Genomic DNA, 48,385 nt, shown 5'->3' with positions numbered 1-48,385 from the left:
GGGCCGGAGGGGCCCGGCGCGCGGCGCGGCGCGGGGCCCCTCCTCCCCGTGGTCATACGGCTGCCTCCCACCGGCCGCGCAGTTCCTCGGCGGCGCCGGGCGCCCTCCGTTCGATGGGCCCCGACGTGAACGCCACGGACCCGCCCCGGGTACGGTAGCGGCCCACCAGATAGCCGGCCGCCGTGGTGGCCACCCCCGCCACGATCGCCCCGGCGCGGCCCAGACCGCCGGGCCGCCCCCGCACCGCGTCGCGCAGACCGCGCGCGATGCCCGCCGGAAGCACGCGGGTGGTGTAACGGCGCTCCGACGCGAGCCCCTTGTCCGCCCCCACGCTCCTGGCGACCAGCGCCTTGGAGAGTCCTTCGGCGTACGTCCGCGTACGGAAGTAGCCGAACCGCTCGCGGGCCGCGGGGACCCGGTGGTGGATGACGGCACGGTCGTCGATCAGCAGCACCGCGTCCGGTACGGCCTCGGTGAGCCGGATGCACAGCTCCGTCTCCTCGCAGCCGAGCGGTCGCCGGTCGCCGTCGCGTCCGATGCCCGTGGCGAAGCCGCCCGCCGTGTCGAACGCGGTACGCCGGAACGACGCGTTGCCGCCGAGGACGTTGCGTACCCGGACCACACCCTCCGGCAGCCCCCGGTAGGTACAGCCGACGACCCAGTCGAACTCCTCGGGGAACCAGGCGGGCCTGCGCCCCGAGGCCCACGCGGGCATCGTCCGCCCGCCCACGGCGAGGATCCGCGGATCGTCCCCGTACGCCTCGTCGAAGCGGCGCAGCCAGTCCCGCTCGGCCACGGCGTCGTCGTCGAGGAACGCCACGAACGCGCCGCGGGCCACGGCGATCCCGGTGTTGCGGCCCGCCGAGAGGCCGCGCGGCCCCGCGTTGGCGAGCACCCGCACCTCGCCGCGCGCGGCCCGCTCCGCGTAGTGCGCGGTGAGCCGTGCCAGCAGGGCCGGGTTGTGGTCGACGACGAGCAGCGTCTCCAGGGCCGGCAGCGACTGCCCCGCCACCGAGTCGACCGCCGCGAGGATGTCCTGCCAGCGGTCCTCGGTGTAGACGCAGACGACGACCGTGAACGGCCGGTGCCGCGAGGCGGCCGCGCCGCCCCCGTGCGCCGGACCTCCGGTCACGACGCTCACGACGCCTCCCCGCGCGGCGCCGCGGGGACGCTGATCCGCAGGGCGACCGGGCGGCGGCGGTTCGAGCGGGGCACGCCCCGCTCGCGGAGTATCACCTTCAGGACGCGCAGGCCGTCCCGGACGGCTCTCAGATTGCTGACCCCGTGGATCCGGTCGTACTCGTGGCTCGGGATCTCCTGCACCTTCAGCCCGGCCTTGACGACCCGGATGTTCATCAGGGTCTCGACCTCGAAGCCGGTGCAGTCCAGGGTGATCTCGTCCAGGCAGTGGCGCCAGAAGGCGTTGTAGCCGTAGCAGAGATCGGTGTAGCGGGCGCCGAACTTGGCGTTGACGACGGCGCAGAGCACCCGGTTGCCGAGCTTGCGGATCGCCGTCATGTCGTCCGTGCCGCCGCCGTTGGCGAACCGCGAACCCTTGGCGAAGTCGGCGCCGGAGACCAGCGCCGAGACGTAGGAGACGATCTCCTGGCCGTCGGCCGACCCGTCCGCGTCGACCATCACGATGATGTCGCCCGTGCATGCGGCGAAGCCGCTGATCAGGGCGTCCCCCTTGCCCTTGCCGCGCTGGGCGACGACCTTGACGTCGGGCCGTAACGCGCGGGCCACCTCGATCGTGCCGTCGGTGGAGTCACCGTCCACCAGGACGACTTCGTGGATCCACTCGGGCAGGGTCTTGAAGACGTACGGAAGGTTCTCCGCCTCGTTCATGGCCGGTATCACGACGCTCACCGGCGGAGTGATCGCGAGATGCGAGGAGATCGGCCGGTACGCGAGCCGGTCCTTCCGCTCGCCCTGCTGTTCGATCTGGATATGCCCCTCGGCCTGGCTCCGCTCTTCGATCGGGAGCCGGGCCGGAATGTCCAACGGATCATCACCCGGAATCGCCGGGCGCAGAAACGCGCTCACAAGACTTTCCCTCTCGTCCGGTGGACCGCCCACCCCCGGGCGGTCCCGCTGTGGTTCCGGTTCGAAAGGGGGGTTCTCACTCCGCCATGACGGCATGGCACATGGCACTCCGTGCTGGACGGGTGAGCTGTGGAACTGGTCGCGCGGCCCGCGACTCGGCAGCGCGGAGCGCGGTCACCGAGCGCGGCACCCCCCTACCGCGCCCCGCACCGGGAGCCATCGCGACGCTTGAAGCCCTCCCCAGGAGCCGCTTGCATGATGGACCGATGCGGGTGGATGTACGACGGTATTGATGATTGGGACTGTATGGCAAGAGCTGGAACCTCAGAGCGGTTTTTTGCTTTTTTGGCCGTACTTCGCCGGTCACATCCGGAACATCCCTGATCGGTTCCGCTCAATTCTTCACGTTCCGTGTACTCATAACGGTCCGAGGGAAACTCTCACCGTGCGTTCTTGGCATGGACACTTCCAGTGAAGTGTCGCTGCTGGTACGACAGTTGTGGCAGAAATCCTGCTAAGGAGAGGTTCTATGAAACTGGCCCGAATCACGGCATTCTCATCCTCGCTCCTCCTCGGCGCCGTCCTCGCCCTCACCGGGGCATCGGCGGCCTCGGCCGCCGAGTCGGCCGCCGCCGTCGACTACGTGGCGCTCGGCGACTCGTACTCCTCGGGAGTCGGCTCCGGCGGGTACGACAGCGCCAGTGGTGCCTGCAAGCGCACCCCCAGGGCCTATCCGGCCCTCTGGGCCGCCGCGAACTCACCCGCCTCGTTCGCGTTCACCGCGTGCTCGGGCGCCCGTACGGGCGATGTGACCGCCAGTCAGCTCGGGCCGCTCAACTCCTCCACCGACCTCGTCAGCATCAGCGCGGGCGGCAACGACGCCGGATTCTCCGACGTCATGACGGTCTGCGTCCTCCAGTCGGAGAGCGCCTGCCTCAACCGGATCGCGCAGGCCCGCGCGTTCGTCGACTCCACGCTCCCGGGCAACCTCGACGCGGTCTACACGGCGATCAGATCCAAGGCCCCGTCGGCGAGAGTCGTGGTCCTCGGGTATCCCCGCTTCTACCAGCTCAAGGGGACCTGTATCGCGGGGCTGAGCGAGGCGAAGCGGGCCGCGATCAACAGCGCGGCCGACTACCTGAACGCCGCGACCGAGAAGCGCGCCGCCGACCACGGCTTCTCCTTCGCCGGCGTCTCCGCGGCCTTCACCGGCCACGAGATCTGCTCCAGCGCCTCGTGGCTCAACAGCCTGAACGTGCTGGACATCGGCGAGTCCTATCACCCCACGGCCGCCGGCCAGTCCATGGGTTACCTGCCGGCCTTCACCTCGGCCGCGTGAGCCTCTTCCGTAAGGCCCTCGCGGAGGCCCTCGGAAAGGCCCTCGCGCAGGTCCCTCACACGGGTCTCCCGCGACCGGGTGAACTGTCCAACTCGCCCTGAATTAAGACGGATCGGGCCGTGTCCATTCCTCCCCGTACGAGTGTGGTTCTGCCCGAAGGCGGGATACACGGGTGTCCTGAAGGGGCGATAGGGTTAACCTGCCCGGACCGGGTGCCCTCGTACGGGTGGGGAGTGGAATGAAACAGATAACGGTGCACAGCAGGGCACGAATCCCTGCGATCACCTGCGGGAGCAGCGCGAGCAGTTCGCGCCTCGACCGCCATCTCGCGGTGCTCGGCGGTCCCGCCGTGCCGCAGCGGGAGACGGTCGAGGCGACGCTGCTGATGCGTGAGCTGACCGCACGGGACAGGTCGGAGACGCACACGAGGAAGGGCGCGCGGGTCTCGCTCTTCGCGCCGCTGCGGCGGCTGCGCCGCACGCTCTTCGGCAGCCGCCGCTGACCTTCACGGTTCAGACTGCTCGCGGTACCCCCGCGCTCGGACCACCCGCGACCGTTCGGCGGGCCGGCCGAGTGCAGGCTGCCGCCTTCCTGTCTCCTCCTCCGTCCCCTCCGCGGCGGCCCGGCCGGTGAGTCCACTCCCCGACACCGGCCCTGGCCGGCCGCGGTCCTGAAGGCCGCTCGTGCCGCCGCCTCACTCCCCGCCCCTCGCGTACCGCCGTACCACCAGCGGTACGAACAGGGCCAGCAGCGCCAGTGACCACAGCAACGATCCGGCCACCGGATGCGCGGCGGGCCAGGCGGCGTCCGCCACCGGGGCGGCGTTGCCGCACAGATCCCTGACCGCCGCGGCGACCGCGCTGATCGGGTTCCACTCGGCGACCGTACGCAGCCAGCCGGGCAGCCCCTCCGCCGGGATGTACGCGTTCGACAGCAGCGGCAGCACGAACGTCGCGGCGCCGAGCTGCCCCGCGATCTCCTCGTTGCGGACGAGCAGCCCGATGTACGTGCCGATCCACGCGGTCGCGAACCGGAAGAGCAGCAGCAGCCCCACCGCGCCGAGCGCGCCCGGCACGCCGCCCTCGATCCGCCATCCCACCGCCAGCCCCACCAGCAGCAGCGGCACCATCCCGGCGAGCGTGGTCAGCAGATCCGCCAGGGTCTGGCCCAGCGGCACCGCGACCCGGCTCATCGGCAGCGTCAGGAACCGGTCCATGACGCCGCGCTGGGCGTCGTGCGACGCCTGGAACATGCCCGTCATCAGGCCGCCCGCGGCCGTCGCCGCGAGCAGTCCGGGCACGAGGTACGCGCGGTACTCCTCGCCCGGCATCGCCAGCGCGCTGCCGAAGACGTAGCCGAAGAAGAGCAGCATGTTGATGGGCATGGTCTGGGTGAGGATCACGATGCCCGGGGCGTGCCTGATCCGCTGGAGGTGGCGGCCCAGGACGGCGCCGCTGTCGTAGGCGAGCGTGCTCATGCGGCGTGCTCCTTCGGGGTGGACGTGCCGGACGCGTCGGACGCGGGGCGCGTGGAGGGCGTGACGGGATCGCGGGTGCGGTCGGTCAGGCGGAGGAAGACCTGGTCCAGCGTGGGCGGCCGCAGGCTCACGTCGACCACCGGCACGCCCGCCGCGTCCAGTTCCCGGACGATCCGGGGCACGGTCAGCGCGGGGTTCATGGCCACGGCGCCGACCGTACGGAGCTCGCGGTCGAGGACGGGCTCGGCGCCGGTGAGCTGGTCGAGCACCCTCGCCGCGGCGACCAGCGCCGCGTCCGCGGTGTCGCCCGCGCCTCCCGCGTCCGTCGTGTCCCCGGTGGCCGTCGCCGTCGCCGTCGCCGTCGGCTTTGCGAGGACGACCTCCGCGTACGAGCCGATGCTCGCCTTCAGTTCGGCGGGTGTGCCGTGGTGGGCGGCCCTGCCCCGGTCGATCAGCACGACGCGGTCGGCGAGCTGGTCGGCCTCCTCCAGATACTGCGTGGTCAGCAGGACGGTGGTGCCCTCGGCGGCGAGCGCGCGCACGGCGGCCCAGATCTGGTTGCGGCTGTGCGGGTCGAGTCCGGTGGTCGGTTCGTCGAGGAAGAGCACCCGGGGGCGGGTCAGCAGGCTCACCGCCAGGTCGAGGCGGCGCCGCATTCCGCCGGAGTAGGTCCGTGCGACCCGGGCGGCGGCGTCCGTCAGCTCGAAGCGCTCCAGCAGCTCGTCGGCGCGCGCCCGGCCCGCCGCGCCCCTGATGCCGAGAAGTTTGGCGAAGAGCCGGAGGTTCTCCCGGCCCGTCAACTCACCGTCCACGCCTGCGTACTGACCGGTGACCCCGATCACGCGGCGCACCGCGCCCGGCTCACGCGCGACGTCGTGCCCCGCCACCCGTGCGGTCCCCGCGTCGGGCGCGGTGAGTGTGGTCAGCACCCGCACGGCGGTCGTCTTGCCCGCGCCGTTCGGCCCGAGCACCCCGCAGACGGTGCCCTCGGCGACCGCCAGATCCAGCCCGCGCAGGGCGGGCACGCCACCGGCGCCGCCGTAGCGCTTCTCCAGACCCTCACTAAGTACAGCGTACGTAGTTGTCATGCGGCCCACCATAGCGCACTACGTACGGTGTACGTAACTAGGATGGTGGGCGAGGTGATGATCCATGGCGGGGCGACCTGCTGAACCCGAAGTGATCTGGGCCCGCCCCGAGCGGGCCGGGCGCGGGCCGAAGGCGGCCTACAGCCGCGCCGACATCGCGTCCGCCGCCGTCCGGATCGCCGACGCCGGCGGCATCGGTGCCGTGACCATGCGGCATGTGGCGGCCGAGCTGGGCTGCGGCACGATGTCGCTCTACAACTACATCCCGCGCAAGGAGGACCTGCACGAGCTGATGGTCGACGCGGTCGCGGGCGCGTACCCCCTGCCCGAGGAGCCGTCCGGCGACTGGCGCGCCGACCTGACCCACCTCGCGTACCGCGCGCGCACGATGATGAGGGACCACCCCTGGATGGCGGGGCTGATGTCGAGCGCCTACGGATTCAGCCCGAACGTGATCGGCTTCCTGGAGTACAGCCTGCGCTGCCTGGACGGGCTCGACCTCTCGTACGGCGAGAAGATGGAGCTGGTCGCGATGGTCAACGGGGTGGTGACCACGTACGTGGCCAACGAACTCCACACCGCGGAGCGGGTGCGGGCACTGCCGTGGTCCGCGGAGCGCGAACACGAGATCCGGATCGCGTACATGGTGAGCGAGCTGTCCTCGGGCCGCTATCCGCGGCTGTCGGCGGCGCTCGCCGAGGACTCGGGCCCCATCGATCTGGACGCGGTCTTCGACCGGGCGCTGAGCCGGGTGCTCGACTCCTTCGCGCCGGCGGCGGAGCGGAGGGGTGGCCGACGGTCCTGAGGTCTGGAGAGCTTGACGGCTTGAGGGGTTGAGGTCCAGACGAGGGACCCTAGACGAGGGCGAACTGCCCCTCCGGGCCCTCCTCGTGGTGGTCGAGCACCGACGCCGGGCGGCGGGCCGCCGCCCGGACCGGCAGGACACCGGCCGTCCGCAGCTCGGCCCGCCCGATGGCCGCTCCGGCTCGGGCTCCGGCCTCGGCCTCGGCGAGCAACCTCCGCCGGAGCGGCCGGACTTCCGCGAGCAGCGCCAGGACCGTGATCAGCTCCAGCAGCTCCGAGGTCCACTCCCGGGGCCAGCCCGCCGGCCGGATTGCCTCCAGCGTGCCGGGCTCCGGCGGATCGGCGCGGCGGGCGCGGCGCTCGAACCACAGCTCCAGCACCCGCACCCCGCCGACCGTGAAGTCCCAGGCCCCGGCCGGTACGGGCGAGATACGGCCGGTGGCGCCGACACAGAGCGCCTCGTCCGCCGCGTCGTACGTCAGCGAGTCGGGCCGGTCCGGCACCGCGGCGCGTACGTACGGGCGGCGCCCGCCGGGCAGCCGGGGCCGTTCGCCGCCGCGCGCCCCGCGGAGCTGGATCCCGGTCATCCGCCGCCCCAGCTCCACCCCGGAGGCCCAGACGCCGGGGTCGGCCGTCAGCGGCACCACGCACCCGGCGGACGAGGGGACGGCGGTGGCCACGGCCCACGCCAGCACGTCCTCGGCACCGGCCTCCCGGCCGAGACGCGCCGCCAGCAGCTCCGTCAGCCCGGGGGCGAGATTGGGCTCCCCGCCGCCGGGGCGCCGGTAGAGCGGCCGGATCCGGCCCGGCCGCCCGGCGGGGGAGTGGCCGTCCGGGAGGACCGCGCTGACCAGCAGCGCCGGTCCCGGGTCGCCCTGGGGGACGTACCCCTGCTCCACGGCGAAGAGCTGCCGGGCGTCGGCGACGCGCCACAGCTCGGGGCGCGCCGCGTCGATCAGCCGGTGGTCGGGGATCAGCCACTGCTCGTCGAACGGTCCGTGCGCCACCCGCAGCGGCTCCGGGCAGCGCCCCGTCTCCCGCGCGAACCGCCCGGTGCCGTTGACCTGCCCGGGCAGCGCGGCCACCGCGCTCAGCGGTGTACGGGCCCGGGTCACCCCGAACAGCGCCTCCCGTTCGGCGCCCTCGGCCCGTACGAGCCGGTCCCAGCGGGCCGTCAGCGAACCGGAGTCCGGCGCGAGCACCCACGGCCGCCCCAGCCGCAACGGCGGCGTCGACCACGGCATCAGCTCGCCGAGCAGCGGGGCATCCCCGAACGCCGCGTCGGCCCGCGTCGCAGCCATCCCCGGACCCTCCCCGTCGCCTCTCTCCCGTGTGCCGTCCGCGAAAGCGTAACCGCCGCCCGTGACGACCGGATCAGCGCGCCGGAGGTTCACCCGTAGGACCGGTGTCCGTCTCCACGGTGACCGAGAAGGAGAACCGGTCGCCCCGGTAGCGGATCCTGGCGACGTCCACCACCCGGCCGCCCTCGTCGTACGTCACCCCCGTGTAGTGCAGGATCGGGCTCAGCAGCGGCACCCCCAGCAGCTCCGCCGTGACCGGATCCGCCAGCCGGGCCTCGACCGTGTCGGTGATCCGGCTGATCCGTATCCCCCGGGTGTCGCGCAGCACCTTCGTCATCGGCCAGCGCTCCAGGTCCGCGACGTCGAGCCCCGCCGCGACCTCCGGACGCACCGCGTTCTCCGCCCAGTTGACCGGCTCCCCGCTCTCGCCGTCACGGCGCAGCCTGCGGTACGCGACCACCTCGTCCAGCCCGGGGAAGTACTCGGCGAGTTCACCCGGCACCGGGACCGGGCCGTGGTCCAGGACCGTGGTCAGCTCGCCCGACTGCTGCGCCACGATCGCGTCGACCGACCCGAGGAGCCGGCGCGGGGCGCCCCGCCGCGCGCCCGGCTCGATGAAGGTGCCACGCCGCCGGTGCCGGCTGATCAGCCCCTCCTCCTCCAGCTCCTTCAGCGCCTGGCGCATCGTCAGCACACTGACCCCGTAGTGCGCGGCGAGCTGCTCCTCCGTGGGCAGCCGCAGCGGATCGTGCGGACGGCGGCCCAGTATCGAGGCGCGCAGGGACTGCGAGACCTGGTACCACAGCGGCAGCTTGCGGTTCAGGACCAGCGAGTCGGGGGCGAAGGCGGTCACCGGTGAACTCCCAGCGGGTCAGGGCCTGAAGTGGCGCTCAAGACCCTGCCACACCTCGTCGTAACCCCGCTGGAGATGCCCGGCCCGCGCCGCCTGCCCGGCCAGCGTCACCGGCCAGCGCGTCTCGAACATGAACGCCAGTCCGTCGTCGATCTTCTGCGGCCGCAGCTCGGCGGCGCTCGCCCGGTCGAAGGTCTCCCGGTCCGGGCCGTGCGCCGACATCATGTTGTGCAGCGAGCCGCCACCCGGCACGAACCCGCCCTCGCCGGCGGTCTTCGCGTCGTACGCGCCCTGGATCAGGCCCATGTACTCGCTCATCACGTTGCGGTGGAAGTACGGCGGCCGGAACGTGTCCTCCCCGACCAGCCAGCGCGGCGCGAAGACCACGAAGTCGACGCCCGCGAGCCCCGGGGTGTCGGACGGCGAGGTCAGCACGGTGAAGATCGAGGGGTCGGGGTGGTCGTAGCTGATGGAGCCGATCACGTTGAAGCGCCGCAGGTCGTAGACGTACGGCGCATGGTTGCCGTGCCAGGCGACGACATCGAGCGGCGAGTGGCCGTAGGTGGCGGACCACAGGTTTCCGCAGTACTTGCTGATCACCTGCGTCGGCCGCTCGATGTCCTCGTACGCGGCGACGGGGGCGTGGAAGTCCCGGGCGTTGGCCAGGCCGTTGGCCCCGATCGGGCCGAGGTCGGGCAGGACGAACGGCCGCCCGTAGTTCTCGCAGACGTACCCGCGCACCGCGTCGTCCAGCGGCTCGACCCGGAACCGCACCCCGCGCGGGATCAGCGCCACCTCGCCGGGGCGGGCGGCGAGCAGGCCCAGTTCCGTACGGATCAGCAGCCCGCCGTGCTCGGGGACGATCAGCAGTTCGCCGTCCGCGTCGCTGAACACCCGGTCCGTCATGGGCGCGTTGGCGTGGTACAGGTGCACCGCCATGCCCGAGCGCTGCCCCGCGTCCCCGTTGCCGCCCAGCGTCCAGAGGCCGGCCAGGAAATCGGTGCCGGGCGGCGGCTCCGGCAGCGGGTTCCAGCGCAGCCGGTTGGGGTCGGGGACGGATTCGGTGAACGGGGCGCCGCGCACCGCGCCGTTGTCGATCCGTACGAACGGCGGATGGGCCGCCGAGGGGCGGATGCGGTACAGCCACGAGCGGCGGTTGTGGCTCCGGGGCTCGGTGAAGGCGCTGCCGCTGAGCTGCTCCGCGTAGAGCCCGAGCGGCGCGCGCTGCGGTGAGTTGCGGCCGAGCGGCAGCGCGCCCGGCACCGCCTCCGAACTGTGCTCGTTGCCGAAGCCGGGGGAGTGGCCGAGGTCCGTGGCCGCCTTCCGTGCCTGTTCGATGCCGCTCATCGTCCGCTCCCTGGTCGAGGGGGTTCCCGTCGGTCCGGCGGGACCGGGCCCTGGTGGGGCTCCGGTCCAATCCTATGGACAACCGTAGGATTGGACGCCCGGCACGTCAACGGGGCCGCGCGGCATCATGGACCCCGTGTCACACGACCGTACGAACGAACAGTCCGCCGTCCCCTCCGCCTTAGCGGGCGCCCCTGGAGCCGCAGGCATCCCGGGAGTCCCGGGCGCCCCTGGAGCCGCGAGCGTCCCGGGCGCCGCGCCGCCCGCCGCTCCGCCGCGGCGGGGCCCCGCCCAGCCCCTGCGCAGGGTCCCCGTCCAGCGCCGCAGCACGGAACGGCTCGCCCGGATCCTCGACGCCTGCGCCGTACTCCTCGACGAGACGGGGTACGAAGAGCTCACCACCCGCGCCGTCGCCGCCCGCGCGGGCGTCCCCATCGGCTCCGTCTACCGCTTCTTCGGCAACAAGCGCGCCATGGCGGACGCCCTCGCCGTCCGGAACCTGGACCGCTACGCCGCGCAGGTCACGGACCGGCTCGCCCGGCTCGACGCGCGGGACTGGCGTGGCGCGGTCGACGCGCTGCTGGACGAGTACCTGGCCATGAAGCGCACGGTGCCCGGCTTCTCCCTCGTCGACTTCGGCGCCCAGCTCCCGCTCGGCGCCGGCCGCCGCGCGCCCGCCCGGGACGCCGCCGCGGATTCCGCCCCGGACGACGATCCCAACCACCGCGTCGCGCGCCGCCTCACCGGACTGCTCGCCGGACACCTCGGCCGGACCCCGGACGCGGCGCTGCACCGTACGGTGCTGGTCGCCGTCGAGGCCACCGACGCGCTCCTCCAGCTCGCCTTCCGTGCGGACGCCGCGGGTGAGCCGGGGATCGTCGCGGAGACCCGGGAGCTGCTGCGCGGCTATCTCGCGAAGTCGCTCGACTGAACCGCCGGCCCGCGCCGACGCGCCGTCCCACCCGGCCCGATGCACCGTCCCACCCGGCCCGATGCACCGCCCTGTCCGCCCCGGTACCGCTGTGACCTGGGGTTTTGCTCGTATTGCTCGCATGTCAACATCTTGTTAACGCGTGGAACGCCGCCTTAACGTCATCCGCACCGCCGCCCCCGGCGGCAGTTCAAAGGTGAACGTGAGGGGCCTTTCCCATGCTGACCATCCTCGGCTTCGTCATGATCGCCACCTTCCTGGTGCTGATCATGATGAAGAAGATGTCGCCGATCGCGGCACTGGTGCTCATACCAGCACTCTTCTGCGTCATTGTCGGACAGGGCGCGCAGTTGGGCGACTACGTCATCAAGGGCGTCGGCGACCTCGCGCCCACCGCCGCGATGCTGATGTTCGCCATCGTCTACTTCGGCGTCATGATCGATGTCGGACTCTTCGACCCGATCGTCCGGGGCATCCTGCGCTTCTGCAAGGCGGACCCCATGCGGATCGTGGTCGGAACCGCGGTGCTCGCCTCGATCGTCTCGCTGGACGGCGACGGCTCCACCACCTTCATGATCACTGTCTCCGCGATGTACCCGCTGTACAAGCGGCTCGGGATGAGCCGGGTCGTCATGACCGGCGTCGCCGCTACCGCCAACGGCGTGATGAACACCCTGCCGTGGGGCGGCCCGACCGCCCGGGCCGCCACCGCGCTCAAGGTGGACGCGGGCGAGGTGTTCGTCCCGATGATCCCGGCGCTCGCCGTCGGACTGCTCTGCGTGCTGATCCTCGCGTACGTGCTCGGCATCCGGGAGCGCAAGCGGCTCGGCGTGCTGACGCTGGACGAGGCGCTGAAGACGGACACGGTCACCGAGACGGAGTCGGGAGCGTCCGGGTCGTCCGGGGCGTCCGGATCGTCCGCGACGAAGGTCGAGCAGCTTCTCGTGAAGACCGGTGGCGGCAAGGGCACCGGCTCCGGTACGGGCGCCGGCGGCTCCGGTGCCGGTACGGCGACCGCCACGGCGGACGGCCCCGGCCACGCGGGCAACTCCGCCCATGACGACGCCGACGACGCCGACGACGAGGGCTTCCAGGGGCTCGACCCCAACCGCGCCACCCTGCGCCCCCGCCTCTACTGGTTCAACGCCGGGCTGACCGTCGCGCTCCTCACCGCCATGATCATGGAACTGATGCCGATCCCGGTGCTCTTCCTCCTCGGCGCGGCCCTCGCCCTCACCGTCAACTACCCCAACATGGCCGAGCAGAAGGCCCGTATCGCCGCCCACGCCGACAACGTCCTCAACGTCTCCGGCATGGTCTTCGCCGCCGCCGTCTTCACCGGGGTCCTCACCGGCACCGGAATGGTCCAGCACATGGCCGACTGGCTCGTGGGCGCCATTCCGGAGGGCATGGGCCCGCACATGGCGATCGTCACCGGTCTGCTGAGCGTGCCGCTCACGTACTTCATGTCCAACGACGGCTTCTACTTCGGCGTCCTGCCCGTCCTCGCCGAGGCCGGCGCCGCGCACGGAGTCTCCCCGCTGGAGATCGCCCGCGCCTCCCTCGTCGGCCAGCCGCTCCACATGTCGTCCCCGCTCGTCCCCGCCGTCTACGTCCTCGTCGGCATGGCGAAGGTCGAGTTCGGCGACCACACCCGCTTCACCGTCAAATGGGCCGCGCTCACCGCGCTCGTCGTTCTCGCGGCCGGGGTACTCTTCGGCATCATCTGATGAACGAGACCCCAGGACACGATGTGCCGCCCGGTGGGAGAAGCTGGCTCCTGCGCCTCGTCATCGCCTTCGGATTCGCCCAGGGCGCGGTGTCGATGGCGCGGCCGGCGGTCTCCTACCGGGCGCTCTCGGTCGGCGCCGACGAGCGTGCCATCGGCGTGATCACCGCCGTGTACGCGCTGCTGCCGCTCTTCGCGGCCGTACCGCTCGGCCGCAGGACCGACCACGGACGCTGTGTCCCCCTGCTCGTCACGGGCGTCGTCCTCATCTCCGCGGGCTGCGCCCTCAGCGGCCTCGCCGGCTCCCTCGTCGAACTCGCCGCCTGGAGCGGGGTGATGGGACTCGGCCACCTCTGCTTCGTCATCGGCGCCCAGTCGATCGTGGCCCGCCGCAGCGCACCGGCCGAACAGGACCGCAACTTCGGCCACTTCACCATCGGCGCCTCCCTCGGCCAGCTCGCGGGCCCCGCCGCGGCCGGTCTGGTCGTCTCCGGTCAGGGCGGCGCGATGGCCCGTACGAGCGCGCTCGCCCTGCTCGTCGCCGCCACCGTCGCCGCGGTCTCCTTCACCGCGCTGTGGCGCGTCGAGCCCCGTACCCCCGTCGCCGCCCGGGACCGTGGCGCGGGACGGGTTCCCGTCCACCGCATCCTGCGCACCCGGGGCGTGCCCGCCGGGATCCTCATCAGCCTGGCCGTGCTCTCCACCACCGACATCCTCACCGCGTATCTGCCGGTCGTCGGCGAGGAACGGGGCATCGCCCCCGCCGTGATCGGCGCCCTGCTCAGCCTGCGCGCCGCCGCCACCATCGCCTGCCGCCTGGTGATGACCCCGATGCTCCGCCTGGTCGGCCGTACGGTCCTGCTCACCGCGACCTGTCTGCTCGGCGGGCTGCTGTGCGCGGGCATCGCCCTGCCCGTACCGGTCTGGGGGCTCGCGCTGATGCTCGCCGCGCTCGGCTTCTGCCTCGGCGTCGGCCAGCCGCTGTCGATGACGACCGTCGTACGGGCCGCCCCCGACGGGGCGCGCTCCACCGCGCTCGCGCTGCGCCTCACCGGCAACCGCCTCGGGCAGGTCGCCGCCCCGGCCTCCGCCGGTCTGGTCGCGGGCGTCGCGGGCACGGGCGCGCCGTTCCTGATGCTCGGCGCGCTGCTGGTGGGCGCGGCCGCCCTCGGGCCGCGCAGGCCGGGCGAGACACCCGACGGGAACACAGGCGGCGGCAAGAGCGGGCGCGCGAGCGGGAGTACGGGCGGGAGTACGGGCGCGAGCGCGAGCGAGGGTACGGGCGGGGGTACAGGCGCGGGCGCGAGCGGGGGTACGGGCAGGGGTGGTGCGGGCGGAGTGGAACCTTCGCGCGAATCATTCCCTGACCGCGCGTAGTCGGCTAACTTCAGGCGTCCGCGGCCGCTCCACCTTCGCACCCGCTCCATCTTCCTCTTCCGGGCGGAACCATTCATGACTCGCGCCATATCCCTGCACAGCGTCAGCAAGGCATACGGACGGTCGGCCCGCGCGGTCGACCGGTTCTCGCTCGATATCGCACCCGGTGAATTCCTGGTGCTCCTCGGCCCGTCGGGGTGCGGGAAATCGACCGTACTCCGCATGATCGCGGGTCTGGAGGACATCACCGAGGGAGATCTGTTCCTCGACGGTGAATATGCCAACAACATGCCGCCGCGGGAACGCGGAATGGCCATGGTGTTCCAGAACTTCGCGCTCTATCCGTCCATGACCAACCGCGAGAACATCGGTTTTCCGCTCAAGCTGGAGAACCCGCGCGAGGACCGCACCGAGCGCGTCGAGGCCACCGCGAGGATGCTCGGCATCGAGAGCGTCCTCGACCGCTATCCGAACCAGCTCTCCGGTGGCGAGCGCCAGCGCGTCGCGATGGGACGCGCCATCTCCCGGCGCCCCTCGGCCTTCCTGATGGACGAACCGCTCTCCAACCTCGACGCCAAGCTCCGCAGCCATCTGCGCGCCGAGATCGCCCATCTCACCGCCGAACTCGGCGTCACCACCATCTATGTGACGCACGACCAGGCGGAGGCGATGTCCCTGGGCGACCGGGTCGCGGTGATGCGCGGCGGGGTCCTCCAGCAGGTCAGCGCGCCGCGCGAGGTCTACGCCCTGCCGGAGAACGTGTTCGTCGCCGCGTTCATCGGCACCCCGCGCATCAACCTGCTCCAGGCCGTCGTCCACGCGCCGCTCGACGGCCGGATGTCGATCGACCTCGGCCGCCAGCGGCTGCGGCTGCCCGAACCCCTCAGCTCCGACCACCAGTTGCTCCGGATCCAGCAGGGCCGGCAGATCATCGTCGGCCTGCGCTCGGAGGCGGCCAGGATCGCCCCGCCCAGCCAGGCCCGTGCGGGCGAGGTGGCGCTGAGCGGCATCGTCGAGCACATGGAGTACCAGGGACACGAGGCGCTCGTCCATCTGAACATCGGCTCCCGGCCCGCGGTGGTGGCCGATCTCGAATCGCCCCGCCCGAAGTCCGCCGTACGCCGCCGCAAGAACGGCCCAGGTCTCCTGGACCGGCTGCGCGGCCGACCGGCCGCGCGCAACGGCTCCGCTTCCGGCGGCAACGGCTCCGCACCGGGCGGCAACGGCTCCGCACCCGGTGTCGCCGTCGACGAGCCGCTGACGCGCCAGGAGCCGGCCGCCCGCAGCCCCGAACGCGCCGTCATCGCCGCGAGCGACCTGGTGGTCCGCACCGGCCCCGACATGCGGCTGCGGACGGGCGCGCAGGTGCCGCTCCTGGTCGATCTGGCCCACCTCTACGTCTTCGACGACTTCGGCCGTCGGATCTGCCCCGCACCGAGGGACCAGCCGGGGCTCGACGCCTGACGCGTTCCGCCCGGCGCGGGACGGAGGAGGGGAGAGCTGGAGGAGAAGGGAGGACGACAGGCGCGCTCAGGCCGACCTCCGCTCCTCCGGTGTTCCGGCGCTCCGTTCCTCCGGCGCTCCCGCGCTCCCCGCGACGACGGTGGTACGAGGGCGCGGTCGCGAGCGCGACACCGCCACCCCGGCGAGACAGAGTGCGCCGCCGCCCAGCGTGAGCGGTCCCGGTATCTCGCCCAGGGCGAGCCACGCCATCAGCACGACCAGCGCGGGCACGGCGTACGTCGTCGCGCCCATCCGCCCGGCCGTCGTACGGGCCAGCGCGTATGCCCAGGTCGTGAACGCCAGGGCGGTCGGGAACACGCCCAGGTAGAGCATGTTGAGCGTCGCCGTGAGCGGCGCGTCCGCCGCGTCGCGGACGAGCTGCCCCGCGAACGGCAGACAGGCGACCGCTCCCGTCAGACAGCCGAAGGTGGTCACCTGGAGCGCGCTCCCGTGCGCCAGCGCCGGCTTCTGGGCCACCACCCCGCCCGCGTACGCGACCGCCGCCAGCACACACAGCGCCACCCCGAGCACCGACGCACGGCCCCCGCCGGACATCGACAGGCCCACGGCCACCGCGCCAGAGAAGGACACGGCCATGCCGGCCAGCAGCCGGGGCGGCAGGCGCTCGCCGAGCAGCCGGCCGCCGAGCAGCGCGACGAGGAGCGGGCCGATGTTCACCACCATCGCGGCCGTGCCCGCGTCGACCTGCTGTTCGCCCCAGTTGAGCGCCACCATGTAGATGCCGAACCAGAGCAGCCCCGAGACGGCGATCCCGGGCCAGGCGGCCCGAGGCGGCAGGCCCTCGCGCCGTACGAGACAGACCAGGCCGAGCACGAGCGCTCCGGCCAGCAGCCGGCCGAGCGCCAGTGACCCCGGCGCGTACGCCGCGCCCGCGCTGCGGATCGAGACGAAGGCGGAGGCCCAGAGGACGACCGTCACCCCCGCCGCGGCCGGCGGCAGCCAGGGCAGCCGGGACGGGGGCGAGGAAGGTGAGCCGGCGGAGCCGGTCGCAGACGTCATGCGGGCAACGTACGCCGACAGCAGGTCCGCTCTCACCGCAATATCGGGGGACGGACGCGGACACGTATCCTCCGCCCGGTGCCCCCACGCACGGCCCCGCGCGGACCGGCTCCGCACACCGGCTCCGGGCCGCTTCGAGCACACCGGCTCCGAGTACCGGCTCTGAGTACCGGCTCTGAGTACGCGTACGGATGTGGCACCCGCCACACCGGCGGAAGCTGTCCCGCATGACCGACACACCCGTCAAGCAGCAGATCAGCCCGGCCTACTACGCGCAGGCCGTCGCCTCCTTCGGGCTCGCCCTCGTGGCGATGACCGTCGGCATCGTCAGGCTCGACGCCGACGCCTGGGTGCGGGGCTTCCTCGGTATCGCCGTGCTCTACCTCACGACCTCGGCGTTCACCCTCGCCAAGGTGATCAGGGACCGCCAGGAGGCCGGGCAGATCACCAGCCGGGTGGACCAGGCCAGGCTGGAGAAGATCCTGGCCGAGCACGACCCCTTCCAGAAGCTCTAAGCGCTTGCTCACCGCCGGGGTATGGTGTGCGTCCTGTCGAATGGACGACCGAACGGAAGGGGCGCGCGATGCGCACGGCGGAGCAGGCGGCCGACGGCGAGCACACGCCGTGGGGTGAGGTCACCCCGGAGGCGGCCAGGAAGCTGCTGGTCGCCGCCGTCGAGGCGTTCGCCGAGCGCGGCTACCACGCCACCACCACCCGGGACATCGCGGGACGCGCGGGGATGAGCCCGGCGGCGCTCTACATCCACTACAAGACGAAGGAAGAGCTGCTCCACCGCATCAGCCGGATCGGCCACGACAGCGCCCTGGCGCTGCTGACGGCCGCCGCGGACGGCGGGGGCACGGCGGCGGAGCGGCTCTCCGACGCCGTGCGCGGCTTCGTCCGCTGGCACGCGGAGCGGCACACCACGGCGCGGGTCGTCCAGTACGAACTGGACGCGCTCGCCGCCGAGCACCGCGCGGAGATCGTCGAGCTGCGGCGCGGCTGCAGCGCGGCGATCCGCCGGATCCTCGTCGACGGCGTACGGGACGGGGAGTTCGACGTCCCCGACGTGCCGGGGACGACGCTCGCGGTGCTCTCCCTCTGCATCGACGTGGCGCGCTGGTTCAACGCGGCGGGCCCCCGGACGCCCGACGAGGTCGGCGCGCTCTACGCCGACCTCGTCCTGCGCATGGTGGCCGCGCCGGGGACCGAAGGCCCCGCCGGTCAGAAGAAGTAGCGCGACACCGACTCCGCCACGCAGGCCGGCTTGTCGCCGCCCTCGCGCTCGATCGTGACGAGGGTGGTGATCTGGACGCCGCCGCCCGCCTCCGTGACGTCCTTCAGGACGGCCGTCGCGCGCAGCCGCGAGCCGACCGGCACGGGGGAGGGGAAACGGACCTTGTTCGTGCCGTAGTTGATGCCCATCTTCACGTTCTCGACGCGCACGACCTCCGGTACCAGCGCGGGCAGCAGCGACAGCGTCAGATAGCCGTGCGCGATCGTCGTCCCGAACGGGCCCCGCGCGGCGCGCTCGGGATCCACGTGGATCCACTGGTGATCGCCGGTGGCCTCGGCGAAGAGGTCGATCCGTTTCTGGTCGACCTCCAGCCAGTCGCTGTGTCCCAGCTGTTCGCCGATCCCGGCGCGCAGCTCCTCGGCTGAGGTGAAGATCCTCGGCTCGGCCATGTTCCTGGTGCCGCCTCTCCGTTGTCCGCCCGCGTCTGTCTGTGCTGTCCGTCCGCCCGCGCCTGTCCAAGCGCTTGCTCAGCACGAGCATGTTGCGCGAGCGCTCGGATGTCAACGAGGGAAGTAGGCTCCGGGGGGTGCCACAGATTCCGGAGACCATCAGCGAACTCACGGTCGGACAGTTGTCGGCGCGCAGCGGCGCCGCCGTCTCGGCCCTGCACTTCTACGAGTCCAAAGGGCTGATCTCCAGCCGCAGGACGAGTGGCAACCAGCGCCGCTACTCCCGTGACGCGCTGCGCCGGGTGGCCTTCGTACGGGCGGCGCAGCGGGTCGGCATCCCGCTGGCGACGATCAGGGACGCCCTGGCGGAACTTCCCGAGGAGCGCACGCCGACGCGGGACGACTGGGCCAGGCTGTCCGAGGCGTGGCGCGCGGAGCTGGACGAGCGCATCAAGCAGCTCGGTCGGCTGCGCGACCATCTCACGGACTGCATCGGCTGCGGCTGTCTCTCCCTGGAGACCTGTGTCCTGTCCAACCCCGACGACATCTTCGGCGACCGCCTGACGGGTTCGCGCCTGCTGCCGGAGCGCCGTGCTCCCCAGGAGCGGCCGTCCGCGAAGAACCCCGCCCCGGGCCCGCGTTGATCCTGGCGCTCCGGGCGCTCCTGGTGCTCCGGGCGCCCCGGGCGTCCTGAGTGCGCCGCCCCGGCCCGGACCCCGGCCCGCGGCCCTGACTCCGTGGGGGCGTGCCGTCCTCCGGACTCGCCCCCACAGGTCCTACGCCACCGACGCCAGATCCTTCATCCGCATCCGCTTGGCCCGGGCCAGCGCCTCGGACGTGAGGAGGGGCGGCGGTACGACGATGCCGCAGCCCGTGCAGACCGGTCCCGACCACGGCTCGCCCGACAGGTCGGGCCGCCAGACGAACCCGCGCTCCGCGCAGACGGGACAGGCGGCGCCGGGGCCGCTCTTCAGCCCCGAGACCAGCCGGCGCAGTACCTCGGCGAGCGACTCCGACGGATGGACCGCCGGATCGTCGCACCGCGCGACGCCGTTGCCTCCCCAGGCCCGCCGGTGCCAGTCGTCGCAGCTCCCGGGCTGCCTCAGCCCGTCGTGCTTCTCGCGCCTGCGCCGCTCGGCGAACTCCGACTCGTACGCGAGCCAGACGGCCCGCGCCTCTTCCAGTTCTTCCAGCGCGGCCGTCAGCCGCGCCGGGTCGGGCGCCCTGTCCTCCGGCTCCATGCTGTGCCTCGCGCACAGATGGTCCCAGGTAGCCCGGTGTCCGTAAGGAGCGAACCGCTCCAGGCACTTGCGCAGGGAATACCGTCGCAAGGCCAGGTCGCACCGCGGATCGCGCACCTGTCTCGCGAGACTCCGGAATCCGGCCATCGCCTGCCACCTCCGTCGCTGTTCGGCGTTGAGGAATGGACGTACGCCTGCCCCGTTCGGCTCCATCAAAAAACAGATGGCAGCCATGGATCCTGGCATTCCGGTTCATATCGAGCAGTTTTCGAACCCGATTCACAGGAACCGCGCGGATTTCGGGTGTGGGGATCCGGAAAAGGTGACTGATGTTCACCTTACCGGCGAGTCATACCGCCGGTAACCTCCGGCGCACCGGCCTCCCCGAGGAGCACCCCATGCGACGACGCACCGGAAGACCCCACCGCGCCACCCTCACCGCCGCCGCGGTGTTCGCGCTGGGCGCGGCCCTGCTGACCCCCCATGCGCAGGCCGCCGCCCCCGCCGCGCCCCCCGCACCGGCCGCCGCCGCGGCCGACCCCGACTACTGCCAGGGCCAGTGCGCCGACATCCTGCCGCCGGGCCAGAACGGCAACGCCACCCTCGCCGACATCCTCGGCAACCGGCTGTTCGGGACGTTCCCCGCCCACGCCTCCGACCAGTTGAGCCGCTACGACTCCCTGGTCGCCGGACAGGACGGTCTCACCGACGCCAAGGTCACCGACTTCTTCAACGACGCCTCCTTCGGCGTACCGTCCGACCAGGTCGAGTCCGTCACCTCACCCCGCTCCGACGTCACGATCACCCGCGACAAGAAGACCGGCGTCCCGCACATCAAGGGCACCACCCGCTACGGGACCGAGTTCGGCGCCGGCTACGCCGCGGGCCAGGACCGGCTCTGGATGATGGACCTCTTCCGCCACATCGGCCGTGGCGAGCTGACCTCCTTCGCCGGCGGCGCCCTCGCCAACCAGGGGCTTGAGCAGCAGTTCTGGCCCTCGGCCCCGTACACCGAGGCCGAGTACGAGGCCCAGATCGAGCGGATCAGGGCCACCGAGGGCGCGCGCGGCGAGCAGGCCATGGCGGACGCGCAGGCGTATGTCGACGGCATCAACGCCTACCGCCAGAAGGCCAAGGACGGCCGCTACTTCCCCGGCGAGTACGTCCTCACCGGGAAGATCGACTCGATCACCAACGTCGGGGAGATCCAGCCCTTCAAGCTCACCGACCTGATCTCCATCGCCTCGGTCGTCGGCGGCCAGTTCGGCGGCGGAGGCGGCGGCGAGGTGCAGGCCGCGCTCTCCCTCCTCGCGGCCCAGCAGAAGTACGGCGTGGCCGAGGGCACGGCCGTCTGGGAGGCCTTCCGGCAGCGCAACGACCCCGAGGCCGTCCTCACCGTCCACGACGGCACCAGCTTCCCGTACGCCCAGAAGCCCGACCAGCCGCGCGGCACCGCCCTGCCCGACGCGGGCTCCGTCACCGCCGAACCCCTCGTGTACGACAGGACCGGCTCGGCCGTCACCCGCGCCACGGCTCCCGTCGACACACCTGAGGAACTCAAGCCGCTCCAGGGCATCTTCGACGACGGCGTCGTCCCGGCCGGGTCCCTCTCCGCCAAGCGCGGCATGTCCAACGCCCTGCTCGTCTCCGGCGCGCACACGAAGAGCGGGAACCCGATCGCGGTCTTCGGCCCGCAGACCGGCTACTTCGCGCCACAGCTGATGATGCTCCAGGAGCTCCAGGGTCCCGGCATCAGCGCCCGGGGCGTCTCCTTCGCGGGCGTCGGCATGTACGTGCAGATGGGGCGCGGCCAGGACTACGCGTGGAGCGCGACCTCCTCGCAGCAGGACATCACCGACACCTACGCCGTCGAGCTCTGCGAGCCGAACGGCTCGGCCCCGACCAAGGCGTCCACCTCGTACCTCTTCCGCTCCGTGTGCACCCCGATGGAGAAGATGGAGCGCAAGAACGCCTGGAAGCCCACCACCGCCGACTCCACCGCCGAGGGCTCGTACCGGCTCCAGGTCTGGCGCACCAAGTACGGGATGGTCACGCACCGCGCGACGGTCGGCGGCAAGCCGGTCGCGTACACCTCGCTGCGCACCACGTACCGCCACGAGGCCGATTCGATCATCGGCTTCCAGATGTTCAACGACCCGGCGTTCATGACGGGCGCGGCGGCCTTCCAGCAGGCCGCGCACAAGGTCGGCTACGCCTTCAACTGGTTCTACGCGGACGCGCGCACCGCCGCCTACTACAACAGCGGCCTCAACCCGGTGCGGGCGTCCGGCGTGGACGCGTCGCTGCCGGTGAAGGCGGAGCGCGCGTACGAGTGGCAGGGCTTCGACCCGGTGTACAACGAGTCCGCGTACACCCCCTTCGCCCAGCACCCGCAGTCCGTCGGGCAGGACTACTACATCTCCTGGAACAACCGGCAGGCCAAGGACTACGACGCGGCCGGATTCGGCTACGGCGCCGTGCACCGGGGCGATCTGCTCGACGACCGGGTGAAGAAACTGGTCCGGGCGGGCGGCGTCACCCGCGCCTCGCTCACCCGCGCGATGGCCAACGCGGCCCTCGCGGACCTCAGGGGCGAACAGGTTCTGCCCGGGCTGCTGAAGGTGATCCGCTCGGCGCCGGTCACCGACTCCGCGCTGAACACGGTCGTCCAGCAACTGGAGACCTGGCAGACGGCCGGCGCGCTCCGTAAGGAGACCGCGCGGGGCTCGCACACGTACGCCGACGCCGCGGCGGTCCGCACCATGGACGCGTGGTGGCCGCGGCTGGTGGAGGCGCAGTTCAAGCCCGGCCTCGGCGAGGGTCTCTACACCGCGCTCACCGCCTCGCTGCCGATCGACGAGTCCCCGGCCTCCAGCCACGGCCCGACCGGCGCGCACAGCGGTTCGTCGTTCCAGTACGGCTGGTGGGGCTATGTCGACAAGGATCTCAGGCAGGTCCTCGGCGAGCCGGTCGAGAGCGCCTCGCCGAAGACCTACTGCGGCGGCGGCTCGCTCACCGCCTGCCGTGACGTCCTGCTGACGACCCTGAAGACGGCGGCGGCGGTCCCGGCGAACACGGTCTACCCCGGGGACGACAACTGCTCGGCGGGCGACCAGTGGTGCACGGACACGATCATCCACCGGGCGCTGGGCGGCATCACCCACCCGAAGGTCAACTGGCAGAACAGGCCGACGTACCAGCAGGTGGTGGAGTTCCCCTCGCACCGCTGAGGCGGGAACACCTGCCGCTCAGGAGCGATCCGTGGGCCGGACCCGACATCGGGTCCGGCCCACGGCCGTGCGGGCGCCTGGATGTGCTCACGATCGTCGCCCAACTGCTCAGGTGAAGACAAAGTTTTGTCGATAACGATAAAAGTTCTGTCGAACTCAGTCTTTCCATCGGTGCTGACGAGACTTAGGCTCCAGCCGGACATTCAGCACCCCTTGGCACCGAGCACGGGCCCAGGCGAGCCGGGCATCGCGATGCCCCCTGGGCAAGGAGGACACTGACATGAACGGCAGACACACGAACCCCCAGATCCCCCAGAGCCCTCAGACCTCCCACACACCTCAGACGCCCCCGGAGTCCCCGGCGGCCCGCAGTCCCCTGATGACCTCCCGGCGGGGACTCCTCGGCGCGGCCGGCGGCGCCGCGGTGGCCGGCGCCCTCGGCCCGCTCTCCGGCGTCGCGGCGGCCGACTCCGCCCGGCACCCCCAGGGCGGCCGGAACGAGGACTACGGCTTCGGCAAGGGCGGTGACCTCCCGCTCGACCGCATCGGCATCCAGCTCTTCACCGTCCGCGACCTGCTCGCCGACAACGAACTCGACCTGTCCCGTACGTTCGAGATGCTCGCCGACGCCGGCTACGCCGAGTTCGAGATCGGCGGCGACTACGACGGACGCACCCCGGCCCAGCTCCGCAAGCTGGCCGACGCCCACGGCCTCAAGGTCGCGGGCAACCACTTCGGCCCCCGGGGCATGGTCGAGAACATCTGGTACGACCCCAAGGAGCGCGCCCGCATCTACGAGGAGGCGCACGCGCTCGGGCTCAAGGCGGTCGGTACCGGCCACTCGTACACCGCGCCGCGCACGGTCGACGGCTACAAGAGGATGGCCGCGGCCTTCAACGTGTGGGGCAGGGAAGCCGTCCGCAACGGCTTCGACTACTTCTACTTCCACAACCACGACGTGGAGTTCACGCTGGTCGACGGCGTGCCGCTGTACGACATCCTGCTGGAGGAGACCGACCCGCGGTACGTGAAGTTCGAGCTGGACCTCGGATGGATCGAGATCTCGGGCCAGAGCGCGTACGAGTACATCAGCCGCGACCCGGAGCGCTTCCCGCTCTTCCACGTCAAGGACATCCGCTGGGACCCCAACGGCAACCGCGAGGCGCAGCCCGGCACCGCCAACGCCGGAAAGCGGTTCTTCTTCACCGACCCCGGCAAGGGCGACGTCGACTATCCGAGGATCTTCTCGGCGCTGAAGAACCCCGCCCACCACCACTTCCTGGTCGAGCACGACGACGCGGGCAACGACGAGACCGCCGACGAGAACTCGCCCCGTCCGCTCAACCCCGCGGGCTCGGCCAACACGGCCTGGACCGGCCGCAAGTACCTCGCCAACCTGGAGATCTCCCGGCGCAAGCGGCACTGACGCGCCACCGGAGGAGCCTTCCGAGGCCCCGTAACCCTTCGCGAGCACCGGGGGTTACGGGACCTGAGGCCTGTCCGGTCTCAGCTCTCAGCTCTCAGCTCTCACGTCTCAGCCCAGCTCCCGCTCCCGCGTCTCCGGCAGCGCCCGTACGCACAGCAGCGACACCACGGCCATCGCACTGACGTACCAGCCCACCGACGCCGAACCGAAGGCGGGCTGGAGGCGCGGGACGACCAGCGGGGAGACCGCGCCGCCCAGGACACCGCCCAGGTTGTACGCGAGGGACGCGCCCGAGTAGCGGACGCGGGCGGGGAACAGCTCGGACAGATACGCGCCCATCGACCCGGAGGCCACGCCCACGCAGAGCATGGCGACCCCGAGGCCCAGCGCCATCAGCACCGGCCGCCCCGTGTCGAGCAGCGGGAACAGCAACTGCCCCCAGACCGCGGCGAGTCCGCAGCCCAGGAGCGCCGGGCGGCGCCGGCCCGCCGTGTCGGAGCGGGTGGCGGCGAGCCAGATGCCGGCCGCGAGGAAGAGGCAGGTGATCAGGGAGAGGCCGAGCATGGTGTCGCGCGGCACTCCCAGGATCGTCGTCGCGTACGACAGGCTGTACGTCATCGACGTGTAGAAGAGGGCGTACACCACGGCCATCGCACCCGCCCCGAGCAGCAGGTCCCGGGTGTGGCGCCGCAGCAGCTCCACCATGGGCGCCCGGCTCGCCTCCTGACGGGCCACGGCCCGGGTGAACACCGGGGTTTCGCTGATCTTCAGCCGTACCACCAGCCCGACCGCGACCAGCGCGAAGGACAGCAGGAACGGAATGCGCCAGCCCCAGCTCGCGAAGGCCGCCTCGTCGAGCGTCGCGGACACCAGCCAGAAGACACCGGTGGCGGCGGCGAAGCCGACGGGCGGGCCGAGTTGGGGGAACGCCGCGTACATCCCGCGCCGGCCGTGCGGCGCGTGCTCCACGGCGAGCAGTACGGCGCCGCCCCATTCCCCGCCGATCCCGATGCCCTGGAGGAAGCGGAGCAGGACCAGCAGCAGGGGCGCCCAGACCCCCAGGGTGGCGTAGCCGGGCAGCAGCCCCACCAGCGCGGTCGACAGCCCCATCAGCAGCAGCGAGGCCACCAGCACGGTCTTGCGGCCGACCCGGTCGCCGAAATGGCCGAAGACGATTGAGCCGATCGGGCGGGCCAGAAAGGCGACCGCGTACGTGGAGAAGGAGGCGAGCGTGGCGTTGAGGGGGGAGAGGTTGGGGAAGAAGGCGTCGTCGAGGACGAGCGCCGCCGCCATGCCGTAGATGAAGAAGTCGTAGAGCTCGATGGTGTTGCCGATGAAACTGGCGACGGCCACCCGGCGCGAACTCTCCGGGCTCTCCGGCGAGTCCGCGGCCGGCTCCGCGGGTGTGGGGGAGGGGGTCGGCGCGGGTGGGGAGGAGGACGTGGGGGACAGTGTCTCGTCGATCACGACAGGCACTCTCACGGCCGGTGAACGACGCGGTCAACGCCGCCTGTCGAACACGCTCGGATACTGACGAGTCACCGAATGTTATCGGCCGGATCGTTGTCGGCCGGATCGTTGTCGGCGGGACGGGCCCCGTGGCCCGCGCGCGCCGGCCGGGCCTCAGCGGTAGGCCAGATACCTCCGCCGCACGGCACGGAACGCGGCCAGGTCGTCCCGCCAGGCGGCGGCCACCTCGTCCGGCTCCGCGCCCGCGTCGATCATGGTCCGGACCGCCGTCGACCCGGTGAGCTTGTCGATCCAGTGGTCGGGGCGCCAGGCGAACCCGCTCCATGACCGTTTCGCCGTCACCAGCAGCCCGATTGCGGTGCGTACCGGATCGAACGACGCGCGGTCGTGGACGTGGAGCTGGACCCCGCCGACCGTCTTCCCCTGGAACTTGGAGAACGTCGGCGCGAAGTACGCCTCACGGAAGCGCACCCCCGGCAGCTCCAGCGCGTTCGCCGCCTCGGCCCAGCTCCGGTCGACGCCCTCCGCGCCCAGCAGTTCGAAGGGGCGTGTGGTGCCGCGGCCCTCCGACAGGTTCGTGCCCTCGAAGAGGCAGGTCCCCGCGTACACCAAGGCCGTGTCGGGCGTGGGCATGTTGGGGCTCGGCGGCACCCACGGCAGCCCGGTCGCGTCGAAGAAGTCGTCCCTCGCCCACCCCGACATCCGTACGGTCTCCAGCGGTACGGGCCGCTCCAGGAACTCGCCGTTGAAGAGCCGCGCCAGCTCCGTGACCGTCATGCCGTGCGCCTGCGCGATCGGCCGGCGCCCGACGAACGTCGCGAACTCCGGGTGCAGGACCGGGCCGAGGGCCGCGCGGCCGGTCACCGGGTTGGGCCGGTCCAGCACGACGAAACGCTTGCCCGCGAGCGCCGCCGCCTCCATGCAGTCGTACAGCGTCCAGATGTACGTGTAGAAGCGGGCGCCCGCGTCCTGGATGTCGAAGACGACGGTGTCGACCCCGGAGGCGGTGAAGACGTCCGCCAGCGGCTGCCCGCTCTTGAGGTACGTGTCGTAGACCGGCAGTCCGGTCGCCGGATCGTCGTACCGGCCCTCGGAGCCGCCCGCCTGCGCGGTGCCCCGGAAGCCGTGCTCCGGTCCGAAGACGGCGGTCAGCCGCACCCGGTCGTCCGCGTGCATCACGTCGACGATGTGGCGTACGTCCGCCGTGATCCCGGTCGGGTTGGTGACGACGCCGACCTTCTGACCGGCGAGCGGCCGGTAGCCGTCGGCGGCCAGCCGGTCGAAGCCGGTCCGTACGCGCGTACGGCTCCGGTCGCTCGCGCTGTCGCTCCCGCTTCCGCTGTCGCCGCCGGCCGTTCCGGCCGTTCCGACCGCGCCCGCGGCGCCGACCGCCCCCGTGGCGGCCAGCAGTCCCCGTCTGGACAGGCTCATCGCGCTACCTCCGTGATCGGCCGGCGGTCCGCGGCGGTGCGCCGGCTGCCGTCTGTCATGGCCACGCACGCTAGCGCCCCGGGCCCGCCGGGGGAACGAGGCCGTCCCGGCCCGTCCCCGAGGTTCTCCGCTCCACTTCCCCCTGGCATACCGACTGGTTAGTCTGTTAGAGGGAAGTCAGGGAAGTCCATGACGGAAACCGGAACGCCCGAAAGGCAGGCCCGATGAGCGCGGTGCACGGTGCAGGGGTTGTGGTCACAGGAGCCGGTGGCGGCATCGGCGCCGCCCTCGCCCGCAGGTTCGCCGCCGAGGGCGCCCGCGTCGTGGTCAACGACCTCGACGCGGCGAAGGCCACCGCCGTCGCCGACGAGATCGGCGCCACCGCCCTGCCCGGCGACGCCTCCCATGTCGTGGCCGAGGCCCGCGCCGCCCTCGGCGGACACGTCGACATCTACTGCGCCAACGCCGGCGTCGGCACCGGCGGCGACGCGTTCGCCGAGGAGGACGTCTGGTCGTCCGCCTGGGACGTCAACGTCATGGCGCACGTCCGGGCGAGCCGCGCCCTGCTCCCCGACTGGCTGGAGCGCGGCGCGGGCCGGTTCGTCTCCACGGTCTCCGCCGCCGGACTGCTCACCATGATCGGCGCGGCCCCGTACAGCGTCACCAAGCACGGCGCGCTCGCCTACGCCGAGTGGCTCTCGCTGACCTACCGCCACCGCGGGCTCCAGGTCCACGCCATCTGCCCGCAGGGCGTCCGTACGGACATGCTCGCCGCCACCGGGAGCGCCGGCGAACTCGTCCTCACCCCCACCGCGATCGAACCGGAGGCGGTCGCCGACGCGCTCTTCGACGCCATGGCGGAGGACCGTTTCCTCGTACTCCCGCACCCCGAGGTGGCCGGCTACTACCAGGCCCGCGCCGGTGACCCCGACCGCTGGCTCTCCACCATGAACCACATCCAGCAGAAGTGGGAGAGAGGCACCGGGTGACCACCGTGTCCATCTACTCCGCCCAACCCTGGCTCGGCCGGCTCAACGAGGCCCAGCGGGCCGCCGTCGACCCGGCCGTCTCGCTCGTGCACGCCCTGCGCGCCGCCGTCGCGCGTGCTCCGGAGCGCACCGCGCTCGCCTATTTCGACGGCCGGCTCGACTACCGCGCGACCGACACGCTCTCCGACGCGATCGCCGGCCATCTCGCCGCCCGGGGCCTGGCGCGCGGCGACCGGGTCGCGCTCATGCTCCAGAACACCCCGCACTTCGTCCTGGCGCTGCTCGGCGCCTGGAAGGCGGGCGCGACCGTCGTACCGCTCAACCCCTCGTACAAGTCCGCCGAGGTCGCCCACATCCTCGCGGACGCCGAGGCCACGGCGGTGATCTGCGCCGACAACACCTGGGAGGCGTACCTGCGCGAGACCGTCGACGGCTCGGCCGTACGGATCGCGCTCACCGCCTGCGACTTCGACTTCCAGAGCCGCGACGACCCCCGGGTCCTCGGCCTCACCCGGCAGCCGTCGCCCGACGGCGACGCCGCCGACCTGCTGACCGTGGCCCGCGGCGGACTCGCCGCGCCGGCCGGCCGCGACCCGGCCGCCGGCGACACCGCGCTGATCAGCTACACCTCCGGCACCTGCGGCAGCCCGAAGGGCGCCATGAACTCCCACGCCAACATCATGGTGAACGCCGAGCGGCAGCGCGCCGGCCAGCCCATCGCCGAAGGCGCCTGCTACTTCGCGCTCGCCCCGCTCTTCCATATCACCGGCATGGTCTGCGAACTCGCGGCGTGCGTCGCCAACGCGGGCACCCTGGCCCTCGCCCACCACTTCCAGCCCGGCGTCGTCCTCGACGCGTTCACCGAACACCGGCCCGCGTACACCGTCGGCCCCGCCCCCGCCTTCATGACACTCGCCGCCCACCCCGACGTGACTCCCGACCACTTCAGCTCCTTCCGGATGATCTCCTCGGGCGGCGCGCCGCTGCCGCCCGCGCTGGTCGAGAAGTTCCGCGCGCGGCTCGGACCGTACCTCTGCAACGGCTACGGCCTCACGGAGTCCACGGCGGGCTGCGCCTCCGTACCGCCCCAGACGGAGGCTCCGGTGGACCCGGTCTCCGGGACGCTCTCGGTCGGGGTGCCCGGCCCCGACACGGTCGTACGGATCGTCGACGAGAAGGGCGGGGAGCTGTCCTTCGGCGAACACGGGGAGATCGCCGTACGCGGCCCCCAGGTCGCCGCCGGCTACTGGAACGACCCGGTGGCGACCGAGGAGACGTTCCCGGACGGCGAACTGCGCACCGGCGACATCGGCTTCATGGACCCGGACGGCTGGCTCTACGTCGTCGACCGGAAGAAGGACGTGATCAACGTATCGGGCCTGAAGGTCTGGCCGCGCGAGGTCGAGGACGTGCTCTACACCCATCCGGCGGTGCGCGAGGCGGCCGTGATCGGTGTCCCCGACGCCTACCGGGGGGAGAGCGTCAAGGCGTACGTGAGCGCGCGTCCCGGTGCCACGGTCGAGCCCGCCGAGCTGACCGCGTACTGCCGGGAGCGCCTCGCGACGTACAAGTGCCCGCGGGAGGCCGAGATCCTGCCCGAGCTGCCCAAGACCACGAGTGGGAAGATCCTCAGGCGGGAACTGCGTTCCCGCTCATGAGCGTCCCAGGCGGGGACAGTCCCTCACCGGACCCGTAGGGGTTCCCCGGGGGTGACACGGAGCGGAAGGCGGGTGGCGGCAGATGGCCAGGACGACGGACGGACGCGGCGAGCCCGTCCCGCGGCGGCTGCTGGCCGCCGCCACCCGGCTCTTCGCCGTGCACGGCTACGACCGGACGTCCGTCCAGGAGATCGTCGAGGCGGCGGGCGTCACCAAGGGCGCGCTGTACCACTACTTCGGCTCCAAGGAGGACCTCCTCCACGAGGTCTACGCCCGGGTGCTCCGCCTCCAGCAGGAACGGCTCGACGGCTTCGCGGACGCCGGGGGACCGGTCGAGCGCCGGCTGCGGGACGCCGCCGCCGACGTCGTGGTGACGACCATCGAGAACCTCGACGACGCCGCGATCTTCTTCCGCTCCATGCACCAGCTCAGCCCGGAGAAGAACAGACAGGTGCGGACGGAACGGCGCCGCTACCACGAACGGTTCCGCGCGCTGATCGAGGAGGGCCAGCGCACCGGGGTCTTCTCCACCGCCACCCCGGCCGACCTGGTGGTCGACTACCACTTCGGCTCGGTCCACCACCTCTCCACGTGGTACCGGCCCGACGGCCCGCTCACCCCGCAGCAGGTCGCGGACCACCTGGCCGACCTGCTGCTGCGGGCGCTGCGCCCCTGACCGGTCGGCGCCGCGCGCCGCGCCCCCTCTTCTTCCGGCACCCCTCTTCGTCCGCCATCCCTTTTCTTCCCGCACACCCTGCATCACCGGTCACGCCTTCGCCATACGTACTTGTACGCATTGCGGCCCGCCGAGCGCGTTCGTCACGATGAGTTGTGTCGACGCTACGGAACGTCAGGGTTCCGGGCAGGGAAACAAGGGGGATCGAATGAACAGGATCCGTGCGTTCATGCTGAAGGCCACGGTCGGGGCGGTTGCCGCGGGGGCGCTCGCCACGAGTGCGATGACGGCACCGGCGGGGGCGCAGGCCGTCCCGGACCAGGCCCGCCAGACCTATGCCGCCCAGACCGACCGGGCCGGTCTGACCGCTGATCAGGCCGCCGGTCTCCAGGAGCGGGTGGAGGGTTATCTGAGCGAGCTGGCGGGCAGCAGGCAGGTCTCCGCCAACAAGATCACCATGCCGGGCGGTGATGTCACGGTCGCGGCGCCCGGTCAGCGGTCCGCCCGTGACCTCGCCCTGCCACCGGTGAGCAGCCGGCTGCCCGCCGCCTGCGGTTCCGGGCATCTCTGTCTGTACCGGGGCGGGGACACGCTCGACTACTACCGGTGCGGCACCTACAACCTGTCGTGGACCGGCGACGGCACCTTCAACAACAACCAGACCCGGGGGACGAGGGCGCGCTTCCTGAACTCCAACCGCTCGGAGCGCTGGAGCAATGTGGCGCCCGACACGGGCACCGCGAGCTGGTCCCCGGTCTACTACGTGGTGCCCTGCTGACCGTCGCCGGTCGCGAGAGGTGAGGGGCCGGTCGGGGGCGCGCCGGGGCCGTGTGGCCGAGCGGCCCCGACCGGCCTCGATGGGGGCTGGGGTCGGCGTGTGGGGGCGGAGAGTAGTGGAAAGAGTACGTACGGTCATTGTCGGTCGTGCGGGCACGGGGGATATCGATGGGCACCGCCCTGTGGCATGAGTACGCGCAGATGCTGAGCCTGGCCGTGGCCGTGCTGGAGCGCGCCGATCCGGAGCCGCCCTGGCCTCTGGTCCTGGCGGAGCTCACCCGGGAGCTGCACTCCCCGGCCGCTTCCCTCGCCCAGGCGCGCTACGCGGAGCGGACGGGCCGGGTGGAGGCGTGGCGGACGGCGCGTCCGGTCTCCCCGGGCCTGCTCGACTCGCTGATGACCCGCCAACTGCGGGCGGGCAATCCACTGGTGGCGCACTACGCGTCCACCCCCGACCGCACGCCCCGTACCGCGAGCGAGCTGATGGGGGAGCGCTCCTGGCTGCGCAGCAGGAGCCACCGGCTGGCCCGGGGGACGCTCGGCGCTCATATGCTCGCCATCCCGCTGCCCGCCCCCGCCGGAGTCGCCCGCGGTTTCGTCCTCCACCACGAGCGCGACGACTTCACACCGGAGGAGCGCGCGTACGCGGCCCGGGTGCAGCCCCTCCTCGTCGGCATCGACTGCCACTACCGCGCCCTGGCCCGCTGGCGGTCGGCCCCGGGGCAGCCCGCGGAGCCGGTGCCGGGACCTGCCGGTACCGGCACCGGGGTCGCGTCGGCCGAGCGGGCGGTGGAGGCGGGGCTCACGCCGCGTCAGCACGCCGTGCTCACCCTGCTGGCCAAGGCCCTGCCCGCCACCGCCATCGCCCACCGGCTCCACATCTCACCGCGCACTGCCCACAAACACATCGAGGGCATCTACCGCAGGCTGGGTACCTGCGACCGGCTCTCGACCGTCATGCGCGCCCAGTCCATGGGCCTGCTGCCCCTGCCGGAACCCGTCGAGCACTGAACGCCGAGCAGGGAAGGGTCGGGCAGGGAAGGGGCGAGCAGGGAAGGGAGGACTCAGCGATACTTCTTCAGCTCCCGCCGGGCCAGTGACCGCTGGTGCACCTCGTCGGGACCGTCCGCCAGCCGCAGCGTCCGCGCCGAGGCCCACAGCTCCGCCAGCGGGAAGTCCTGGCTGATGCCGCCCGCGCCGTACAGCTGGACGGCCGAGTCGATGATGTCCACGACCGCGCGCGGTGTGGCGATCTTGATGGCCTGGATCTCCGTGTGCGCCCCGCGGTTGCCGACGGTGTCCATCAGCCAGGCCGTCTTGAGCACGAGGAGCCGCAGCTGTTCGACCGTCACCCGGGCGTCCGCGATCCAGTTCTGCACGACGCCCTGCTCGGCGAGCGGCTTCCCGAATGTCGCCCGCCCCACGGCCCGGCGGCACATCAGCTCGATGGCCCGCTCGGCCATCCCGATCAGCCGCATGCAGTGGTGGATCCGGCCGGGCCCCAGCCGAGCCTGCGCGATGGCGAACCCACCGCCCTCCTCACCGATGAGATGCGAGGCGGGCACCCGTACATTGTCGAAGACGACCTCGGCATGGCCGCCATGGGAGTGGTCCTCGTAGCCGTACACCCGCATCGCGCGGCGCACCTCGACACCCGGGGTGTCACGGGGGACCAGGACCATCGACTGCTGGCGGCGCGGGTCGGCGCCGTCCGGGTCGGTCTTGCCCATCACGATGAAGACGGCGCACGCCGGATTCATCGCACCGGAGATGTACCACTTGCGGCCGTTGATGACGTACTCGTCGCCGTCGCGCCGGATGCTGGTGCGGATGTTCGTCGCGTCGGACGAGGCGACCTCCGGCTCCGTCATCGCGAACGCCGACCGGATCTCCCCCGCGAGCAGCGGTTCCAGCCACTGCTTGCGCTGCTCCTCCGAGCCGAACTGGGCGAGCACCTCCATGTTTCCGGTGTCGGGGGCCGCGCAGTTCAGCGCGGTGGGGGCCAGCTCCGGGGAGCGGCCGGTGAGCTCGGCGAGCGGGGCGTACTGCAGATTGGTCAGCCCGGCCCCGTATCCGCCACCGGGGAGGCCCGGGTCGTCCACGAAGAACAGGTTCCACAGACCCTGCCTGCGGGCCTCGGCCTTCAGTTCCTCGACCACCGCCGGGGTGCCCCACGGGTCGGCCAGCAGGGAGCGCTGCTCCCGGGCGATCTCCTCGGACGGATAGATGTGCTCGTCCATGAAGGTGAGCAGCCTGGCCCGCAGCTCTTCGGTGCGGGCGTCGAATGCGAAGTCCATCAGGGGTACTCAGCCTTCCTGGAGGGTGGTGAGGCCGTGCTCGATGAAGACGGGGACGAGGGCGCCGATCCGGTCGAAGCCCGGTCCCACGGTCTGATTGAGGGTGTAGCGGTAGTGGATGCCCTCCAGGATCACGGCGAGTTTGAACCAGGCGAACGCCGTGTACCAGGAGATGCCGGTGGTGTCCCGCCCCGAGCCGGCCGCGTACCGCTCGATCAGCTCGCCCGGCGTGGGGTGGCCGGCCGCCCCGGCCGTCGTACTGATCGGTGAGCCGGTCACCTCCAGGGGCGCGCTGTACATCGCCAGCAGCCCCAGATCGGTGAGCGGGTCGCCGAGTGTCGACATCTCCCAGTCGAGCACGGCGTTGATCCGGTCGTCCGCGCCGAGCAGGACGTTGTCCAGACGGTAGTCGCCGTGGATCACGGTGGGCGCGGGGGAGAGGGGCAGGGACCGGCCGAGCCCCGCCTGGAGTTCGTCGATGCCGGGCAGTTCACGGTTCCGGGAGGCGTCGAGCTGCTTGCCCCAGCGGCGGAGCTGCCGGTCGAGATAGCCCTCGGGCCGGCCGAAGTCCCCGAGACCGACGGCCCCGGGATCGACGGCGTGCAGCTCCACCAGGGTGTCGACCAGGGAGAACACGGCGGCGCGGGTGCGCTCGGGACCGAGCGGGGCGAGCTGTTCGGCGGTGCGGTACGGCGTGCCCGTCACCTGCTCCATGACGTAGAACGGCGCGCCGAGCACCGACTCGTCCTCGCAGAGCAGCAGCGCTTCGGGGACGGGCACGGCGGTCGGGTGCAGCGCCGCGATCACCCGGTACTCGCGCTTCATGTCGTGCGCGGTGGCCAGCACATGGCCCAGCGGGGGTCTGCGGACCACCCAGCGGCCGGTGCCGTCGGTGACGGTGTACGTCAGGTTCGACCGGCCGCCCTCGATGAGCCGTGCGTCGAGCGGCCCGCCCACCAGGCCGGGGAGCGCGCGGTCGAGATGGTCACGGAGCCGCTCGGGATCGAGTCCTGGCGTGGGGGCTGGGCTCATCGGGCGTACCTCCGTGGACGTGCGGACGGACAGGCGGACGGTCGCTCCCATGATGCCGACCAGTCGGTATGTCGTCCAGTGCCTGGCACTCCCGGACCGGCCCGGAGCCCCCCGGGGCCCCAGACCACTCTCGCCCCCCCGGCGGGCGCGTCAGGCGTGGCAGGCCACCGGCACACCGCCGTTCATCGTCGCCATGTCGGACAGGACGGTGGGCAGATCCAGCGGCGAGCCCTCCGGTTCCCCGGCCAGCTCGGCGTAGGCGCGGTGCAGATTGGCCACCAGCCGCTCGCTCTCGCGCAGCTCCCCGAACTCCCCGAGATCGGCCTTCTGCGCGGCCTCCAGCGGGGTGAGTCCCTTGGTGCGGCTCGTCCCGGCCAGTTCGGCGACGTACCGCAGATAGCGCTCCGTCGCGTCGTACGCCGTCGGGTCGGTGAGCGGCCCGTGGCCCGGTACGACGACGGACGCGTCCAGCGAGCGCAGCAGCTCCAGCGCCCGCAGGGAGCCGCGCAGCGAGCCCATCGCGAGGAACGGTGTGCCGCCCTGGAAGACCAGGTCCCCGGTGAAGACGACGCCGTGCTCCGGCAGATGCACGACCGAGTCCCCGACGGTGTGCGCCACACCCGGGTGGATCACCCGGACCTCGGTCCCGCCCACGTGCACGGTGAGCCGGTCGCTGTAGGTCACGCTCGGGGCGATGATGCTGATGTCCCCGAAGTCGGTCTCCGGCCAGATCAGATGGAGCTGATGGCCCGCCGCGAGCTGCTCGCTCCGGCACGCCTGGTGACCGACCACGGTGGCCTCCGGCAGGAACACCCCGTTGCCGTAGGTGTGATCGCCGTGGTGGTGGGTGGTGACGATGGTGCGGGGCGGCTCCACCCCGGCCAGCGCAATCGCCTCGCGCAGCAGCCGGGCCCGGCGCTCGGTGGCCGTGGTGTCGACGAGGAGCGTCGTGCCGCCGTCACTGATGAACCCGGCGTTGTTCAGACACCAGCCGCCGTCGGGCTGGACATAGGCGTGGACACCGGGCGCGAGGCGGACGGTGTACGGATCGGTGGCGGGCATCGGAACTCCTGTGGGTGGGGGAAAGATCCCTCTGAGCCTGCCAGTTGACGGAGCGCCCGGGAAAACGGCCCTGCCCGGCGGCAGGTGCCCGACCGCCCGACGCACGTGCGGGGCCGGCGGGGCGCCGCGCTGCCGCGCTGCCCCGCCCGCCGTTACGGCAACAGGCCCGTCCGGCTTGCGCGGGGCGTGGGCGGGGCGGAGGCTGCGGATCATGAAGGCCATCAGCTACCGCCGCCACGGCGGACCCGGCGTCCTGGAGTACGGCGACCGTCCCGAGCCGAAGGTCGGCCCCGACTCCGTACTGGTCGAGGTGCGGGCCGCGGCCGTGAACCCCGTCGACTGGAAGTGCCGCGAGGGCTATCTCGACGGAATGCTCGACACCGTCTTCCCGGTGATCCCCGGGTGGGACGTCGCCGGAGTCGTCCGCCGGCCCGGCGCTGCGGTCACCGAGTTCACCGCCGGGGACGAGGTCATCGGGTACGTCCGCGAGGACTTCCTCTCCCGGGGCACCTTCGCGCAGTACGTGGCCGCCCCGGTCAGGACCCTCGCGCACAAGCCCCGCTCGCTCGGGTTCCCCGAGGCGGCCGGGCTGCCGCTGGCCGGCCTCACCGCGCACCAGGTGCTCCACCGGGTGCTGCGGGTACGGCCCGGCGAGACCGTGCTCGTCCACGCGGCGGCGGGCGCGGTCGGCTCCCTCGCCGTCCAGCTCGCCCGCCACCACGGGGCCCGTGTCATCGGAGCCGCCCGCGCGTCCGGCCAGGAACACATCAGGGCGCTGGGCGGCGAGGCGGTCACGTACGGGAACGATCTGGCGACTCAGGTAAGGGCGCTGGCCCCCGACGGGGTGGACGCGGCGCTCGACAGCATCGGCGGCGACATCCTCCGTATGACGCCCGGACTCCTCGCCCCCGGCGGCCGGCTGGCCTCGATCGCCGACAGCGCGGTCGGCGAACTGGGCGGCGCGTACGGCTTCGCCCGCGCCGACGCCGCCGACCTGACGGAGCTCGCGGGCCTCGCGGAGCAGGGTGTGCTGACCGTGGGGGTGGCGCGGACATACCCCCTGGAACAGGCCGCGGACGCGTTCCAGTTCGCGGAGGCGGGCGGGGCGGGCGGCAAGGTGGTCGTCACCATGGGGTGAGCCGTCGCCCTCGGACCACGGATCCCGTCACACAGCCGGTGCCGTCACACGGGCGCTTCACACCTACGTCACACCAGCACCGTCACCGCGAACGCCGCCAGCAGCAGCGTGCAGGCCGTCGCCGTCAGCGCGGCCCGTTCCGAGAGGCGTGGCGGTCTCGCCGCTTCCAGGGATCTCAGACGCCGGTGCGCCACGCCCAGGAAGGCGAGCCAGACCAGCGCGCTCAGGGCCGCGCCGGTCAGGGCCGCCGCCGTGGCGCCGCCGTGGACGGCCTGGCGGGCGGCGAGGATCGCGACCACCGTGCAGGAGAGCGTCGTACGGCGCCAGGCCAGCCGGGTGCGTTCCGGCTGGAGCCCCGGGTCCCGCTCCCCGGCGGGCGCCGGGGCGGTCATCCGGCCCGGCCCGTGAGGACGATCACCAGCATCGCCACCGCGACCAGCCCCACCGCCAGGCTCAGCAGCGTCGGGAAGCCGGACACCGGCAGGTCCTCGCCACGCCGCATCGCCCGTTCGCACCGCACCCAGTGGTTGACCGCCCGCAGCGCGCACAGCGCCCCCGCGGCGAGCAGCGCCACCGCGAGCCCGGCCCGTACGCCCCACCGCAGGTCGGGAAGGAACTGGTCCACCGCGAACCCGCCGCCGACCAGCGCGAGCGCCGTCCGGATCCAGGCCAGGAACGTCCGCTCGTTGGCCAGCGAGAAGCGGTAGTCCGGGGTCGTGCCCTCCTCGCCGATCCGCCGGGGCGAGAACCACAGCCGGAGGCTCCGTGCAAAGTCGATCACGTGCCGCACCCTACGCGCGCGGCGGCGGCCCCGCGCGCCCCGCCCCCACCGCCTGCCTCGCCACGCCTGCCCCGCCCGCCGCAAGTGCCTCGCCCGCCCGCCTAGCCCGCCGCGCCTGCTCCGCCCGCCTCGCCCGCCGCGCGGAACGCCTTGAGCCGTTCGTACGCCGCGCGCCCGTCCGGCACCCACTCCCACGCGCCGGGCCCGCCGGGTTCCTCGGCCAGCCGCCGCTCCAGCTCCTCCTCCGGGACGAACGCGTGCCAGGCCACCTCCTCCGCCTGGGGGTTCACCGGCACCGCGCAGACCACCTCGTACACCCGCGACCACGCGCGGAACCCGACCTCCGCGGACTCGTAGCGGAGGGAGAAGAGCGGTACGGGGCGGTCGAGCCCCGAGACCCCCAGCTCCTCCTCCGCCTCGCGCAGCGCCGCCTCGTCGTATTCCTCGCCCGCGCCGACGACCCCGCCCACGAACATGTCGTACATCGAGGGGAAGGCCAGCTTGCCCGGCGTTCTGCGATGGATGAAGACCCGGCCCCCGGGATCGCGCACGAACACGAAGACGCTGCGATGACGCAGGCCCTTCACGTACGCCTCACCGCGCGGCACCTGCGCGATGACGTGGTCGTTCTCGTCGACGATGTCGAGTATCTCGTCCGCGGCTCTCATGCCGTCCATCCAACCAGTTGACTCGTTACTCGCGCGTACGGAAGATCGGTCGGACAGCTCACCCGCCCCGCCCGTGACAGAGCCTGCGAAGGATGGACACCATGGCGTACGACGCCGATGTGATCGTGATCGGGGCCGGCCTCGCGGGCCTGGTCGCCGCCGCCGAACTGGTCGACGCGGGCCGCTCCGTGATCGTGCTCGACCAGGAGCCCGAGCGGTCCATCGGCGGACAGGCGCACTGGTCCTTCGGCGGACTGTTCCTCGTCGACTCGCCCGAACAGCGCCGGCTCCGCGTCAAGGACAGCCGCGACCTCGCCCTCCAGGACTGGCTCGGCACGGCCGGGTTCGACCGCCCCGAGGACCACTGGCCCCGCAAGTGGGCCGAGGCGTACGTCGACTTCGCGGCGGGCGAGAAGCGCGCCTGGCTGCACGGTCAGGGCATCCGGTTCTTCCCGGTGGTCGGCTGGGCCGAGCGCGGCGGGTACGACGCGAACGGCCACGGCAACTCCGTGCCGCGCTTCCACATCACCTGGGGCACCGGCCCCGGCGTCGTGGCGCCCTTCGAGCGGCGGGTGCGCGAAGGCGTCGCCAAGGGCCTGGTGACCTTCCGCTTCCGCCACCGCGTCACCGGACTCGGCGCCACGGCCGGCGCCGTGGACACCGTGACCGGTGAGACCCTGGAGCCGAGCGACGCCGCCCGCGGCACCGCCAGCAGCCGTACGGTCACCGGCTCCTTCGAACTGCGGGCCCAGGCCGTGATCGTCACCTCGGGCGGCATCGGCGGCAACCACGACCTGGTCCGCGCCCAGTGGCCGGAGCGGCTCGGCACTCCGCCGCGGAAGATGCTCTCCGGGGTGCCCGCGCACGTCGACGGGCTGATGCTCGGCATCGCGGAGGCGGCGGGCGCCCACCACATCAACCGCGACCGGATGTGGCACTACACCGAGGGCATCGAGAACTGGAACCCGGTCTGGGCCCGGCACGGCATCCGGATCCTCCCGGGCCCCTCCTCGCTCTGGCTGGACGCGCGCGGCAAGCGGCTGCCCGTACCGCTCTTCCCCGGCTTCGACACGCTCGGCACGCTGGAGCACATCACGCGCTCCGGCCACGACCACACGTGGTTCGTGCTCGACCGGCGCATCATCGGCAAGGAGTTCGCGCTCTCCGGCTCCGAGCAGAACCCGGACCTCACCGGGAAATCGGTCCGCGACGTGCTCGGACGGGCCCGCGCCGACGTACCGGGCCCGGTCCAGGCGTTCATGGACCAGGGCGCCGACTTCGTCGTCGAGAAGGACCTGGGCGCCCTGGTGCGCGGCATGAACGCGCTCACCGAGGAGCCGCTGATCGACGAGGCCGCGCTGCGCCGGGAGATCACGGCGCGCGACCGTGAGATCGCCAACCCGTTCACCAAGGACCTCCAGGTCATGGCGGTCCGGGGCGCCCGGAAGTACCTCGGCGACAAGCTGATCCGTACGGCCGCCCCGCACCGCATCCTCGACCCCGCGGCGGGCCCGCTGATCGCCGTACGGCTGAACATCCTGACCCGCAAGTCGCTCGGCGGGCTGGAGACCGACCTGTCCTCGCGCGTGCTCACCGCGGGCGGCGATCCGCTCCCCGGCGTCTACGCGGCGGGCGAGGCGGCCGGCTTCGGCGGAGGCGGGGTGCACGGCTACCGCTCGCTGGAAGGCACCTTCCTCGGCGGCTGCATCTTCTCCGGGCGTACCGCGGGCCGGGCGGCGGCCCGCGCCGTCGGCTGAACCAACCGCCTCTCCACCGTGGGCAGTTGACTCCGTTGAGTAACAAACGGAGTCGCCCTGCGCTCCGTCGGACCCGAGGGATCCCACAAGATCCGGACGAAAAGTGTGACGAACGCCCGCGGCCCTGGTTTCCCGGGGCCGCGGGTGTTCTCCTCGGAGGGTGACCGAACAACCGCACACCCCGGAGGGCACGCCGGTCGGCCGGCGTCTGGTGCTCTCCATGCTCGGCCTGGGCGCCGCCGGACTCGTCACCGCGCCCTACCTCCAACGCGGCGTCGAATCGTTCCTCGGCGCCGCCTCCGGCAAGGACCCGACCGGGCTGACCGGACTGCTGCCCAACGGCGGCGGCTTCCGCTACTACTCCGTCACGGCCTCCGTTCCCCGCAAGGGCCCGGACACCTACCGACTGACGGTCGACGGACTGGTCGACCGGCCCGGCACGTACACCCTCGACGGGCTGCGCGCGCTGCCGCAGACCCGGATCGTCCGCGACGTGCAGTGCGTCACCGGCTGGCGCGTCCCGAACACCCCGTTCGGCGGCGTACGGCTCGCGCACCTCCTCGACGCGGCCGGGGTGCGCCCCGAGGCCGGGGCCGTGCGCTTCACCTGCTTCGACGGCGCGTACAGCGAGAGCCTGACGCTCCAGCAGGCCCGCCGCGCCGATGTGCTGGTCGCCCTCTCGATGCGGGACGAGCCGATCGGGCACGCCCACGGCGGCCCGGTCCGGCTCTACGTGGCGCCGATGTACTTCTACAAGTCGGCGAAATGGCTCTCCGGGATCTCCGTCACCTCCGACGTCCGGCCCGGCTACTGGGAGGAGCGCGGCTATGACGTCGACGCCTGGGTCGGCCGGTCGAACGGCCGCGACGACGCCCCCACCGTCTGAACCCGTGACCGCGGCCCCGCCGTCCGAGCCCGTGACCGCGCCCCCGCCGTCCGGACCCGGCGGTCCCACGGGGCCGGACCGGCGCCGCTTCACCCCGGCCGAACGCTGGGTGCACCGCACCACCGGCGCGCTGATGCTGGTGTGCGTGGCGACCGCGGCCTGTCTCTACGTACCGCAGTTCGCCGAACTCGTCGGCCGGCGGCTGCTCGTGGTCACCCTCCACGAGTGGTCCGGGCTGCTGCTCCCGGTGCCCGTACTCCTCGGCCTCGCCTCCCGGGCCCTCCGCGCCGACCTGGGCCGGCTCAACCGGTTCCTGCCGTACGACAGGGAATGGCTGCGCGCGGTACGGCGCCGCGACCGGCGCCCCGGGACGCGCCCGGCGGGCAAGTTCAACGCCGGGCAGAAGCTCTACGCGGGGTGGATCGCGGGCGCCGTGCTGGTGATGCTCGGTACGGGGCTGCTGATGTGGAACACCGGGCTCGTCCCGCTCGTGTGGCGGACGAGCGCCACCTTCCTCCACGACTGGCTGGCCCTGGCCATCGGCGCCGTGCTCGTCGGGCACATCGTGATGGCGTACGGGGATCCGGAGGCCCGGCGCGGCATGCGCACCGGGTCGGTGGAACGCCGGTGGGCGGAGCGGGAACACCCCCACTGGAAAGAGGAGTGACCCGCCCCGCCCGTACGGAGCCGCCTACCGGCGGCTCTAGAGGATCAGCGACAGCAGCAGCACGGACCCGAGACCGACCACGGAGATGATGGTCTCCATCACCGACCACGTCTTCAGCGTCTGCCCCACGCTCATCCCGAAGTACTCCTTCACCAGCCAGAACCCGGCGTCGTTCACATGGCTGAAGAAGAGCGAGCCCGCGCCGATCGCCAGCACCAGAAGCGACGCGTGCGTGGTGGACATGTCCGCGGCCAGCGGCGCCACCAGGCCCGCGGCCGAGATCGTCGCCACTGTCGCCGAGCCGGTGGCCAGCCGGATCACCACGGCGATCAGCCAGGCCAGCAGCAGCGCCGGGATCGACCAGTCCTTGGAGATGTCCAGGACCATCTGGCCCACCCCGGAGTCGATCAGCGTCTGCTTGAAGCCGCCGCCCGCGCCGACGATCAGCAGCACGCCCGCGATCGGGGCGAGGGACTTCTCCACCGTGGTGGAGATCCGGTCCTTGGTGAAACCGGCCGCGCGGCCCAGCGTGAAGAGCCCCACCAGCACGGCGGTCAGCAGCGCGATCAGCGGGGAGCCGACCACGTCCGCGACCCGCTGGACGGTGTTCTCCGGGTCGTCCACGACGATGTCGACGAGCGCCTTGGCCAGCATCATCACCACGGGCAGCAGCACGGTGGCGACGGTCGCGCCGAAACTGGGCCGCTTCGCCAGATCGTCCGAGGTGCGCTGCGGCACCATCGCCTCGGGCGCCGGAAGGTCCACCCAGCGCGCCGCGTACCGGGAGAAGAGCGGGCCCGCGATGATCACGGTCGGGATCGAGACGACCACACCCAGCGCCAGCGTGACCCCGAGGTCGGCGCCGATCGCGTCGATCGCGACCAGCGGCCCCGGGTGCGGCGGGATCAGCCCGTGCATCACGGAGAGCCCGGCCAGCGCGGGGATGCCGATCCGCATCAGGGAGTAGTTGCCCCGCTTGGCGACGAGCAGCACCACCGGGATCAGCAGCACGATGCCGACCTCGAAGAAGAGCGGCAGCCCGATCACCGAGGCGATCAGCACCATCGCCCACGGCATGGTGCGCCCGCTCGCCCTGGCGAGGATCGTGTCGACGATCTGGTCCGCGCCACCGGAGTCCGCGAGCAGCTTGCCGAGGATCGCGCCGAGCGCGATCAGCACGCCCACCCCGGCGACCGTGGAGCCGAGACCGGCGGAGAAGCTGGTGATGACCTTGTCCAGCGGCGCGCCCGCGAAGGCGCCGAGCGCCAGTGAGCCGATGGTCAGGGCCAGGAACGCGTGCAGTTTGAAGAGGGTGATGAGCAGGACGATGACGGCTATGCCGGCGAGGACGGCTATGCCCAACTGTGCGTTGCCCGCCGAGGTGATCGGCTCTGCGGCATCCGCTGCCAGCGTCTCGACACTGAGACTGGTCACGGGGATCACGGGAACTTCCTTCAGCTTTCGAGCCGGCGCAGCGCGGCGACGGCCCGGTCGGTGATTTCCTCGGGGGTGCCCGACACGTCGACGGTGACACCCGTCTCGTCGGCCCCCAGCTTCTCCAGCGCCGCGTACTGCGAGTCGAGCAGAGCGGTGGGCATGTAGTGACCCTTGCGTTCCGACATCCGCCGTTCGACGAGCGCGCGCTCACCGTCGAGATGGAGGAAGAGGGCGCCGGGCGCGGCGGCCCGCAGCCGGTCGCGGTAGGCGCGCTTGAGCGCGGAGCTGCTGACCACCCCGCCGAGTCCGTTCCGGCGGTGGGCCCACTCCCCGATGGCGTCCAGCCAGGGCCACCGGTCGGCGTCCTCCAGCGGGATGCCGGCGGACATCTTGGCGATGTTCTCCGGCGAGTGGAACTCGTCGCCCTCGGCGTACGGGACGCCCAGTTCGGCGGCGAGCAGGGGGCCGACCGTGGTCTTGCCGGTCCCTGCCACGCCCATCACCACGACGACGTGGGGGGTCTTCATCTCATGCCTCGCTGTCTTCTTCGACATGGGTCTGTCGCGCTACTGAAACCCATTAGGTACGACATATTCAAGAGGCTGTGATGTAAACGTCGTACTTTTTACGGTGGGCCCGCGCCCCGTAGGCTTGCCCCATGACCACAGAAGGCCGGGGCCTGCATACCCGTGTGCTGGACACCCTCGGTCTCGCGATCACGGGGGGCGAGTACCCCGAGGGCGCCGTCGTCCGTACGGACGAGGTCGCCCAGCGCTTCGACGTCTCGCGGACCGTCGTCCGCGAAGTGGTCCGCGTCCTCGAATCCATGCACCTGGTGGAGTCCCGGCGCCGGGTCGGCGTGACCGTACGGCCCACCGAGGAGTGGAACGTCTACGACCCGCGGGTCATCCGCTGGCGCCTCGCCGGCCCCGACCGCCCGCGCCAGCTCCGCTCCCTCACCACGCTGCGCTCCGCGATCGAACCGGTCGCCGCCGGTCTCGCCGCCCGGCACGCCACGGCCGAGCAGTGCGCGGCCCTCACCGAGCAGGCGCTCGGCATGGTCGCCACCTCGCGCGGCGGCCGGCTGGAGGAGTACCTCGTCCACGACATCGCCTTCCACCGGGTGGTGCTCAACGCGTCGGGCAACGAGATGTTCGCCCGGCTCGGCGACGTGGTCGCCGAGGTCCTCACCGGACGCACCCACCACCAGGTGATGTTCGACGACCCCGACCCGGCCGCCGTCACCCTGCACGTACGGGTCGCGCAGGCCGTACGGGAGCGCGACTTCGCCCGCGCCGAGGAGCTGACCAGGGAGATCGCCGTCGGCGCCCTGGAGGAACTGGACGTTCTGGCGCCCTGACGAGCCACAGCGGGCCCTGCCGTCACGCGGAAGGGCCGTCACACGAGATAGTGGGGAGGAACGGGGTGACGCCCGGGACGTCTCCGCTCACCCGGACCTCCCGGGCGGTCAATTCCCCAGGTATGTCATCAGGTATGACGAAAGGCAGGTCCTGGCATGGCGCAGCAGGTGCAAGGGGTCATCGCCCCCGGCAGGAACGAGCCGGTACGGGTCGAGACGATCGTCGTACCCGACCCCGGCCCCGGCGAGGCCGTGGTGAAGGTGCAGGCGTGCGGTGTCTGTCACACCGACCTGCACTACAAGCAGGGCGGGATCAACGACGAGTTCCCCTTCCTCCTCGGCCACGAGGCCGCGGGCGTGGTGGAGTCGGTCGGCGACGGTGTCACGGAGGTCGCCCCCGGCGACTTCGTGATCCTCAACTGGCGCGCGGTGTGCGGCACCTGCCGGGCGTGCCGGCGCGGCCGCCCCCAGTACTGCTTCGACACGCACAACGCCACGCAGAAGATGACACTGACCGACGGCACGGAGCTCTCCCCGGCCCTCGGCATCGGCGCCTTCGCCGAGAAGACGCTGGTCGCGGCCGGCCAGTGCACCAAGGTCGACCCGGCCGTCTCCCCGGCCGTCGCGGGCCTCCTCGGCTGCGGTGTGATGGCGGGCATCGGCGCGGCGATCAACACCGGGCAGGTCGGGCGCGGCGACTCCGTCGCGGTCATCGGCTGCGGCGGCGTCGGTGACGCGGCGATCGTCGGCGCGCGGCTCGCGGGCGCGGCCCGGATCATCGCCGTCGACATCGACGACCGCAAGCTGGCGACGGCGGCCTCGATGGGCGCCACCCACACCGTCAACTCCCGCTCCCGCGACGCCGTCGAGGCGATCCGCGAGCTGACCGGCGGCAACGGCGCGGACGTCGTCATCGAGGCGGTCGGCCGCCCGGAGACCTACCGGCAGGCGTTCTACGCCCGTGACCTGGCCGGCACCGTCGTCCTGGTCGGCGTCCCCACCCCGGAGATGAAGCTGGAACTGCCGCTGCTCGACGTGTTCGGCCGCGGCGGCGCCCTCAAGTCGTCCTGGTACGGCGACTGCCTGCCGTCCCGCGACTTCCCGATGCTCGTCGACCTCCACCAGCAGGGCCGGATCGACCTCGGCGCGTTCGTCACCGAGACCATCGGTCTCGCCGACGTCGAGAAGGCGTTCGAGCGGATGCACGAGGGTGACGTTCTGCGCTCGGTGGTGGTCTTCTGATGACCGTACGCGTGGACCATCTCGTCACCTCCGGCACCTTCTCGCTCGACGGCGGCACGTGGGACGTCGACAACAACGTCTGGATCGTCGGCGACGACTCCGAGGCGGTCGTCATCGACGCCGCCCATGACGCCGCCGCCATCGAGGCCGCGCTGAACGGCCGTACCCTGCGCGCGATCGTCTGCACCCACGCCCACAACGACCACATCGACGCGGCCCCCGCGCTCGCCGCCGCCACCGGCGCGCCCGTCCTGCTGCACCCCGACGACCTGCCGCTCTGGAAGCAGACCCACCCCGAGCGGCTGCCGGACGGCGAGCTGACCGACGGCGCCACGGTCGCCGTCGCCGGCACCACCCTGACCGTGCTCCACACCCCCGGGCACGCGCCGGGCGCGGTCTGCCTGTACGCCCCCGAGCTGGCGACGGTCTTCACCGGCGACACGCTCTTCCAGGGCGGACCGGGCGCCACCGGACGGTCGTTCTCGCACTTCCCGACCATCATCGACTCGATCCGCGACCGGCTCCTCGCCCTGCCGCCGGAGACGGTGGTACGGACGGGCCACGGCGACCCCACGACCATCGGCGCCGAATCGCCCCACCTGGCCGAGTGGATCCGGCGCGGCCATTAGACCTGGTCGTCCGGATCGTGCCGCGCTCGGAGCGGGCGCAGTCGCAGCCGGCTCTCGAACCGGTACGGCTCGCCCGTCACCGGATCGGTGAACTCCAGCACCCTGGCGAGGAGTTGGAGCGGCCGGCCGTAGTCGTTACCGGCAGCCTCCTGGACGACCGGATAGACCGGGTCGTCCAGGAGCGGCAGCCCGAGGCCGCACATGTGGACCCGGAGCTGATGGGTCCGGCCGGTGACCGGCACCAGCCGGTAGCGGCCGTACCCGCCCCGGTGCTCCAGCAGCTCGATCCGGCTCTCGGCGTTGGGCTCGCCCGGCACCCGCCGCGCGGCGATCTCCCCGCGCTCCTTCTCGATCCGGTCGCGGACCGTGACGGGCAGCGCCACCGCGGGATCGTACGGCGCCACCGCCTCGTACTCCTTGCGCACCAGCCGGTCCCGGAACAGCGTCTGGTACGCGCCCCGGTCCCCGGGCCGTACGACGAAGAGCACCAGCCCCGCCGTCAGCCGGTCGAGACGGTGCGCGGGCTGGAGCTCCGGCAGCCCCAGCTCCCGCCGCAGCCGTGCCTGGGCGGTCTCGGTGACATGGCTTCCGCGCGGGGTGGTGGCCAGGAAGTGCGGCTTGTCGGCGACGACGATCCGCTCGTCCCGGTGGACGACCCCGACCTCGAACGGCACCCGCTCCTCGGGGGCGAGATCCCGGTGGAACCAGAGATACCGCCCCGCGGTGTACGGCTCGTCGGCCCCGACCGCGCCGTCCTCCCCGGCGAACCGCCCCGCCCGCACCATCTCCTCGACCCGCGCCGCGCCGACGGCGCCCCCGTACCGCGCCACGAGATGGTCCCGTACGGTCGCCCACCGCCCCTGTGGATCCGGCGGCAGCCGCAGCCGTACGGGGTCGACGCCGTCCCGCTGCGGGAGGGGCGAGGGCGGCGGGGCGGGGTGTCTGCGGGGCACGGGCCGACAGCGTACCGGGGCCGGCGGCGCGGCGGCGTCCCTCGTTCGGCCCCCGGACCTGCGGCGCAGCGCCGGGATGAGAACGGATCCGGCGGGCGGCGCCCGCATGATGGGCCGGTGATCAGTGTCCTGTTCGCCGTGCTGACCGCGATCAGCAACGGCTCCGCCTCGGTGCTCCAGCGCCGCGCCGCGGCCACCGTCCCCGACTCCCAGGCGATGCGTCTGTCACTGATCGGCCGGCTGCTGCGCAAGCCGGTCTGGCTGGCGGGGATCGGGCTGGTGCTGGTCGCCGCCGTCTGCCAGGCGGTGGCGCTCGCGACCGGCCCGATCGCCGTGGTCCAGCCGATCTTCGTCATCGAACTTCCCGCCACCCTGCTGATCGCCGGCCGGCTCTTCAAGGTCCGGCTGCCGCGCTCCGTCTGGCACGGGGCCGCCGCGGTCACCGGCGGTCTGGCCCTGGGCCTGGCCTCCGCGGACCCCGGTGGCGGTTCCGAGACCGTCCACGGAACCGCCTGGATCCTGGCGCTGCTGCTCACCGGCCTCTTCGAGGCGCTGGTGATCCTCTGGGCGCTGCGGCTGCGCGGCAACCCGCGCGCCGCGCTGCTCGGGCTCGCCGCCGCCTGCGGCTACGCGCTGACCGCGGCCCTGATGAAGGACGCCGTGGCACGCCTCGACAGCGGCGGCGCGGGCGCGCTCTTCGCCTCCTGGCAGCTCTACGGCATGGCCGTCGCCGGGGTGGGCGCGCTGTTCCTGCTCCAGAACGCCCTGCAGGCGGGCTCGCTCGCCGCCTCCCAGCCGATGCTCACGCTCGGCGACGCGCTGATCAGCATCGCGTACGGCGTCACCCTCTTCGGCGAGAGCGTGCGCACCGGCTGGTGGCTGCTGCCCGAGCTCGCCGCGATCGGCCTGATCGCGGCGGGCTGCGTCGTACTGGCCCGCTCCCCGCTGGCCGGGGGAGCGCCGCCGCCCCCCCCCCGCCGCCGCGGGAGGGGGCGTGGGGGGGGGGGGGGAGGCGGGGGGGGCGATGGCGGGCCGGTGCGCAGATCACGCCCCCCACGGCGCGGCCGGAAAGGGCCT

Annotated in this window: 45 protein-coding genes and 1 pseudogene; 25 read left to right on the top strand and 21 right to left on the bottom strand. The window is 72.3% G+C overall.

All coding sequences use genetic code 11. The features are described from left to right. Positions 1-52: 52 nt before the first annotated feature. Entirely contained in the window at positions 53-1,132 is a 1,080-nt protein-coding gene (locus ACFXKG_RS22125; RefSeq protein WP_384841590.1) for a glycosyltransferase family 2 protein, read from the bottom strand. A gap of 5 nt (positions 1,133-1,137) precedes the next feature. Continuing rightward, positions 1,138-1,950, bottom strand: coding sequence for a glycosyltransferase family 2 protein (locus tag ACFXKG_RS22120; RefSeq protein WP_384841589.1), 813 nt, complete (start codon positions 1,948-1,950; stop codon positions 1,138-1,140). Between the two features lie 625 nt (positions 1,951-2,575). On the opposite strand from ACFXKG_RS22120, the gene ACFXKG_RS22115 reads away from it, so the two are divergent. After that, entirely contained in the window at positions 2,576-3,385 is an 810-nt protein-coding gene (locus ACFXKG_RS22115; protein ID WP_384841539.1) for an SGNH/GDSL hydrolase family protein, read from the top strand. A 238-nt stretch (positions 3,386-3,623) separates the two neighbouring features. Beyond that, positions 3,624-3,887, top strand: a complete 264-nt coding sequence (locus tag ACFXKG_RS22110; RefSeq protein ID WP_365810325.1) for a hypothetical protein — start codon at positions 3,624-3,626, stop codon at positions 3,885-3,887. A gap of 192 nt (positions 3,888-4,079) precedes the next feature. Here the strand turns inward: ACFXKG_RS22110 and ACFXKG_RS22105 are convergent, their stop codons facing one another. After that, entirely contained in the window at positions 4,080-4,862 is a 783-nt protein-coding gene (locus ACFXKG_RS22105) for an ABC transporter permease (protein WP_384841535.1), read from the bottom strand. Continuing rightward, positions 4,859-5,950 (bottom strand): ATP-binding cassette domain-containing protein, encoded by a 1,092-nt coding sequence (locus ACFXKG_RS22100; protein ID WP_384841532.1) that lies wholly within the window; start codon positions 5,948-5,950, stop codon positions 4,859-4,861. Before ACFXKG_RS22100 ends, ACFXKG_RS22105 begins: the two co-directional genes overlap by 4 nt. A 64-nt stretch (positions 5,951-6,014) precedes the next feature. Here ACFXKG_RS22100 and ACFXKG_RS22095 point away from each other — a divergent pair, with 64 nt between their 5' ends. Then, positions 6,015-6,755, top strand: a complete 741-nt coding sequence (locus tag ACFXKG_RS22095) for a TetR/AcrR family transcriptional regulator (protein WP_384841529.1) — start codon at positions 6,015-6,017, stop codon at positions 6,753-6,755. Between the two features lie 49 nt (positions 6,756-6,804). Here the strand turns inward: ACFXKG_RS22095 and ACFXKG_RS22090 are convergent, their stop codons facing one another. From ACFXKG_RS22090 to hmgA, 3 genes are all read right to left on the bottom strand, one after another. After that, positions 6,805-8,055, bottom strand: coding sequence for a type ISP restriction/modification enzyme (locus tag ACFXKG_RS22090; RefSeq protein ID WP_384841525.1), 1,251 nt, complete (start codon positions 8,053-8,055; stop codon positions 6,805-6,807). A gap of 73 nt (positions 8,056-8,128) precedes the next feature. Continuing rightward, positions 8,129-8,908, bottom strand: coding sequence for a GntR family transcriptional regulator (locus ACFXKG_RS22085; RefSeq protein ID WP_382887093.1), 780 nt, complete (start codon positions 8,906-8,908; stop codon positions 8,129-8,131). A gap of 18 nt (positions 8,909-8,926) precedes the next feature. Next, the gene (gene hmgA, locus ACFXKG_RS22080) at positions 8,927-10,255 is read right to left on the bottom strand and encodes a homogentisate 1,2-dioxygenase (protein WP_384841521.1); all 1,329 of its coding nucleotides are present in this window, start codon (positions 10,253-10,255) and stop codon (positions 8,927-8,929) included. A 298-nt stretch (positions 10,256-10,553) separates the two neighbouring features. On the opposite strand from hmgA, the gene ACFXKG_RS22075 reads away from it, so the two are divergent. From ACFXKG_RS22075 to ACFXKG_RS22060, 4 genes are all read left to right on the top strand, one after another. After that, entirely contained in the window at positions 10,554-11,186 is a 633-nt protein-coding gene (locus tag ACFXKG_RS22075) for a TetR family transcriptional regulator (RefSeq protein ID WP_384841586.1), read from the top strand. A gap of 218 nt (positions 11,187-11,404) precedes the next feature. After that, entirely contained in the window at positions 11,405-12,916 is a 1,512-nt protein-coding gene (locus ACFXKG_RS22070) for a CitMHS family transporter (protein ID WP_384841518.1), read from the top strand. Continuing rightward, positions 12,916-14,292 (top strand): MFS transporter, encoded by a 1,377-nt coding sequence (locus ACFXKG_RS22065; protein WP_384841514.1) that lies wholly within the window; start codon positions 12,916-12,918, stop codon positions 14,290-14,292. Before ACFXKG_RS22070 ends, ACFXKG_RS22065 begins: the two co-directional genes overlap by 1 nt. Positions 14,293-14,367: 75 nt before the next feature. Then, positions 14,368-15,756 carry an ABC transporter ATP-binding protein gene (locus tag ACFXKG_RS22060; protein WP_384841511.1) on the top strand — a complete coding sequence of 463 codons (1,389 nt, stop codon included), beginning with the start codon at positions 14,368-14,370 and terminating at the stop codon, positions 15,754-15,756. 66 nt (positions 15,757-15,822) lie between these two features. On the opposite strand, the gene ACFXKG_RS22055 is transcribed toward ACFXKG_RS22060, so the two are convergent. Beyond that, positions 15,823-16,815 (bottom strand): DMT family transporter, encoded by a 993-nt coding sequence (locus tag ACFXKG_RS22055; protein ID WP_384841507.1) that lies wholly within the window; start codon positions 16,813-16,815, stop codon positions 15,823-15,825. 227 nt (positions 16,816-17,042) lie between these two features. On the opposite strand from ACFXKG_RS22055, the gene ACFXKG_RS22050 reads away from it, so the two are divergent. Further along, positions 17,043-17,330, top strand: coding sequence for a YiaA/YiaB family inner membrane protein (locus ACFXKG_RS22050; RefSeq protein WP_382887082.1), 288 nt, complete (start codon positions 17,043-17,045; stop codon positions 17,328-17,330). A 68-nt stretch (positions 17,331-17,398) separates the two neighbouring features. Beyond that, on the top strand, positions 17,399-18,052 hold the full coding sequence (locus tag ACFXKG_RS22045) for a TetR/AcrR family transcriptional regulator (RefSeq protein ID WP_384841502.1): 654 nt from the start codon (positions 17,399-17,401) through the stop codon (positions 18,050-18,052). Here the strand turns inward: ACFXKG_RS22045 and ACFXKG_RS22040 are convergent. Further along, positions 18,040-18,501, bottom strand: a complete 462-nt coding sequence (locus ACFXKG_RS22040) for a MaoC family dehydratase (RefSeq protein WP_365810304.1) — start codon at positions 18,499-18,501, stop codon at positions 18,040-18,042. The genes ACFXKG_RS22045 and ACFXKG_RS22040 overlap by 13 nt on opposite strands. A 137-nt stretch (positions 18,502-18,638) precedes the next feature. Between ACFXKG_RS22040 and soxR the strand changes: the two genes are divergently transcribed. Beyond that, positions 18,639-19,145: a redox-sensitive transcriptional activator SoxR gene (soxR, locus tag ACFXKG_RS22035; RefSeq protein ID WP_384841498.1), complete on the top strand. Its 507-nt coding sequence runs from the start codon at positions 18,639-18,641 to the stop codon at positions 19,143-19,145. Between the two features lie 132 nt (positions 19,146-19,277). Here soxR and ACFXKG_RS22030 read toward each other — a convergent pair whose 3' ends face one another. Beyond that, on the bottom strand, positions 19,278-19,889 hold the full coding sequence (locus ACFXKG_RS22030) for a hypothetical protein (RefSeq protein ID WP_384841495.1): 612 nt from the start codon (positions 19,887-19,889) through the stop codon (positions 19,278-19,280). A 251-nt stretch (positions 19,890-20,140) separates the two neighbouring features. Here ACFXKG_RS22030 and ACFXKG_RS22025 point away from each other — a divergent pair, with 251 nt between their 5' ends. After that, positions 20,141-22,972 carry a penicillin acylase family protein gene (locus tag ACFXKG_RS22025; RefSeq protein WP_384841492.1) on the top strand — a complete coding sequence of 944 codons (2,832 nt, stop codon included), beginning with the start codon at positions 20,141-20,143 and terminating at the stop codon, positions 22,970-22,972. Positions 22,973-23,252: 280 nt separating this feature from the next. Then, the gene (locus ACFXKG_RS22020) at positions 23,253-24,398 is read left to right on the top strand and encodes a sugar phosphate isomerase/epimerase family protein (RefSeq protein ID WP_384841490.1); all 1,146 of its coding nucleotides are present in this window, start codon (positions 23,253-23,255) and stop codon (positions 24,396-24,398) included. A 108-nt stretch (positions 24,399-24,506) separates the two neighbouring features. Here ACFXKG_RS22020 and ACFXKG_RS22015 read toward each other — a convergent pair whose 3' ends face one another. Then, on the bottom strand, positions 24,507-25,751 hold the full coding sequence (locus tag ACFXKG_RS22015) for an MFS transporter (protein WP_384841583.1): 1,245 nt from the start codon (positions 25,749-25,751) through the stop codon (positions 24,507-24,509). A gap of 270 nt (positions 25,752-26,021) precedes the next feature. Continuing rightward, complete coding sequence (locus tag ACFXKG_RS22010; protein ID WP_384841487.1) at positions 26,022-27,299, bottom strand: exo-beta-N-acetylmuramidase NamZ domain-containing protein; 1,278 nt, start codon at positions 27,297-27,299, stop codon at positions 26,022-26,024. A 224-nt stretch (positions 27,300-27,523) separates the two neighbouring features. On the opposite strand from ACFXKG_RS22010, the gene ACFXKG_RS22005 reads away from it, so the two are divergent. The 5 genes from ACFXKG_RS22005 (at position 27,524) to ACFXKG_RS21985 (ending at position 32,410) form a co-directional block, all read left to right on the top strand. Then, complete coding sequence (locus ACFXKG_RS22005; RefSeq protein ID WP_384841484.1) at positions 27,524-28,288, top strand: SDR family oxidoreductase; 765 nt, start codon at positions 27,524-27,526, stop codon at positions 28,286-28,288. Further along, positions 28,285-29,946 carry a class I adenylate-forming enzyme family protein gene (locus ACFXKG_RS22000; protein ID WP_384841481.1) on the top strand — a complete coding sequence of 554 codons (1,662 nt, stop codon included), beginning with the start codon at positions 28,285-28,287 and terminating at the stop codon, positions 29,944-29,946. The genes ACFXKG_RS22005 and ACFXKG_RS22000 overlap by 4 nt, the downstream gene beginning before the upstream one ends. Before the next feature lie 82 nt (positions 29,947-30,028). Then, entirely contained in the window at positions 30,029-30,622 is a 594-nt protein-coding gene (locus tag ACFXKG_RS21995; RefSeq protein WP_384841478.1) for a TetR/AcrR family transcriptional regulator, read from the top strand. Between the two features lie 208 nt (positions 30,623-30,830). Then, entirely contained in the window at positions 30,831-31,400 is a 570-nt protein-coding gene (locus ACFXKG_RS21990; RefSeq protein WP_384841475.1) for a hypothetical protein, read from the top strand. Positions 31,401-31,567: 167 nt separating this feature from the next. Continuing rightward, on the top strand, positions 31,568-32,410 hold the full coding sequence (locus tag ACFXKG_RS21985) for a response regulator transcription factor (RefSeq protein WP_384841472.1): 843 nt from the start codon (positions 31,568-31,570) through the stop codon (positions 32,408-32,410). 53 nt (positions 32,411-32,463) lie between these two features. On the opposite strand, the gene ACFXKG_RS21980 is transcribed toward ACFXKG_RS21985, so the two are convergent. The 3 genes from ACFXKG_RS21980 to ACFXKG_RS21970 form a co-directional block, all read right to left on the bottom strand. Then, positions 32,464-33,696, bottom strand: coding sequence for an acyl-CoA dehydrogenase family protein (locus ACFXKG_RS21980; RefSeq protein ID WP_384841469.1), 1,233 nt, complete (start codon positions 33,694-33,696; stop codon positions 32,464-32,466). 9 nt (positions 33,697-33,705) lie between these two features. After that, entirely contained in the window at positions 33,706-34,728 is a 1,023-nt protein-coding gene (locus ACFXKG_RS21975) for a phosphotransferase family protein (protein ID WP_384841466.1), read from the bottom strand. 150 nt (positions 34,729-34,878) lie between these two features. Next, complete coding sequence (locus tag ACFXKG_RS21970) at positions 34,879-35,790, bottom strand: MBL fold metallo-hydrolase (RefSeq protein ID WP_384841463.1); 912 nt, start codon at positions 35,788-35,790, stop codon at positions 34,879-34,881. A gap of 211 nt (positions 35,791-36,001) precedes the next feature. On the opposite strand from ACFXKG_RS21970, the gene ACFXKG_RS21965 reads away from it, so the two are divergent. Continuing rightward, entirely contained in the window at positions 36,002-36,928 is a 927-nt protein-coding gene (locus tag ACFXKG_RS21965; protein WP_384841460.1) for an NADP-dependent oxidoreductase, read from the top strand. 68 nt (positions 36,929-36,996) lie between these two features. On the opposite strand, the gene ACFXKG_RS21960 is transcribed toward ACFXKG_RS21965, so the two are convergent. The 3 genes from ACFXKG_RS21960 to ACFXKG_RS21950 all read right to left on the bottom strand — a co-directional run bounded on the left by ACFXKG_RS21960 (position 36,997) and on the right by ACFXKG_RS21950 (position 38,377). Further along, positions 36,997-37,320: a DUF202 domain-containing protein gene (locus ACFXKG_RS21960; protein ID WP_382887049.1), complete on the bottom strand. Its 324-nt coding sequence runs from the start codon at positions 37,318-37,320 to the stop codon at positions 36,997-36,999. Then, complete coding sequence (locus tag ACFXKG_RS21955) at positions 37,317-37,709, bottom strand: YidH family protein (RefSeq protein ID WP_382887047.1); 393 nt, start codon at positions 37,707-37,709, stop codon at positions 37,317-37,319. Before ACFXKG_RS21955 ends, ACFXKG_RS21960 begins: the two co-directional genes overlap by 4 nt. A 101-nt stretch (positions 37,710-37,810) precedes the next feature. Continuing rightward, entirely contained in the window at positions 37,811-38,377 is a 567-nt protein-coding gene (locus ACFXKG_RS21950; protein WP_384841581.1) for an NUDIX domain-containing protein, read from the bottom strand. Between the two features lie 101 nt (positions 38,378-38,478). On the opposite strand from ACFXKG_RS21950, the gene ACFXKG_RS21945 reads away from it, so the two are divergent. The 3 genes from ACFXKG_RS21945 (at position 38,479) to ACFXKG_RS21935 (ending at position 41,687) form a co-directional block, all read left to right on the top strand. Beyond that, complete coding sequence (locus ACFXKG_RS21945) at positions 38,479-40,134, top strand: FAD-binding dehydrogenase (protein ID WP_384841578.1); 1,656 nt, start codon at positions 38,479-38,481, stop codon at positions 40,132-40,134. A 220-nt stretch (positions 40,135-40,354) separates the two neighbouring features. Continuing rightward, positions 40,355-41,020, top strand: a complete 666-nt coding sequence (locus ACFXKG_RS21940) for a molybdopterin-dependent oxidoreductase (protein WP_384841575.1) — start codon at positions 40,355-40,357, stop codon at positions 41,018-41,020. Beyond that, entirely contained in the window at positions 40,962-41,687 is a 726-nt protein-coding gene (locus ACFXKG_RS21935; protein ID WP_384841455.1) for a cytochrome b/b6 domain-containing protein, read from the top strand. Before ACFXKG_RS21940 ends, ACFXKG_RS21935 begins: the two co-directional genes overlap by 59 nt. A gap of 36 nt (positions 41,688-41,723) precedes the next feature. Here ACFXKG_RS21935 and ACFXKG_RS21930 read toward each other — a convergent pair whose 3' ends face one another. Further along, positions 41,724-43,121 carry a gluconate:H+ symporter gene (locus tag ACFXKG_RS21930; protein WP_384841452.1) on the bottom strand — a complete coding sequence of 466 codons (1,398 nt, stop codon included), beginning with the start codon at positions 43,119-43,121 and terminating at the stop codon, positions 41,724-41,726. Positions 43,122-43,141: 20 nt separating this feature from the next. Further along, positions 43,142-43,651 carry a gluconokinase gene (locus ACFXKG_RS21925; protein WP_384841449.1) on the bottom strand — a complete coding sequence of 170 codons (510 nt, stop codon included), beginning with the start codon at positions 43,649-43,651 and terminating at the stop codon, positions 43,142-43,144. 131 nt (positions 43,652-43,782) lie between these two features. Here ACFXKG_RS21925 and ACFXKG_RS21920 point away from each other — a divergent pair, with 131 nt between their 5' ends. From ACFXKG_RS21920 to ACFXKG_RS21910, 3 genes are all read left to right on the top strand, one after another. Beyond that, on the top strand, positions 43,783-44,484 hold the full coding sequence (locus tag ACFXKG_RS21920; protein WP_384841446.1) for a FadR/GntR family transcriptional regulator: 702 nt from the start codon (positions 43,783-43,785) through the stop codon (positions 44,482-44,484). Positions 44,485-44,640: 156 nt separating this feature from the next. Continuing rightward, positions 44,641-45,726 carry an S-(hydroxymethyl)mycothiol dehydrogenase gene (locus ACFXKG_RS21915; protein WP_382887037.1) on the top strand — a complete coding sequence of 362 codons (1,086 nt, stop codon included), beginning with the start codon at positions 44,641-44,643 and terminating at the stop codon, positions 45,724-45,726. Next, the gene (locus ACFXKG_RS21910; protein WP_384841442.1) at positions 45,726-46,355 is read left to right on the top strand and encodes an MBL fold metallo-hydrolase; all 630 of its coding nucleotides are present in this window, start codon (positions 45,726-45,728) and stop codon (positions 46,353-46,355) included. Before ACFXKG_RS21915 ends, ACFXKG_RS21910 begins: the two co-directional genes overlap by 1 nt. On the opposite strand, the gene ACFXKG_RS21905 is transcribed toward ACFXKG_RS21910, so the two are convergent. Continuing rightward, the gene (locus tag ACFXKG_RS21905) at positions 46,352-47,308 is read right to left on the bottom strand and encodes a pseudouridine synthase (RefSeq protein ID WP_384841439.1); all 957 of its coding nucleotides are present in this window, start codon (positions 47,306-47,308) and stop codon (positions 46,352-46,354) included. The two genes, ACFXKG_RS21910 and ACFXKG_RS21905, sit on opposite strands and share 4 nt — an antisense overlap. Positions 47,309-47,425: 117 nt before the next feature. Here ACFXKG_RS21905 and ACFXKG_RS21900 point away from each other — a divergent pair. Beyond that, positions 47,426-48,283 (top strand): annotated as a pseudogene (locus tag ACFXKG_RS21900) (DMT family transporter); the annotation flags it as partial. Between the last annotated feature and the right edge of the window lie 102 nt (positions 48,284-48,385).

The organism is Streptomyces sp. NPDC059255, assembly GCF_042752355.1.
Taxonomy (GTDB): domain Bacteria; phylum Actinomycetota; class Actinomycetes; order Streptomycetales; family Streptomycetaceae; genus Streptomyces.
This window is presented reverse-complemented; position numbering and strand designations above follow the sequence as displayed.

Excerpts from the sequence above, each read along its gene's own strand:
- ACFXKG_RS22115 (WP_384841539.1), top strand. The coding sequence starts at position 2,576 with ATGAAACTGGCCCGAATCACGGCATTCTCATCCTCGCTCCTCCTCGGC.
- ACFXKG_RS22110 (WP_365810325.1), top strand. The coding sequence starts at position 3,624 with ATGAAACAGATAACGGTGCACAGCAGGGCACGAATCCCTGCGATCACC.
- ACFXKG_RS22105 (WP_384841535.1), bottom strand. The coding sequence starts at position 4,862 with ATGAGCACGCTCGCCTACGACAGCGGCGCCGTCCTGGGCCGCCACCTC.
- ACFXKG_RS22100 (WP_384841532.1), bottom strand. The coding sequence starts at position 5,950 with ATGACAACTACGTACGCTGTACTTAGTGAGGGTCTGGAGAAGCGCTAC.
- ACFXKG_RS22095 (WP_384841529.1), top strand. The coding sequence starts at position 6,015 with ATGGCGGGGCGACCTGCTGAACCCGAAGTGATCTGGGCCCGCCCCGAG.
- ACFXKG_RS22090 (WP_384841525.1), bottom strand. The coding sequence starts at position 8,055 with ATGGCTGCGACGCGGGCCGACGCGGCGTTCGGGGATGCCCCGCTGCTC.
- hmgA (WP_384841521.1), bottom strand. The coding sequence starts at position 10,255 with ATGAGCGGCATCGAACAGGCACGGAAGGCGGCCACGGACCTCGGCCAC.
- ACFXKG_RS22070 (WP_384841518.1), top strand. The coding sequence starts at position 11,405 with ATGCTGACCATCCTCGGCTTCGTCATGATCGCCACCTTCCTGGTGCTG.
- ACFXKG_RS22065 (WP_384841514.1), top strand. The coding sequence starts at position 12,916 with ATGAACGAGACCCCAGGACACGATGTGCCGCCCGGTGGGAGAAGCTGG.
- ACFXKG_RS22060 (WP_384841511.1), top strand. The coding sequence starts at position 14,368 with ATGACTCGCGCCATATCCCTGCACAGCGTCAGCAAGGCATACGGACGG.
- ACFXKG_RS22055 (WP_384841507.1), bottom strand. The coding sequence starts at position 16,815 with ATGACGTCTGCGACCGGCTCCGCCGGCTCACCTTCCTCGCCCCCGTCC.
- ACFXKG_RS22050 (WP_382887082.1), top strand. The coding sequence starts at position 17,043 with ATGACCGACACACCCGTCAAGCAGCAGATCAGCCCGGCCTACTACGCG.
- ACFXKG_RS22045 (WP_384841502.1), top strand. The coding sequence starts at position 17,399 with ATGCGCACGGCGGAGCAGGCGGCCGACGGCGAGCACACGCCGTGGGGT.
- ACFXKG_RS22040 (WP_365810304.1), bottom strand. The coding sequence starts at position 18,501 with ATGGCCGAGCCGAGGATCTTCACCTCAGCCGAGGAGCTGCGCGCCGGG.
- ACFXKG_RS22030 (WP_384841495.1), bottom strand. The coding sequence starts at position 19,889 with ATGGCCGGATTCCGGAGTCTCGCGAGACAGGTGCGCGATCCGCGGTGC.
- ACFXKG_RS22025 (WP_384841492.1), top strand. The coding sequence starts at position 20,141 with ATGCGACGACGCACCGGAAGACCCCACCGCGCCACCCTCACCGCCGCC.
- ACFXKG_RS22020 (WP_384841490.1), top strand. The coding sequence starts at position 23,253 with ATGAACGGCAGACACACGAACCCCCAGATCCCCCAGAGCCCTCAGACC.
- ACFXKG_RS22010 (WP_384841487.1), bottom strand. The coding sequence starts at position 27,299 with ATGAGCCTGTCCAGACGGGGACTGCTGGCCGCCACGGGGGCGGTCGGC.
- ACFXKG_RS22005 (WP_384841484.1), top strand. The coding sequence starts at position 27,524 with ATGAGCGCGGTGCACGGTGCAGGGGTTGTGGTCACAGGAGCCGGTGGC.
- ACFXKG_RS21995 (WP_384841478.1), top strand. The coding sequence starts at position 30,029 with ATGGCCAGGACGACGGACGGACGCGGCGAGCCCGTCCCGCGGCGGCTG.
- ACFXKG_RS21990 (WP_384841475.1), top strand. The coding sequence starts at position 30,831 with ATGAACAGGATCCGTGCGTTCATGCTGAAGGCCACGGTCGGGGCGGTT.
- ACFXKG_RS21985 (WP_384841472.1), top strand. The coding sequence starts at position 31,568 with ATGGGCACCGCCCTGTGGCATGAGTACGCGCAGATGCTGAGCCTGGCC.
- ACFXKG_RS21980 (WP_384841469.1), bottom strand. The coding sequence starts at position 33,696 with ATGGACTTCGCATTCGACGCCCGCACCGAAGAGCTGCGGGCCAGGCTG.
- ACFXKG_RS21975 (WP_384841466.1), bottom strand. The coding sequence starts at position 34,728 with ATGAGCCCAGCCCCCACGCCAGGACTCGATCCCGAGCGGCTCCGTGAC.
- ACFXKG_RS21970 (WP_384841463.1), bottom strand. The coding sequence starts at position 35,790 with ATGCCCGCCACCGATCCGTACACCGTCCGCCTCGCGCCCGGTGTCCAC.
- ACFXKG_RS21965 (WP_384841460.1), top strand. The coding sequence starts at position 36,002 with ATGAAGGCCATCAGCTACCGCCGCCACGGCGGACCCGGCGTCCTGGAG.
- ACFXKG_RS21960 (WP_382887049.1), bottom strand. The coding sequence starts at position 37,320 with ATGACCGCCCCGGCGCCCGCCGGGGAGCGGGACCCGGGGCTCCAGCCG.
- ACFXKG_RS21950 (WP_384841581.1), bottom strand. The coding sequence starts at position 38,377 with ATGAGAGCCGCGGACGAGATACTCGACATCGTCGACGAGAACGACCAC.
- ACFXKG_RS21945 (WP_384841578.1), top strand. The coding sequence starts at position 38,479 with ATGGCGTACGACGCCGATGTGATCGTGATCGGGGCCGGCCTCGCGGGC.
- ACFXKG_RS21940 (WP_384841575.1), top strand. The coding sequence starts at position 40,355 with ATGCTCGGCCTGGGCGCCGCCGGACTCGTCACCGCGCCCTACCTCCAA.
- ACFXKG_RS21935 (WP_384841455.1), top strand. The coding sequence starts at position 40,962 with ATGACGTCGACGCCTGGGTCGGCCGGTCGAACGGCCGCGACGACGCCC.
- ACFXKG_RS21925 (WP_384841449.1), bottom strand. The coding sequence starts at position 43,651 with ATGAAGACCCCCCACGTCGTCGTGGTGATGGGCGTGGCAGGGACCGGC.
- ACFXKG_RS21920 (WP_384841446.1), top strand. The coding sequence starts at position 43,783 with ATGACCACAGAAGGCCGGGGCCTGCATACCCGTGTGCTGGACACCCTC.
- ACFXKG_RS21915 (WP_382887037.1), top strand. The coding sequence starts at position 44,641 with ATGGCGCAGCAGGTGCAAGGGGTCATCGCCCCCGGCAGGAACGAGCCG.
- ACFXKG_RS21910 (WP_384841442.1), top strand. The coding sequence starts at position 45,726 with ATGACCGTACGCGTGGACCATCTCGTCACCTCCGGCACCTTCTCGCTC.